We start from the raw sequence: 56,149 nt of genomic DNA, 5'->3' as shown, positions 1-56,149 counted from the left end.
AAGGGTTTTTCAAGGTCCTCCGGCTGGACGCACTTTATTATCTTCCTGACGCTTTTTTCGAACTTAGACCTCGGTATCATGACCTTGCGCCCGCACCCCAGGCATTTTATGCCGAAATCGGCTCCCATCCTCCAGATTTCCCACTGAAAACTGCCGCAGGGGTGCTTTTTCTTCATTTCGACTACATCACCGATATGGAATTTCAACTTTTTGCCTCCTCCTGGCGTGTCTTATCGACGACCACCATTTTGGGATACGGAATCTCTATCCCCTCCCTGTCGAACCTTTCCTTTATGGCCTTCCTGAGTTCCCTCTCCACGCTCCACTGCTGCATCGGCAGAGTCTTAGCCCATATGGTTATAACCGCTTCAGTTGGGCCCAGGTCGCTGACGCCGAGCACCGTGGGACCCTCCACGATATCCTTTCTTTTCCGCCGGATTTCACCGGCCACTTCTTCCAACACTTTCAGGACCCTGTCCAGATCCTCCTCGTAGGCCACCCTCACGTTCACCATTGCTCTCAAGTTGCCCCTCGAATGATTGGTGACTCGGGTAATCTCCCCGTTGGGGATTATGTGGAGCTGCCCGCCAAAATCCCGCAGCTTTGTGGTCCTGAGGCCCATTTCCTCCACTATGCCGGAAACTCCCGCGGCTTCTATGTAGTCACCTATCTGAAAATAGTCCTCGAAGATTATAAAGAACCCGGATATAACGTCCTTTACAAGGCTCTGGGCGCCGAAACCAATGGCAAGACCCCCTATGCCTGCAGCTGTTATAATTGATGTGGTTTTCACGCCGAAGGTCTCCAGCAATACTACTATGGCTATAAAATATACAGTATAGCGAAGGATGCTCTTCAGCAGGCCCGCAAGGGTCCTCATCCTGCTCTCGTCCACCGATATCTTCTTAAATTTCACTGCGAACAGGCGGTCTATAACCCCCGCTCCAACCCTTATGACCGCCGATGCCAAAAACAGGATTAAAATGGTTTTTACAGCGTACCTGTAAACCGGAGGAAGTCCGTAAATCATATCCCTTACGAGCAGGTAATCCACCAGGACCTACCTCCTGTTAAATGGTAATCGTCCTGAACCTGGAAATCTTCTCTGCAATAGTGTACATGTTGGTGATGCTCCCTACAGCCAGTTTTTCCTTTAAACCGTAGTAGTCGAGGCATGTACCGCAGGAGAGGACTTCCATACCGCTGGATTCCAGTTCCCTGAGGGTGTCCAGAACTTCCGACCCCTGGATAGTCAGGTAAACCCCTCTGTTCAAAAACAGGACGCACTCCGGCAGCCGGGGCGCTTCTTTCAGGGAGTAAAAGTAATTTTTCATCAGGAGTTTCCCCAGCTCCTCCGCCCCCCGCCCCAGGGTGTCGCCCGTAACCAGGAGCACGTAGGGCGATCCGCCGGCGGGTACGGCATCGCAGCTCCCATCTTTCACCGCTTCCCCCGCTGCTACCGGTTCCTTGTCGATGGAAATGTAATAGTAGCCGCCTTTAGATTCTACGAGATAACCGTATCCCTGGTTCCTGGCGAACTTGATGATATTCTCCCGGGCCGCTTCGTTGTCCACAACGGCGACAACTCTGCCCCGGTCGATGGAGTCCAGGGCTTTTTTGGTCATAATTACGGGTTCGGGGCACTTTTTCCCCCTGCAGTCCACTTCTATAGCCATGTCAATTACCTCCAGCAATATTCAATTGACAGCCTTCTCCGGCCGCCCTTCATATCAATTTTACCACAACGGGCAGGATAAAATCCAGAAACTTCATGTGCTGCAGGATATAGGAACCGCTTACACCCCTTTCAAGAACGCTGCCGGGCCACGCCATGACAAAAGGCGTGAGCACCGAGCTGACGAGGGCAATCCATATGGAGGTGGAGAGCAGCCCGAAACTCAGACCCATTATGCGGTTCAGGAATGAAAGCTGCGAAAACCTGAATACCCCGCTCAGGAAAAAGCCGACCAGGGCGAACAATGCCTGAACTGCCAAAAAGATTATCAGGAAGGCCAGTGCCGACAGGGCCATTTCCAGAAGCGCGTTGATGCCGGTAGCGCCGGCTTCAACAGCCTGGGCCGTCCCCGGCAACTTGGTCAGGTTTAACACCGGCGAAAGCGCCTCTTCCATCTTCAGGCTCCCCTTCATAAACCCCACCGCCGCATCCCTGTAGAATACGCTCACGTAAAGGGCTGTCAATACCCCTGCGATTTTAAAGGCCGAGAGCAGAAAACCCCTGGAAAAACCTTCAAAGGCACTCTTTAAAAACAGAACTATGAGCAATATGTCAAGCCAGTTCATGGGCCTTCCCCCCTTCCTTTCTTAGATATAAAGTTCTATTTATTCCCAGAAATCCCTTCCGTTTACCCCCTTTTTATAATTTTATTTTATATTAGCATATGAATACTCAATTGTGAAATTACATATAATGTTAAAAAACGGTTCGAGGAGGCATTACATGCTGCTGGACCCCCAAGTATTGAAGCCCTACAGTCTGAGGGTTCATATAGATAGCCCCCACGCCGTAGAGACCATCGCCCGGGGATTCGTCAAGATCCTCGCTGAAACTTACTATCCTCCGTCGCCGGTAGTGTTTTTATGCATAGGCACCGACCGTTCCACCGGGGACTCTCTGGGCCCGCTGGTGGGAAACAGGCTGAAGGAAAAAAGTTTCCCCAATGCCAGGGTGTTGGGGTGTTTGGCCGAGCCCGTCCACGCTGGTAATCTCCAAAAGGTGATCCAGGAAATTTACAGCCTTTACAGGGAACCTTACATAATAGCAGTGGACGCCTCCCTGGGCCGCTCGGAAAACATAGGCACCGTAAAAATTGGGAAAGGCCCCATTAAACCGGGCGCCGGGGTCAACAAGGACCTGCCGCCGGTGGGCAGATTGCACATAACCGGCATAGTAAACGTGGGGGGGTTTATGGAATTCTTCGTACTGCAGAATACCCGCCTGTTCCTGGTCATGAGAATGGCCGAGACCATTTCAGAAGGCATAACCCTGGGAATGAAACAATTTTTCGTTTAAAAAAGGCTGCCTTGGGCAGCCTTTTTTTGGTGCGGAGTTATATCCGATTCCGGTACAGTGACCTGATTTTTGCAGCGTGACGGCCGGGCTCCTGCCATAAATCACAACTTACCTTCCAGTTCCTCAAGAACCTGGAGGGCGGTTTTACCCTCGGCGTTGATCACCGGGATGTTAAACGTGGTATCCTCAATACCAGAAAAGTTAGCGTCGATGCCGTTTACTACTATGGCATCGGCCCTGTTATCCCCCATGCGGGTTACAGCGTATCCTTTTTCCTCCAGCAGTTCCTTTACATAGGTCAGAGAATCGTCCACAGCAACGGTTTTTTTCATCAGGCACCACCTCTCGTTAAATAAAATGTTCGTAGATCCGGTTTTTTATTATCTCATAAATCTCCTCCGGGGTCCTGTCTTCAGCGTTTACCAGCAGCACCCCAAAGGGGCTCCCCGGATTTAGTTCGTCGGACAGCTCTTCTGACGAGCTGTTATAAGGTGTCATAGTTATCTCCTTGAGCTTTCTACCGGTGTATACCACGGCGTCTACCGGACCGCTGACCTGGCTCCAGGGTACGGTGATAAATCCCCGCTGCCTCAAGTATTGGCCCAGTTCCTCCAATCCATCCTCCAGGGCTATCACCCGGGACATCCTGCCACCTCCCGAATTTATTTTTGTCGGAAGCTGGCAGAATTATACTCTCCCGTTATCACTTTTAAAGCACCGGGTTCCACAGAGAATTCTACAGGTGTGGTGCCTATCACGTCGCCGTCGGCGTGGACTTTCGTGGGCCTTTCGAACTCAACCCTTACCTTTTTGCCCCTGAAAACCTCGTAAGCGGGATGATTTTTGTGCTTCCCGGTAAACACGCTGGGCAGGAATCTTAAAAGCTCCATCCTGCCGATGCTGTTCACTATGCAAACGTCCAGCAGCCCGTCGTCGAGCAGGGCGTCGGGGCATATCATCATACCGCCGCCGTAATAACGGGCGTTGCCGATAGATACAAGCCAGACTTTACGGTGCAGCACCCGTCCGTCGATTTCGATAACCGCCCGCCGGGGCGAAAATGTCGCCAGGGCCTTGACAAGCTCCATCACGTATGCTGGCGTACCCCTTAAAAACCTCATGTATTTATTGACGGCATCGGCCACTTCCGCATCAAGGCCGGTGCCGGCCACGTTGATAAAACAATTGTCGTCCACTTTTATTAAGTCGATGCTCCTGACCTTGCCGTTTTTGACGGTTTCCAGGGCTTTTTGAGGGTTCTGGGAAATGCCCACCGACCTCACAAAATCGTTGCCGGTGCCAGCCGGAATCACCCCCAGCAGGGCTTCGGTACCGGACAAGGCCCGGGCCACTTCCCGCACAGTGCCGTCGCCGCCTACAGCCACTATTCTGTCGTATCCCGCCTCCACGGCCTCTTTTGCTATGGCGGTGGCTTTGCCCGGACCTTCCGTCAGGGCGAAATCGTAGGGATAATCTATGAGAGGCTTTAAACTTTCCCAAATCGCCAGAGCTTTTTTCCTGCCGGCGACCGGATTAACTATAAAAAATATTTTCAATATTCAACCTCCTTTACGAACCAAAGCAAAACCCAACTTACGTTGGGTCCGTTTTTTGAGTTTTTGGTTTTTTTTCCCTGCTCATTTCGCACCTGCCTTCAAAAACCGCCCCGTCCTCAATGGTAATGCCCTCTACTTTCAAATCCCCCAGCACTTTGCCGGAAGATTTTATTTCCAGCTTCCCGATCAGGATCATGTTTCCGTTGATCTCCCCGGCCACGATGGCATTCCTGGCCTTTATCTGGGCGTTGACGACACCGCCTTCGGCAATGATTATATCACCGGAACTCTCTATTTCCCCTTCAATCCTGCCTTCGACGCGAAGCACGCCGCTGGCCTTAACAGTGCCTTTAAATTCCGTCCCCTTTCCCAGGAGTGTATCCACCCGATCGGTATTTATATCCACATTTTCGCCTCTTTTGCCGAACATGCTAGCCCCCCTTAATCCAAGTATTCCTCAGGGTTCCTGGGGATGCCGTTTACTTTTACCATGTAGTGAAGATGGGGTCCTGTGCTCCTGCCGGAACTTCCCACCCTGGCTATAATGTCTCCTTTCTTGACCTGCTGTCCCGCCTTCACCAGAATTCTGGAGACATGACTGTAAGCGGTCTTAATGCCGTAACCGTGGCTTATCTCCACCGTATAGCCGTAACCGGACATGTATCCGGCAAAGGTAACCTTACCATCGGCGGCGGCCTTTATAGGGCTTCCGTAAGGGGCCGCTATGTCAAGGCCGTCGTGAAACTCTATGCTCCGGCCGAAGGGGGAACGCCTGTATCCGAACCTGGATGTTACTTCTCCCTTCAGAGGCCATATAGAGGGGGTGCAGGCCAGCCTTTTGTTTCTGGCCTCTACCGCGGCCACCAGCTGCTCGAGGCTGTTTTCCTGATCCTCCAGCTTCTTGTCAAGCTCCTCAAGCTGCTCAAGGGCTCTTTCCCTGTCGATGCCGCTCCTACTGGCAAGCCCCGCAGGCTGAGAGGGCGGCGAAATCTTCTGATCCAGCTTGGCTTTCAGCTCCGGATCGTTTTTAAGCATCTCCCTCAGGCTTGCATCCAGTTCCTCCAGCTTTTTTACTTTTTCCTCCATGCTCTTGGTTTTTTCTTCAAAATATTCCAGCCGGGCTTGTACCGCTTCGTATTTTCCAGCCTTAACCGCCAGCTCCTCGTTCCTGGCCTTAAGCTCCCTGTAAGAAACGAAAAAATAAATGGACGCTCCCGCCACGGCCACTGCCGTCCCGGCGGCTATGTACTTCACAGCTTTTATGAAAGAGAAAGGAACTGAAATAGAAAAAGTGGACTTCTCCGAGTGCGGTATTATCATTAAAGTGATAAATCTTTCCCTTTTTCTTCCTTTCACCTGCCCCCCATTCCCCCTTTATTTTGCTGGACTTGTCCAAACACTGCATTTGAATTATTAAAATTCGTCGTTACCTGTCAAAAATCCTCCTCCGGAAACAGCCTTTTCCAGTACTTCTTTTTCTTCCGGGCTCAGCGTATACGTAGAATTGCCGTTCACTATGGGTTTCAGGTATACCCGGCTTTCTTCCCTGCCGTAAATGCTGGAAATTATAACTCCGCTGTTATGTCCGTTTAGAAAGGCGACGGAAAAGCTCAAGTTCCCGCCCATATCGTCGAAGGCGTTGTATCTCTTGATATGTACTTTTTGGACCGCAGCCAGGCTCTCTTTTTCGAGGGCCTTTACTTGGTCCTTCAGTTCCGAGATATCGGATGTTACCCTGGCGACGCTATCCATGTACTCCATCAGTACGGCTTCCAGGTTTTTGCCGTTCACGTCCCGCATCATGGCGGCGTATTTTTTGGAAATTGACGAGAGTCTGACGTTTATAACTATGAAAAAAATGAGGCTTAAAAGCGACATAACGGTGACCAAAAGCAACACCCTGTCCAGGTTCACGACGATTAAATCGTTTAGAAATTTTGTGAAATCCGAGATCATATAGATTCCTCCAAACCAGCCTTTACAGTATCGGAAAACGCGAAAGGAAAACGGTAATGACTACGGCAGTGAAAATCGCCGGCAGCAGGTTTCCCACCTTTATGCGCGCTCTGCCTTCCAGCATGTTGACACCTATCCCGAAAATGAGCAGGCCTCCGGCGGCTGTCATTTCGGTTATTATGGTATCGGTAAGGTATGATTTAATGAATCCGGCCGCCAGGGCTATACCCCCCTGGTATAGGAAAACAGGTACGGCGGAGAAAGCCACGCCTATCCCTAAGCTCGACGAAAACACCACCGCAGAAACCCCGTCCAGAATCGACTTGACGAACAGTATCCTGTGATTCCCGGTAAGGCCGCTCTCGATGGCTCCCATGATAGCCATGGCTCCAACGCAGTATACGAGGCTGGCGGAGACGAAAGCCCTGGTGAAGTCGCCGTCACCGCTGCCGAAACGCTCTTCCAGGTTCTTACCCAGCCGGTTGAGCCGTTCTTCTATCCGCATCGCCTCTCCCGCTATCGCCCCCGTAACTATGCTTAAGGTCACGACCAGCAGGTTTTCGGTCTCCAGGGCCATGGAAAGCCCGATAAGCATTATTACCAGGCTGAGGCCCTGCATTACAGTGGAACTGATGTTTTCCGGAAACCGGCCCTTCAGGGCGTTCCCCATAAAGGCCCCTGCTATAATAGCCATGGAGTTTACGATGGTTCCCAACAATTTCGCCATCTCCCCTGATCCATAAAATTACCAGCTGCCCGTAGAGACCTCTCTCAGAGCGTCCAGGGCCCTGTCTATCTCCTCAACGGTGTTGAATACCGAGAAGCTGAACCTGACAGTTCCCCGGTCTTCGGTGCCCAGAGTCCGGTGAGCTAGGGGGCTGCAATGGAGCCCCGGGCGCACCTGGATGTCGAACCGGCTATCCAGCAGGTAGGCAAGCTCCGCCGAATCCATGTCTTTTAAATTCAGGGATACCACAGCACAGCGACCGGCCGCCTCTGCGGGACCGTAAACGGTAACACCGTCAATTTCCTTAAGGCCTTCGAGAAATCTTCGGGTCAGCTGCTCTTCGTGGGAGCGGATGTTTTTCAGGTCCTTCTTTTTAATAAAGCCGACACCGGCGACAAGACCCGCTATTCCCGGTGTGTTAAGAGTGCCGCACTCCAGCCTGTCCGGTAGAATTCCGGGCTGCTCCAGTTCTTCGGAAAAACTGCCGGTGCCTCCCTGCCTGATAGGAGTCAGGTGCAACCCCTCCCTGACGTAAAGCCCCCCGATCCCCTGCGGACCATACAAGCCCTTGTGGCCCGGAAAGGCCAGAAGATCTATATTCAACTTCTGCACGTCGATTTCCAGCACCCCGGCCGACTGGGCGGCGTCTACCAGAAAGATAACGCCTTTTTCCTGGGAAATTTTTCCGATTTCCTCTACGGGCATGATAGTTCCGGTTACGTTTGAGGCGTGGGTCACTGCAATAAGGCGTGTATTGGGCTTTATGGCCTTGGCTACGTCGTCGGGATCCAGGGTGCCGTCGCTGCCGCACTTTACGATATCCCATTCCACCCCGGATTTTGTCAGGGCGAAGATCGGCCTTGCCACCGAATTATGCTCCATGGAACTAGTTATAACGTGGTCGCCGGGCTTGAGCACACCCTTTATGGCTATATTGAGGGCATCGGTGGCGTTCATTGTGAAAACTATATTCGTCGGACTCTCCGCGTTGAAAAATTCGGCCAGGGCCTCCCTCGCCTCGTACACCAGTCGGGCGGCGGCTAGAGCCATCCTATGGCCGCTGCGGCCCGGGTTCCCGCCGAAATTTCTCATGGTGTCTTCAACGGCTCTGTAAACTTCTTCTGGTTTGGGCCAAGTGGTGGCCGCATTGTCAAAATAGGTCATTGGAAGCACCTCTTTTATGGAATCAATAAATACTTTATCATAAAAAAGTATCTGCGAAAAGACCCTTCGCAGATATAACAGCGCCCCGGGAGGGTAAAAGATTTCTATAAAGGTACAGTCATGGGCGTCACACAAATTCTTTTAAATACGGCGGCAGCTTTCTTCCCAGACTCTTTACCAGATCCACCGCTGACTGCAGCGTTACGACCGCTTTGTTTGAGTATATCTCGTAGGCTTTTCTGAATCGGGGCGGGGTGAAGTTCACCATTATCACGTTGGCTCCCGAAAGAAGTCCTCTTTTTTGCCCATCCGGCGACAGGGTGGCCATCGCGGTCGTCGAGGGTATGAAGACGTGTTTGAGCACCAGCCGGGCCACGGCCACCATCTTTAGAGACATCAAAAGGTCGCCCGGCGGCATGTTCTCGAAGGGCGTGTTTCTGGCGGGGAGAAAAGGCCCTAACCCCACCATGTTTATACCCATATCCTTCAAAAAGGCGATATCCTCCGCCAGGTGTCCGGGCCGCTGGCCCGGCAGTCCCACTATACACCCGGAACCCGTGACGTACCCCAGTTCTTTCAGGTCGCGAATGTTTTTCACCCGGACGTCGTAATCGTCGTCGGGGTGAGCCAGAGCAAAGACCTCCCGGTTTGCCGACTCTATTTTAAGGAGGTAGTTGTTGGCCCCCGCCTCCCGGAAGGCCTCCAGCTCCCGCCTGGGCCTCTCGCCTATACTCAGGGTTATCCTCATGCCGGTCTCCCTTTTGATACCCCGGAGGATCTCGACTATTTTTTCCCCGGTGTACCAGGGGTCTTCTCCGGATTGGAGTATCACTGTGGAAAGACCCAGCCGCTTCATTTCAACGGCCACTTTTATGATTTCTTCCGGCGTCATGCGGTAGCGCGGCAAACTGGTGTTTCCACTCCGCAGGCCGCAATAGTTGCAATTCTTTCTGCAGTAATTGGAAAATTCCACGGCACCTCTTATATCCACCACGTCACCGACGGTCTTCTGCCTCATCCGGTCCCCGGCCGCCAGTAGAGCCTCCACTTCCAGCGGGTTTTCCGAAGCCAGCAGGCGTTCAATCTCTTTTAGGGTGAGGTCCCGGCCGGATTCTATTTTTTTAATCAGACCGGCGAAATCCTCCCCCACCCCTCCGTCCGCGGGAAGAAGGTTATCCACCCTAAAGGGCTCGAACTCATAGATGCCCGTATATTCCACCTTTTCCCTTTGGAGTATAGCCTCGGCCGCCGGCTTCATCTCCGTGGGGATGACGATAGCGGTCGTGCAGAGCCGGCCGTATTTTTTCGGGGTAGGTATGAGGCGGACGGGTATACCCGCCGTCCTCAACGCCTTCTCGCCCTTAAGCATGTGGCTTGTTGTGGAGCATACTATAATGTGTTCCGACATGGCAGCCACCTTTTAAAAGAACAGGTCTCTATCGCCCTGTTCTATTCTCGCAAGCCTATCCAGGGTCTTTTGTTTTACGGTAGGATTGGGGATATCTTCGAGGCTCTTTTTTATAACTTTTTCTCCCAGTTCCTTAAGCTGGGGGTCTGCGTAGTCCATCAGAAATTCTTTAAAGGTGAGGATGGCATTGGGCTGGCAGCAGTTGTGAATATTGCCGGATTTGGCCAGCTGCATGAACCTGTCGCCGGTACGTCCGCTCCGGTAGCAGGCAGTACAGTAGCTGGGCAGGTACCCCTGCTCGCACAGGGAAAGCAGAACTTCGTTGGGGGTCCTGTGATCCTCCACCTGGAACTGGGCGTGGGATCCCTGGTTTCTACGGGATATTTCATCGTAGTACCCTCCGACTCCGGTGCACGACCCGGCGCTTATCTGAGAGATGCCCACGGAGATTACCTCTTCCCTGAAGTCGGGGCGCTCCCTGGTCGACAGAATCATACCGGTATAGGGTACCGCCAGCCGCACTATGGCGACTATCTTCTTGAATTCCCTGTCGGATACCAGGTACGGGAAGTCCTTTACGCTTACGCCCAGAGCCGGTCTAATCCTGGGAAAAGATATGGTATGGGGGCCGACGCCGTAGTTTTCTTCCAGGTGCCGTGCATGCTGGAGAAGCGCCAGCACTTCGTATTTGTAATCGTAGAGCCCGAAAAGAACACCCAACCCCACATCGTCAATGCCGCCTGCCATGGCCCGGTCCATAGCGGTGGTATGGTAATCGTAATCACTCTTGGGGCCCGACGGGTGCATGTATTTGTATGTGGGTCTGTGGTAGGTTTCCTGAAAGAGAATGTAGGTTCCTATACCGGCCTCCTTTAATTTTCGGTAATTTTCCACCGTGGTGGCCGCTATGTTCACGTTCACCCGGCGGATGCTGCCGTTTTTTAAACGGGTATCGTAAACGGTCCTTATCACTTCAAGGGTGTATTCTATCGGGCAGTTCACCGGATCTTCTCCGGCTTCCAGGGCCAGCCGCTTGTGCCCCATATCCTCCAGGATCTCGACTTCGCGCCTCACTTCCTCCATTGTAAGTCGCCGGCGCTGGGTTCTGTTATCCCTCCTGTAACCGCAGTAGCGGCAGTTATTTACGCAATAATCGCTGTAGTAGAGGGGTGCAAAGATCACTATTCTGTTGCCGTAAATCCTGTCTTTTATTTCCCTGCTCGTGACGTACATTTCCTCCAGCAACTCGTCATCATCGCAGTGCAAAAGGGCCGCCACATCTTCCAGGTCGAGACCTTTCGCTTCCCCGGCTTTTTTCAGGATATCCTTTATGCCCTCTCTGGAAACCCTTTTCCCGGCCTCCAGAGCGCGGGTTATCGCTTCGTCGTCTATGAAATCGGCCTTCAGTTCCTCCATGTCCCGGTTTTTACCGGTGTGAATCATAATCCTCTCCCCTTATTAGTAAATTAGTAACTAATTATCTCCGGCTTTCTACCGCAAAAAAGGCGGGGTCACAAATGTCTCTTCAGCAGCCCTAACAAAAAAGCTTTTCCTCCGGGAGGAAAAGCCTTACATGCACGTATATGAGACCCGCTCATTCACATTCCCTCCCTTCGCTCAGGCTACCCCTTGCGTCAGGACCGATTCAATTTATAATTATATTACAATCATACAATTTATTTATATTATTTATCACGCCAAAAAGCAACTTTTAAAAAAAGTGTAAGTGCACCGCGACCTTTAGAAAAGCCGATCGGGGTCCCGGCCGGGCTTTCGCCGGGCAAGCAGCAGCCACGCCTTCCGTTTTCAAAAGCTGCAAGCTGGTATCTCCGTCAGCTCAGGGCAGCCAACTGCCCTGCTACTTTCCTGAGATTTTCCGCCACCTGTTTCAGTTGCTCGATCTGTCCCACAATCTGCTGAGTTACACCCGCTTGGCGCTCAGTAACCTGACTGGTTCCTAGTATTCCCTCGATGATCTCTCCAACCGATCTTTCGATATTTTTCAAAATCTCTCCGATTTGCTCAACAGCCCTCGCACTATCCTCAGCTAATTTGCGGACTTCACCGGCTACAACGGCGAAGCCGCGCCCCTGTTCTCCAGCCCGCGCTGCTTCTATAGCTGCATTCAGCCCTAAAAGGTTGGTCTGAACGGCGACTTTTTTGATAAAACTGAGAACGTCACCTATTTTTTGTACATGGCTCTTTGCATTGCTGACAGATCCGTTTAAGCTCTGCCCTTGAGCGGCAAGCTCCTCAGCCCCGACAGCCAGTTCTTTGGCAGCACCAGCGATTTCTCTTAGGGTATTGCTCAACTCCTCAGCTGTAGTAGCTAATTCCATCGCTTGGGCATGTAGTTTTTTAACCATATCTTCCTTAGCATTGACGATAGTCATCATCAACCGAGCAGCATAGGCGTCGATGATCACGGTTTTTTCTTGTTTATGAGTGTAAAGCAGTTCCTGAACTTTAGGATTTCCCGTCGCTTCGATCACTAAATCTAATTGTGGCGTTTGTAACAGCTCAAGACAATCGCGAAAAATTCTGATTCCTTTTTCCTTAGCCAGTTTTATCCCCGGAGCGTTTTCGTCTATGTCTGCAACCCCGGCGATGCGCACATCCGGTAGTCCATAAGTCGCCTTGAGAATTGCCGTACCACCTTTGCCCGCCCCAACAATTCCCAAGTTAATCGTACTCACCCCCAAAACAGGATTTTTTTGAAAGTTTCACGTGAAACATTATCCTTTTAGGAGGAAGATTTAAGAACCCATTATAATTTCCAGAATCCTCTCCAGTTCGTCTTCGGAGTAAAATTCTATTTCGATCTTCCCCCTTCTCTCGCTTCCTTTTACCCTAACTTTTGTACCCAGGATCTTCTGGAGTTGTTCGCCCACATGCAAAAGAGCAGGATTTATCTCTTCTCCTCTTCCTTTTTGAACCTTCTTGCCTGTTTTTAACGACACTGTCTTTGCTATTTCTTCCGTTTCCCTTACAGATATATTCTCTTCCGTGATCCTCCTGGCTATTTTTATTCTTTCGCGAGGATCCTCAATGGCCAGCAGTGCCCTGGCGTGTCCTGCTGTAAGGCGTCCTTCGTTAATCATTCGCTGGATTTCCGGCTCCAGGTTCAGGAGCCTCACAATGTTTGCTATCTGGGATCTGCTTTTGCCGATTCTCATCGCCAGCTCTTCCTGGGTCATTCCGAATTCTTCCATAAGCCTTTTGTATGCCGCCGCTTCTTCCAGGGGATTCAGGTCCTCCCTCTGCAGGTTCTCTATCAGGGCGATCTGCATTACTTCGGCATCGGTCAGTTCCTTCACCACTGCCGGTATCTTATCGATGCCCGCCATCTTTGCCGCTCTCCAGCGCCTCTCGCCGGCCACGATTTCATAGCCGTTCTTCACCTTTCTAAGTATTACCGGTTGAAGGATGCCGTGCTCCCTGATTGAAGCCGCCAGCTCACTCAATTTTTCATCATCGAAAGCCTTCCTCGGCTGGTGCTCATTGGGCCGTATTTCGTTCAGGTTGATCTCCTGAATGTTTTTTTCGCCGGTCTTTTCTTCTAACATGGGTATCAGGGCCCCGAGCCCTTTTCCCAGCCCCTTTTTACTCAATTCCCAACACCTCCCTGGCCAATTCCATATACACCTCGGCCCCTTTTGATCTGGAATCGTAAACTATAATCGGTTTGCCGTGGCTGGGAGCTTCGCTCAACCTGACGTTTCTCGGAATTATTGTCCTGTACACTTTGTCCTTAAAAAATTTTTTTACCTCTTCCACTACCTGTATTGAAAGGTTTGTCCTGGCGTCAAACATTGTCAGCAGGACGCCCTCCACATCCAGCTCTTTGTTCAGGTGCTTTTTAACCAGACTGATGGTGTTCATCAACTGCCCCAATCCTTCCAGGGCATAGTACTCGCACTGGATGGGCACCAGTACCGTGTCGGCGGCCGTTAGGGCGTTTAGTGTAAGCAGCCCCAGGGATGGGGGGCAGTCGATCAATACGAAATCGTATTCTTCCTTTACTTCCTCCAGGGCATATTTCAATTTGTATTCTCGCGATATGGCCATCACCAGCTCTATTTCCGCCCCCGCCAGCTGTATGTTGGACGGCAGGAGGTACAGGTTGTCGTAACCGGTCTTGACGATGTTCTCCTTTATGCTCTCCTCGTTGATCAGGACGTTGTATATCGATCTACCCACCCCGGTCTTGTCCACGCCTATGCCGCTGGTGGTATTGCCCTGCGGGTCTATATCCACCAGCAGTACACGCTTTCCAAGAGCTGCAAGGCATGCGCCCAGGTTTACTGCTGTAGTCGTCTTTCCGACCCCGCCCTTTTGATTTGCTATAGCTATTATCCTGGACATTTTACCACTCCCGCAAATCGTTTTCACCTCACTAGCTTACGGCGCATATTATTATCATTTCTTTTTTTAGTCACTTTTTCCTTCTATTAGCGATAAAAAAAATGGTTCATCACCTTTTTGGGATCTGAACCACCACTTCTATATAATCGCCTCTGTCAAATTCTTTGTAATCGGCCTTGAACCCGGTCTCCTTGATGGAGTTTACCAGCTTCTTTACCGAATTTACAAAAATCCTTATGTCCTTTATGGCTATCTTTAAATTTTTCTTCCGCCTTGTTTCATTTTCTTTCACCTGTATTCTCTCAAGGGTCTTGTCCACCAGCTCCTCGGTCTGTCGCACGTTCAGTCCCTTTTCAATCACCTTTTTCAGGACATCTCTCTGCATTTTCTCATCGGGCAGCTTCAGCAGGGCCCTGGCGTGCCTTTCGGTCAAATTTTCCTGGGAAATAATTTTTAAAATATCTTCCGGCATCTTCAGGAGCCTGATCTTATTGGCTATGGTGGACTGGCTCTTGCCCAGCTTCTCCGCCAGCTGCTCCTGGGTGAGTCCGTGCTCGTACATCAACTGCCTGTACCCTTCGGCTTCCTCCAAAAAGCTCAGATTTTCCCTCTGCAGGTTCTCTATCAGTGCCATAATTGCCGTCTCGGTTTCTTTGGCATCGCGGACAATCGCAGGTATCTCCTTTAGACCCGCCTTCTGGCAGGCCCTCCACCTTCTCTCGCCGGCTATCAGTTCGTACCCGTTTTTTCCTACACGCCTCACCACTATCGGCTGGAGTACTCCGTATACCTTTATCGAATCGGTCAGCTCTCTCAGCGATTCGTCGTCGAAATTTTTCCTGGGCTGATACGGGTTGGGCTTGATGGCATCTACCGGGATACTGATTACTTCACTCCTTTTGTCCCCCCACACAGATTACCACCGCCTCGTTCTTGTTTTTAATTTTATTATTCTATGTAGTTCGTTTAATCTCCTTCTTTTTTATGGAAATTTTTTCATAAACAACGGCCTCTTTTCAGGTATCCCGGGCCGCCGGGGAAATTTCTCAGGAGTCTCTTGAATTTTTTCCACAACAATTAGGTGCCTTCGCAAACCCCCCGGCAGCTCATATGGTATCACATCCCTTATCCTGCCGCCCAGGACGGCTACGGCGCCGCCGGCCTCTTCGATTTCCGGTTCCGGATCTTCACCTTTCATAGCGACGAATACGCCTTCTACCTTTACCAGGGGCAGGCATAGTTCCACTAACGTATTGAGAGCCGATACGGCCCGGGAAACGGCAGCGTCGTATTTTTCCCGGTAACCGATGTTCCTTGCGGCCTCTTCCGCCCGCGCACACAGAACATCTGTTCTTTTTAACCCCAGCTTTTTCACGGCATATTTTAGAAACTCCGTTTTTTTTCTGCTGGAGTCCATGAGCAGCACTTCTAAGTCCTGCCTCATTATCTTCACCGGTATACCCGGAAATCCGGCCCCGGTGCCCACGTCTACCAGCTTCGTCCCCTGGTGAAAGTCTATATTTTTTAAAATCATGAGAGAGTCGATGATGTGCTTTTTTATAAATTGCTCCTCTTCCACCAGGGCTGTAAGGTTCATCTTGTTGTTCCATTCCACCACTTCATCTTTAAAATTCCCGAGTAATTCCGCCTTTTCCCGGTCTATTTCTATCCCGCATTCCCCCGCCAGCCTCATGAGTCTATCTACAAAATTACCGCTCATTTTTCCCGCCTTCTTTTTTCCGATTCCAGGTACACCAGGAGAATGGTTATGTCGGCGGGGTTCACGCCGGAAATCCTGGAAGCCTGACCGATAGAAGCCGGCCGTATCTTTTTCAGCTTTTCTCTTGCTTCGGTCCGGAGCCCGTAAATTTTATCATAATCCAAGTCATGGGGGATGCGCTTGTTTTCCATCTTCTTGAAACTTTCCACCTGTTTCATCTGGCGCTTTATATACCCGTCGTACGCCGTCATGATCTCCACCTGTTCTATAACTTCCTGGGGAAGTTCCGGTCTTTCCGGGTCCAGGGCTTTCAGCGCCGTGTAATCAATCTCCGGTCGCTTTAAAAGGTCTTCCAGGGTAGCCGGCGTAGCCAGAGGTGCTGAACCTATTTCCTCCAGCGCCCTGTTAACTTCGGCGGTAGGCGTAATTTTCGTGGAGCGCAGCCTTTCTATTTCTTCCTCGATCATATTCTTTTTTTTCAGAAATCTCTCGTATCTTTCTTCGCTGATAAGCCCTATCCTGTAACCTATTTCCGTCAGCCGCAAATCGGCGTTATCGTGCCTTAAAAGCAGCCTGTATTCCGCCCTGGATGTGAGCATGCGGTATGGTTCGTCGGTGCCCTTCGTCACCAGGTCGTCTATCAGCACGCCTATATAGGCGTCGGACCTTTCGAGTATCAAAGGCTCCCTTTCCTTCAGCTTTAAAGCAGCGTTTATGCCGGCGATCAGCCCCTGGGCTGCGGCTTCTTCGTAACCGGATGTGCCGTTTATCTGGCCGGCCATATAAAGGCCCTTGATTTCCTTGGTCTCCAGCGTCAGTTTCAGCTGGGTTGGTATCACGTAGTCGTATTCGATGGCGTATCCCGGCCGCATCATCTTCACGTTCTCCAAGCCCTTTATGGTCCTCAAAAGCTCCACCTGCACGTCTTCGGGCAGGCTTGTTGAAACGCCCTGCAGGTACATTTCGCAGGTTTTTTCGCCCTCCGGCTCCACGAACACCTGGTGGGATTCCTTTTCGGGGAAGTTGACTATTTTCACTTCTATGCTGGGGCAGTACCTGGGGCCGACCCCTTTTATATCTCCTTTATAAAGCGGTGCCCTGTAGAGGTTCTTCCTGATTATCTCGTGGGTCTTCTCGTTGGTGTAGGTCAGCCAGCACGAAATCTGCGGCCTTTTTATAGATTCGGTTTCATAGGAGAAGGGGATAATTACCTCGTCTCCCGGTTGTTCAATCATCTTCGAATAATCAATGGAATCCCTGTGTACCCGGGGAGGCGTGCCTGTTTTGAATCTTCCCAGCTCGAAACCCAGCGCTTCAAGGCATTTTGAGAGCTCGGCGGCGGGAAAAAGCCCGTTGGGGCCTCCGCTGTAGCTCACGTCGCCTATGATTATCCTGCCTCTCAGGTACACTCCCGTCGTCAAAATTACCGCCCGCGCATAGTACACCCCTCCCGTCCTGGTGACCACGCCCTTCACCCGTCTGCCCTCTACCAGGATCTTTACCACTTCGCCCTGTACAATATCGAGGTTTTCCTGCCTCTCCAGGGTGTACTTCATGGAAAGCTGGTATGCCTTTTTGTCGGCCTGTGCCCTCAAAGCCCTCACAGCGGGCCCTTTTTTCGTATTCAGGAGCCGCATCTGTATTAGAGTCTTATCTATATTTTTCGCCATTTCTCCGCCGAGGGCGTCTATTTCGCGCACCAGGTGCCCCTTTGCCGGCCCGCCGATGGATGGATTGCACGGCATCAGTGCGATGCTGTCCAAATTTATTGCAAAAACCACGGTCCTCAACCCCAGGCGGGCCGCAGCCAGGGCGGCTTCGCAACCGGCGTGCCCGGCTCCTACCACTGCCACATCGTAATATCCCGCGGTGTACTCCATTCTTATCACCCTCATTTGCCTATGCAGAAGTTTTCAAAAATGGCGTTGACTACATCTTCCCGCACCGTATCCCCGGTTATCTCGCCCAGTTGCTCCCATGCTTCCCTCACTTCCATGGCCACCATCTCCATGGGAATTCCGGCCGACAGCGCGCTTTCGGTTCTTTCCAGCGCCTCCACGGCGTTCTTTACAGCCTGGCTGTGCCTTGCCCTTGTTACTATTACGCCTTCATCGACGGGACCTATCTCCTCGGTGACCGCCCTGTATATGGCTTCCTTCAGCTCCTCTATACCTTTTTCCTGTAGAGCCGATACCCTTATCACCGGCTTTCCAGGAAAAGCCGATTTTACCTCATCCGCATTCAGTTTCTCGGGCAGATCGGATTTGTTGATTACCACTATTACGAATTTATCCTTCACCAATTCCATTATCTCGCGGTCTTCTTTCTTCAACTCCTCGGATGCGTCGAACATCAACAGCACCAGTTCCGCATCCTTCAGCGTCTCCAGAGCCCTTTCAACGCCGATCTTCTCAACAGCGTCGCGGGTCTCCCTGATCCCTGCTGTATCGACGATCCTTACCGGTATGCCGTTTATGTTCAGGTACTCCTCGATTATATCCCTGGTGGTCCCCGGAATGTCGGTGACTATAGCCCTCCTTTCCCTGAGCAGGGAATTCAGCAGCGAAGATTTACCGACATTGGGCCTCCCGAGGATTACGGTGGACAACCCTTCCCGCATTATCTTCCCCGCCTGGGCTTTTTTCAAAAGCTCCTCCAGCTCCACCCGGATACCCCGAATCTCACCTCTAATTGTGTCGGGATCGGCTTCCGGTATATCTTCCTCCGGAAAATCTATGCCGGCCTCTATATGGGCGATAATCCGGAGGATCTTCTGCCTCACTTCCCGAATCCTGTCGGAAAGACCTCCCTTTAACTGGTTTACAGCCACTTTAAGCGCCCGGTCGGTCTTGGCCCGTATGATGTCTATAACCGCCTCGGCCTGGGAAAGGTCTATCCTGCCGTTTAAAAAAGCCCTCTTGGTAAACTCTCCCGGTTCTGCCACCCGGGCGCCCCTGCTCAACACCACTTCCAGGATCCGGTGCTGAACGGTGAACCCGCCGTGACAGTTTATCTCAACCATATTTTCCCTGGTGTAGGTAAAGGGAGCCCTGTATTTAACCAGCAGCACCTCATCGATTATCTCGCCGCTGGAAGGATCGACTATACTGCCCAGGTACATGGTCCTGGGCTTCATCTCCGAAGGATCTATATTTTTTTTGGGGCGGAATATTTCGCCGGCTATACGGAAGGAGTCTTCTCCGCTTATCCTTATTATGCCGATACCGCCTTCTCCCAGAGGCGTTGAAATGGCTGCTATGGTATCCCCGGTCGTATTCATAAAATCTCCTCCACCTATAATATATCCTCCTGTCATTTGACAGGAGGATATTTCAGCGAAACAATAACTCTCCTATAGGGTTCTTCGCCCTCGCTGTGGGTTTTCACCCGTTCGTCGCCCTGGAGGGCGTTATGTATAATCTTTCTCTCGTTGGGCGGCATTGGCTCGAGGGCAATGCTCTTTTTAGTCTCCTTAACCCTTTTTGCTATCTTTAAAGCCAGCTCCTTCAGGGCTTTTTCCCTCTTTTCCCTGTACCCTTCCACGTCCAGTATTATCCTCTTGTAGCCCGCACCGTCCTTATTGGCCACAAGGCCGGTCAAATACTGGAGTGCGTTCAGCGTTGCCCCGTGCTTTCCTATAAGTATGCCCATGTCTTTGCCTTTTATTTCTATCCTGCACATGCCGTCTTCTTCGTGCACCAGGTTCATGACGGGGTCGAGCTTCAGGATCTTCATCAGACCGGTTAGAAATTCCACCGCTTTTTCTTCGGGCTTTTTCTTTAAGGTCACCCTAACCCTCGCCATCTTGGAGAGCAGCCCGAACAACCCCCTGCTGCCCTCCTCCAGCACTTCCACCTCTACTTCGTCTTTCTTGGCTTTCAGTTCCTTTAACGCCAGTTCCAGGGCTTCTTCTACCGTCTTTCCCTGCTTTTCCACGGTTTTCATACTACTTTGCTTCCTCCTTGACAGAGGCTGGGGAGCGCATTATTAACACCTGTTGTAATATCTGCAGCAGATTGCTGACTACCCAGTACAGTGCCAATCCCGACGGAAACTTGGCGGCCATCCATCCTATAAAACCTGTCATCACCAGGTTCATAGTATTCTGCTGGTTATCGGAATTTTGAGGCATTCCTATTTTTGACGACACGTAAGTGGTTACCGCAGCCAGCAGAGGTAGGATAAAGGTCCTGTCGGGGGCGCCCAGGTCGGCTATCCATAGGAAGCCCGCTTGACCGAAGTTGAAGTTCTGTAGCAGCCTGAAGAGAGCTATTATAAACGGGAATTGTATTAGCAGCGGAAGGCAACCTCCCATGGGGTTCACTTTGTTTTCCTGGTAGAGCTTCATCAATTCTCTATTGAGTTTTTCCTTGTCGTTCTTGTATTTCTCCTGGAGTTTTTTCTGCAGCGGCGCTATCTCCTGCATCTTCTTCATTGATCGAAACTGTTGAAAGCTGAAAGGCAGTAAAACCAGCTTTATTAATGCTGTCAAAACAATTATGGCAATACCGTAGCTTTTTGTATATAGGAATATATAATCCAGCATTTGCTTCATAAGACTCTCTAAAAAAGCCATTCAAGCGCTCCCCCTCTAATTTGCATACAATATTATTTACGATTTTTTCTTTTTTATTTATACGCGGCGTTCTTCCGCCTGGTTTTAGAAGTTACACCGGATCGTAGCCACCCGGGTTGAAGGGATGGCATTTTAATATCCTCCTTATAGCCTTGATTCCTCCGCGGAAGACCCCGTATTTTTCAATTGATAGCCTTGCGTATTCCGAACAGGTGGGGTAAAACCTGCATGTCCTCGGCTTTAGCGGCGATATTACCTTCTGGTAAAATATTATCATAGCAATGAGTACCTTTTTAATCACAATTATTCCCAGCCCAGAGGTTCAATTTTTTCAAAAGGTGTATTAGATTTCTTTTTATCTCGTTAAAGTCAGCGTCCCTCGCACCTTCCCTTACCGACACCACTACGTCGTAACCTTTCTTTATGTTTTCAATACTGGTCCTGAAAGCTTCTCTTATCCGCCGCTTGACCCTGTTTCTCACTACGCTGTTTCCTATTTTCTTACTGACTGACACTCCCAGCCTCGAGTACCCCAAATCGTTTTCTTTGGCGTACATGCTAAAAAGAGGGCATCCTGATCGCCTTCCCTTTCTATACACACGCATAAATTCAAAATTTTTTGTTAATCTAAAGCACTTTTTCAACCTGCAATTGCCCTCCGAAAAATCTGGAATAAGGCCGCTTTTTTATACGCTGCGGCCCTATGCAGTTAACCTCTTTCTACCCTTTAGTCTTCTTCTTTTTATTATATTTCTCCCGCTCTTTGTTCTCATTCTCTTTCTGAAACCGTGTACTTTTTTCCTGTATCTTCTTCTCGGCTGGTATGTCTGTTTCAACGTTTCACCCCCTCGGGACTGAAAACTATATAGATTATAGCCTATAATATTAATAATTGTCAAGAAAATATGTTTCTTATTGAATGTGCTGCTGTATTTTGCTATCATGTTATTAGCCAGTCACTTTCTTTTTTTTCTTTTGAGGAGGTTTTTCTATGACCCATAATCTTCCCGACCTCTGGCAGCAGGTACTGAAGACACTGGGCAGTGAACTCAACAACGATGTTTCCTTCAACACCTTTTTAAAACCTACTAAACTGGTGAGCATTGAAGACGACATCGCTATCGTCGAGGTTCCCAACGAGTTTTTAAAAGGTATACTGGAGAAGAGATACGCCAACCTTTTGAAGGACATACTGGGTTCAATTCTGAACCGTAGTGTCAGTATTTTCTTTCAAATTGACACCCTCGCCTGTACCGAGCAGGCTTCGACCGCAGATACGGCTGAAAAAGACATCAGGCCTATTGCGGAGGAAAGTCAGAGTACGCTGAATTCCAAGTACACTTTCGACACCTTCGTCGTAGGCAATAGCAACCGCTTCGCCCACGCCGCCTCCTTGGCCGTCGCTCAGGCCCCGGCCAAGGCCTATAATCCCTTTTTTATATACGGGGGTGTGGGGCTCGGCAAGACCCACCTGATGCACGCCATAGGTCACTACATACTACAACACAACCCGTCGTGCAAAGTAGTGTACGTATCTTCTGAAAAGTTCACCAATGAGTTGATTAACTCCATCCGCGACGATAAGAACGTGGAATTCAGGAATAAATACAGGAACATCGACGTGCTCCTGATCGACGACATTCAGTTCATCGCGGGGAAGGAGCGCACCCAGGAGGAGTTCTTCCATACCTTCAACGCCCTGTATGAAGCCAACAAGCAGATAATCATATCCAGCGACCGCCCCCCAAAGGAAATTCCAACCCTTGAAGAACGCCTCAGGTCCCGCTTCGAATGGGGACTCATCACTGACATTCAGCCACCGGACTTCGAGACGCGGATCGCAATTCTTAGGAAAAAGGCGATGATGGAAAACCTTACTGTGCCCGACGACGTAATTAACTTCATCGCCACAAAGATAGAGACGAACATCCGGGAACTGGAAGGCGCCCTCATCAGGATAGTGGCCTTTTCGTCCCTTACCAATAAACCCATCGACCTGAACCTGGCAGAGCACGTATTGAAGGATATACTCCCCAATAACAAGCCCAAGACTGTCACCGTGATGGATATACTTCAGGTAGTGGGCGGTCATTTCTCCGTAAAAATTGAAGACTTTAAGTCCAAAAAGCGCACTAAGGAACTGGCCTTTGCCCGTCAGGTGGCCATGTACCTTTGCCGGGAACTCACCGACTACTCGCTGCCGAAGATCGGGGAAGAATTCGGCGGGCGCGACCATACCACTGTAATACACGCCTGTGAGAAGATATCCAGGGATATTCAAAGAGACGCCCAGCTTTCGTCTCTTATCGAAAACCTGAAGAAAAAAATTCTTCAGAGCTGACCGTGTGGAAAAACTTATTGATAATTTATTGATATCCTGTTGATATATGTGGATAACTTTGGCTTTTTCTTTAATTTTGTGTAATAAGTGGACAACATTATTTACATTTTTCACAGGTTATCCACATGAGAAAAACCTTGGTTTAAGTTATTCACACAATTTATCCACATATCCACAGGTGGTACTACTACTACTGCTAATGTTAAATACCCACTGGCAACAGATTCAATTTTTATCTTTGGGGGTATAATTATGCAGTTTTCTATAGAAAAGGACCAACTCTTGTCGGGCATTTCGGCAGCCGAGAGGTTTATCGCGAGTAAGACCACCATGCCCATCCTATCAGGAATCAAATTCTCGGCTTACGGCAGTAGTCTGGAGCTTTCGGCAACGGACCTGGAGATGGGTATAGAATACAGGTTGCCTGCGCAAATTATGGAAGAAGGCGACGCGGTAATATCCACAAAAGTTTTCACCGACATCGCCAGGAAACTGCCTCAGGGGCCGGTAATGTTCAGGCGGAAGGAGGGGCAGATCACGGTGGAAGCCGGAGATTTCCGCCTCAACATGCCGGTGCTTGAAGCCGGAGATTTTCCGGAAGTAGTCCCGCCGGAGACCAAGCCCATACTTAAATTTCCCAAAGAGACATTTAAGAATATGGTAAAGCAGACCATCTTCGCCAGGGCTGAGGACTCGATCTCTAGGCCGGTGCTCACCGGTGAACTTTTAGAAGCAAGAAACGGCAGGTTCCATGTGGTAGCCTTGGACGGCTTCAGAATAGCCTGGCGGTGGGAGGAGGCGGAAGTGCCCGATTTCAGCGTTATAGTCCCGGGCAGAGCGCTCGTTGAATTGACCAGGGCCCTTTCGGACGCCGGGGAAGAGTCTTTTGAGATACATACCGGAAGAAACCGTGTGGTCTTCTGCACGGAAAACCTGGTGATGGCCACCCGCGTGCTGGAGGGCAAATTCATAGATTACGAACAGGTGGTCCAGGTGGAGCCCAGGATCACCGCGGTTACCAAAACCGATGCACTGCTTTCCAGCATAGAGCGCGCCTTTATTGTGGCCAGGGAGGGGAATAAGAACAACCTGGTCAAATTTAGAATAGGCAATAACCGTATGGAAGTCAGCGCCGAGACCGAGATGGGCAGTGTTTACGAGAAGGTGCAATGCGAGACCAGCGGTGACGAGCTGGTGGTTGCCTTCAACGCCCGTTTCTTTATAGAAGCCCTCAGGTCCGTGGAAAAGCCCGAGATAGAGCTTAAATTTGCCGGCGAAGTGGGTCCCTGTGTGATAAGGCCGCGGAATTCGGAAAACCATATAAACTTTATCCTGCCCGTTAGGCTGAGGAGTGAGGATTATTGAGGGAAGTCTTTATAAAAACGGAGTCCATAAACCTGGACCAGTTTTTGAAATGGGCGGGAGCGGTTTTCACCGGGGGCGAGGCCAAAATAATGATAAGGCAGGGCCTCGTAAAGGTCAACGGCCAGGTGGAGACCAGGAGGTCCAGAAAACTGTTTCCCGGGGATACGGTGGAGTTTCGGGGACAGACCTTTGTGGTAAAGGGCGGGAGTGAATGATTTGCACCTTACTAAAATACGGCTTTTCGATTTTCGCAACTTCCGGGAAGCAGAGGTAGAGTTCTCAGGGGGTCTGAACGTATTTTACGGGGACAACGCCCAGGGCAAGACCAACCTTTTGGAGGCCATACATTTCCTTTGCAACCTGAGGCCGGTTCGAACCACGAGGGAGCAGGACCTAATCGCGTGGGACAAAACGAAGGCCTACTTAAAGGGAGTTTTTTACACCTCCTCCGGCCCCGTCGACAGGGAATTGCTGCTGAAAGCAGGTGACAGGAAGAAGGTCAGGGAATGCGGTGTTGAAAGGCACCGGCTGTCGGAGCTTTACTGGCAGATCCACGCAGTGTTTTTTTCCCCCGATGACCTGACCCTGGTTAAGGGGAGACCCTCCGAGAGAAGGAGGTTTCTGGACCTCATCATCGCACGGTTAAAACCCCAATACGGCCGGTATCTCAGCGAATACAGCCGCGCACTTTTTCAGAGGAACAGGCTGCTGAAGGATCTCAGGAGGAACAGGACCCTCATTACGGCGCTGGACGCCTGGGACGAGCAGCTCTCGTCGTTGGGCGCCGCAATACTCAGAACTAGAGCGGCCTTTACAGAAAAACTCTTTCCTCTGGTTAGGAAATATTACCTTTATTTTTCCAGGGAGGAAAGGGAGATCGATATAAGGTACGCCGGCAGCATGGTTTTGGCCGATGTGCCCGCCGAATCCCTCCGCGAAGTGTTTCTTGCAGCCCTAAGGGAATCCCTGCCGCGGGATCTGGAGAGCGGTTATACCCAGGTGGGCCCGCACAGGGATGACTTACAGTTCCTGCTGGGAGGAAGGGATTTGAGATACTTCGGTTCCCAGGGACAGCAGAGGACTTTGAGCCTGAGCTTGAAGTTCGCTGAACGCCGGATCTTTTTTGAGGCCACAGGCGTTTATCCCATCCTTCTCCTGGACGACGCCCTGTCGGAACTGGACGTGAACAGAAGGAGGTGGATCCTGGAAGGGGAAGAACCCTGTCAGGTGTTCGTTACTACCGCCGACTTGTCGGCGATCCCGGGGGATATTCTAAAAAAAGGCAGGGTGTACAGGATTCGGGCCGGCACTGTGGGGTGATTTTTATGGAAAAAATTAGAAATATACTATTAAAAACCCTTAAAAAAACCGAGCTGGAACGCAGGTTAAGGCAAGCCATGGTCTTTGTGCATTACGAGGAAATGGTGGGGGAAAAGATAGCCAGAATTTCAAAACCCGTTTTTTTTAGAGGCGATACGCTTTTTATAGGCGTGGCAAGTCCCATATGGGCTCACCAGCTCTTATTTTTTAAATCGGATATAATAAACAAGATTAATTCGCGGTTTTCCCCTCCGCTGGTAAAGGACATCAGGTTTCAGGTTTGCCGGGTAGATGGGGAGCCTGAAGGCGGTAAAGAGGACGGCCAGGAGGATATTGAAGTAGAAATCCCTGACAAAAAGAAACAAATGGTTTATAATATTACTTCGGACATCAAAGATGAAAAGCTCAGGCAGAAGTTTGCGGAGCTCATGATGAAGGATCTGGAATTCAAGATAAAAAGAGGTGAATCCCTTGTTCATTCACATAGGCAAAAACACGGTGGTCAGGACCCGGGATATAATTATGATTCTTGACAGGATATGTACCGAATCCAAGGACACCAGTGATTTTCTGCAGGTGGCCAGGGAGGAGGGGTTTGTCGTTACTGGGGAGGACGCGGGGAAATCGATAGTCGTTACCGATAAAAAGGTGTATTTTTCTCCAATATCCTCTATCACCCTTCTCAAGAGGGCTAATTTCATAAAAGATATCGGCGAACAAAGCTTCTAGTTTGGAGGTATCAAGATTGGAGAAAAAGACGGTTTACGATGAAACTAAAATAGAGGTGCTGGAGGGACTGGAGCACGTGCGGCTCAGGCCCGGTATGTACATCGGCTCCACCGACAGCCGCGGCCTCCATCACCTGGTCTACGAAGTGGTAGACAACAGCATCGACGAGGCCCTGGCCGGATTCTGCAAGAACATAGTGGTTTCCATCAATAAAGACGGTTCCGTGACAGTGGAGGACGACGGCCGGGGCATCCCCGTCAAGATCCACCCCAAAGTAGGGAAACCCGCCCTGGAAGTGGCTCTTACCATGCTGCACGCCGGAGGAAAGTTCGGTACCGGCGGGTACAAAGTTTCGGGAGGCCTTCACGGGGTGGGCGTTTCTGTGGTAAACGCCCTTTCCAAATGGCTGGAAGTGGAGGTAAAAAGGGATGGATTTAAGTACTACCAGAAGTATGAGCGGGGGAAACCGGTAACCGAGGTTAAATTGATCGGAGAAGCCGAGGGCACCGGCACGAAAATTACCTTCATGCCCGACGGCGAAATATTCGAGGACACCAGCTTCAACTACGACATCCTAGCTCAGAGGTTGAGGGAGCAGGCCTTCCTTAACAAAGGACTAAAGATAGAGCTCAAGGACCTGCGCACCGGCAAGGAGCAGGTTTTCCACTACGAGGGCGGCATAGTCTCCTTCGTCAAGTACCTGAACAGAAACAAGGATGTGCTCCACGAAGAACCCATATACATAGGGTCTTCAAAAAAGGACGAGTGGGAAGTGGAAGTAGCCCTCCAGTACAACGACTCCTATGTGGAAAACGTGATGAGCTTTGCCAATAACATAAACACTCAGGAGGGCGGCACCCACCTGGTGGGGTTTAAGTCGGCGCTGACCCGTTGCATAAACGACTACGCCAGGAAGACAAACCTCCTAAAGGAACAGGATCCGAACCTTTCCGGCGAGGATGTGAGGGAAGGGCTCACCGCCGTCATCAGCGTTAAGCTGGTGAATCCTCAGTTCGAGGGCCAGACGAAGACGAAGCTGGGCAACAGTGAGATGCGCAGCATCGTGGAGTCGGTGGTAGGGGAGGCCATGAACCGCTTCCTGGAGGAAAACCCTTCCGTAGCCCGCGTCATCGTCGAGAAGGCTGTTAGCGCCGCCAGAGCCAGGGAAGCGGCCCGCAAGGCCAGAGAACTGGTGAGGCGAAAGAACGCGCTTGACAAAACCGCTCTACCCGGCAAGCTGGCCGATTGCAGGGAAAAGGACCCTCGCCTCTGCGAGCTCTACCTGGTGGAGGGGGACTCGGCGGGAGGTTCTGCGAAACAGGGGCGGGACCCCAGGTTCCAGGCGATACTTCCCCTGAGGGGAAAAATACTCAACGTGGAAAAGGCCAGGCTGGACAAAATCCTAGGTAATGAAGAGATCAGGGCCATGATTACCGCCCTGGGCACCGGCATCGGCGATGATTTCGATATAGAAAAATTGAGATACCACAAGATAATACTGATGGCCGACGCCGACGTAGACGGGGCTCACATTAGAACTCTGCTCCTGACTTTCCTTTACCGTTACATGAGGCCTCTGATAGAAGCCGGTATGGTCTACATCGCCCAGCCGCCCCTCTATCAGGTGGCTAAAGGCAAAGAAGTATACTATGCTTACAGTGACGAGGAACTGAAGGCTGTTCTGGAAAAAATCGGCAAGGACAGGGATAAGGCCGATGTGAAAAGGTTCAAGGGTCTCGGCGAGATGAACGCCGACCAGCTGTGGGAGACCACAATGAACCCAAAGACCAGGACCATACTGAAGGTAAACCTGGAGGATGCCATAGAAGCTGACGAGATATTTACGATACTCATGGGAGAAAAGGTGGAGCCCAGGAAGCAGTTCATTTTTGAACACGCTGCAGAAGTGAGAAATCTCGATATTTAACGGAGGTTTTGTAAATGTCAGAATTAGGCGGCAAGGTAGTGCCGGTAACCATAGAAGACGAGATGAAAAAATCCTATATAGACTACGCCATGAGCGTAATAGTCGGCAGGGCTCTGCCGGACGTGAGGGACGGCCTCAAGCCCATCCACCGCAGGATCCTTTACGCCATGAGCGAGCTCAACCTCACTCCGGACAGGCCTCACCGCAAGTCAGCCACCATCGTCGGCGACGTCATGGGTAAGTACCATCCCCACGGCGACGCGGCCATATACGAGGCCATGGTGAGGCTGGCCCAGGATTTTTCCATCCGCTACCCCCTTATCGACGGCCATGGCAATTTCGGCTCCATCGACGGAGATCCCCCGGCTGCTATGAGGTACACCGAGGCCAGGCTCTCCAGGATAGCCCTGGAGATGCTTTCCGATATAGACAAAGAAACCGTGGACTTTGCGCCCAACTTCGACGACACCATGAAGGAGCCGGTGGTGCTGCCGTCCCGCTTCCCGAACCTGCTGGTAAACGGGTCTTCGGGCATAGCGGTGGGTATGGCTACCAACATCCCGCCCCACAACCTCTCGGAGGTAATCGACGGGGTGGTCATGATGATAGAAAACCCGGATGTTACCTCCCTGGAGTTGATGGCCGCCATAAAAGGGCCGGACTTTCCCACGGGAGGTCTCATCCTGGGCAGGGAAGGCATCAGGGAGATGTACTCAACCGGCCGCGGCTCGATAATAGTCAGGGCCAAAGCTGCAATAGAACCCATGGAAGGCGGCAGGCAGCGCATACATGTGACGGAAATTCCATACATGGTCAATAAAGCCCGCCTCATAGAGAAAATCGCCGAACTCGTGCGCGATAAGCACCTGGACGGCATTTCCGACCTCCGGGACGAGAGCGATCGCAACGGTCTCAGGATCGTCATAGAGCTGAAGAGGGACGCCAATGCTCGCGTAATCCTGAACCAGCTGTACAAACACACCCAGATGCAGGTAACCTTCGGCGCTATAATGCTGGCCCTGGTGGACAACAAACCCCAGGTGCTGACCCTCAGGGACATGATATACCATTACCTGAGGCACCAGCGAGAAGTGGTGGTCAGAAGGACGAAATACGAACTGGCCCGGGCGGAAGAAAGGGTCCACATACTGGAGGGTCTGAGGATCGCCCTCAGCCACCTGGACGAAGTAATAGCTCTGATCAGAAAGTCCAAAGACGGACCCACGGCCAGGGAAGGGCTCATGAAAAGGTTCGGACTGACGGAAAAACAGGCCCAGGTCATCCTGGATATGAGGCTGCAGAGGCTCACCGCCCTGGAACGCCAGAAGATCGAGGACGAGTACAGGGAGCTTTTGCAAAGGATCGATTATTACAAAAAGGTGCTGGGCGACGAGAAACTGGTATTCGCTATAATAAAGGAGGAGCTTTTAAAGATAAAGGAGCGCTTCGGCGACGAACGCAGGACCAAAATAGTCGCTGAAGTCCAGGATTTCGACGAACAAGACCTGATACCCGAAGAAGACGTGGTAATAACCATGACCCACATGGGCTACGTCAAGCGCATGCCCCTTTCCTCTTACAGAAGCCAGAAGCGGGGCGGCAAAGGCGTGAACGGCATCACCACCAGGGAGGAGGATTTCGTAGAGCGGATATTGGTTGCCACCACCCACCATGTGGTGCTGTTCTTCACCAATAAGGGCAACGTCTATAAGCTTAAAGCCCACGAAATCCCCGAAGCCGGGCGCACGGCCAAGGGCACGGCCATTATAAACCTGCTGCCCTTAAAGCCCCATGAAAAGGTGAATGCGGTCATACCGATTAAGGACTTCAGGGAGGCCGGGTATCTGGTGATGGTAACCCGCAGGGGTCTGGTGAAGAAGACTCTGCTCTCGGAATACGAGAGCTCCCGCAAAACGGGTATAATAGCTATAACCCTGACCCCCGGCGACGAGCTCATAGGAGTAAAGCTGGTGGGCGTAAAGGACGAGCTGATCCTTGGCACGTCCCACGGAATGAGCATAAGGTTTTCCGTGGAAGACGTCGCCCCCACGGGCCGCACCGCCCGCGGCGTCAAGGCCGTGACCTTGGGGGAGGGCGACGAAGTGGCTTCGATGGATGTAACCTCCGCGGGCCGTGACGTGCTGGTCATAACCGAAAAGGGATTCGGTAAGCGCACCCCTCTCGAGGAGTACAGGCTTCAGTCCCGGGGCGGAAGGGGGATAATCACCCAGAGGGTCAACGATACGACAGGCAAACTGGTAGGACTGAGGGTGGTGTCAGAAGGCGATGAAATCATCCTGTGCACCGCTTCCGGAATGATGATAAGGCTGGAAGTTTCGGGCATATCCAGCATGAGCCGCAACACCCGCGGCGTGACCCTGATGAAGCTGGAAGAAGGGGATCAAGTTTCGGCGGTGGCCGTCATCCGGGAGAGCGAGAAAGATTAAGGGGCCAGGATCTGGTTTACCACCAGCCTGGTATCGTACCCGCACTGCGGGCACTTGAAGAGGTGAACGCACTTCCTTTCGCGCTGTTCACCAGGAGCGGTGGTATTCATATCCAGGTAGGGGTGGTAGGGATCCTGGTAGTCCTGAATCCTCCCCCAATCCTCCATTAAGCAGCCGCACTCGGGGCATGGCTCCCGGACGGAAATGAGGCCGTTGCAAAGGGGACAGTTGTACTGGAATTCCATTGTTATCACCTTTATTTAGTCTTTCCCGTTTAAAGGCTGCGTAATTTATGGTATTATATTCTAAAAAAAGGGAATATCTATGAAGAAAAAAGTGTCGATGCCGCTGGTCGAAAAATTGATTGCGTATTCCGGCAAGGGTCCGGTCAGGTTTCACATGCCCGGCCATAAAGGCGGAAAGGGTCTCCCCCAACGTTTGAGGGTAATAATGGAGAAAAACCTTTTCCGGTGGGATATGACGGAAATCCCGGGCCTGGACAACTGGCACGACCCGCAAGGCGCCATTGAAGAAGCCCAGAGGCTGCTTGCGGAACTTTACGGAGCCGACAGGTCCTTCTTTCTGGTGAACGGCTCCACTTCGGGTGTGATGGCTATGCTCGGAGCAGCCCTGGAAAAGGGCGGCGAAGTGCTGCTTCCCCGCAACAGCCATAAAGCGGCCTTAATGGGTGTAATCCTCACCGGTGCAAAACCCGTTTACCTGAAGCCCCAGGTGGACGGGGAACTCGGCGTTGCCACCGGCGTGCCCCTTTCGGAATGGAGGAAGGCTCTGGAGCAGCACCCGGATGCCAAAGCGGTTTTCATCACAAACCCGACTTATCAGGGGTTCTGCCCGAACCTTTCCGGAATTTTGTCGAAAGCCAAAGCCCGCGGCATGAAGGTGCTGGTGGATGAGGCCCACGGGGCCCACCTGGCCTTCAGTAAAAGGCTCCCTTCCTCGGCGGGGGAGTTCGAGGTGGATGCGTGGGTGCAGAGCCCCCATAAAATGCTGTGCTCCCTTACCCAGAGCGCCTGGCTCCACTTGAAAGGCCGGGGCCTCGACCGGGAGCGGCTGCGGTCGTATCTTTCGCTCTTGACGAGCACCAGCCCCTCTTACATCCTGATGGCCTCCCTGGACGCGGCCAGGGCCGTCATGGAAACCCGGGGCAGGTGGTGGGTGGAAAAGGGCCTGGAGCTCGCCGAGAGGGCGAGAAAACTCATAAACCAAAAAACGCATTTTTACTGCGTGGGCCGGGAGGCCAGGGGGCGGGGAGGCGTTTACGACGTTGACCTTTCCCGCCTGATGGTCAACGTTTCGCCGGCCGGGTACACCGGCTTTTTCGTGGAAAAGGTGCTGAGGGAAAGGTTCAACATATACGCTGAATACGCTGATTTTTCCAACGTATATTTCCTGTTGACCGGGGGAAACACCTGGGACGATGTGGCAAAGCTCGTCAGGGCTTTAAAGAGATTTCCAGCCCGGAAGAAAAAATTAAAGCCGGTTTGCTTTCCCGCTGATCTGCCCGCAAGGGCCCTGGATCCCGGTGAAGCCTTTTTTTCGCCGGCAGAAAGGGTACACCTGGATGCGGCCCCGGGCAGGATAATAAGGGATTCGGTGATCCCTTATCCTCCAGGGGTGCCCCTGCTGTGCCCGGGAGAGATAGTGGAAAAACAGCATGTTGAAGTAATCCGGGAAATACTGAGGGCAGGAGGATACTGCCAAGGAATAAAAAACGGTTGTATAACGGTGGTGAAAAATGGCTAGGAATCTAAAAAAAGGCAAGTTCATAACCATCGAAGGCCCCGACGGGGCGGGCAAGACGACCCAGGCCGAAAAAATAGCCCAGTATCTGAAATCCCGGGGTAAAAGGGTGATTTCCACCCGGGAGCCGGGGGGAACTGCCCTGGGAGAGCAGCTGCGGAAGGTGCTGCTGGACCCTGAAGGAAGCCCGGTTCACACGGCCGAAGCCCTTATATATGCTGCCTGCAGGGCCCAGCTTCTGGAACGGATGGTGATTCCGGCGCTTAAAGAAGGGTTCACCGTGGTTTGCGACCGGTTTGTGGACTCCAGCCTGGCGTACCAGGGCTGGGCCAGGGGTATCGGTATCAACCGCATACTGCAGCTCAACAAATGGGTAATCGGCAGCTGCTGGCCCGACCTTACGATATTGCTGGATGTAGATCCCACCGTGTCCCTGGGGCGGCTCACCGGAGGGCGTAAGGACAGGCTGGAGAGCGAGGCCCTGGAATTCCATCAGAAGGTCAGGGAAGGTTACATGAAGGTTAGGGAAATGTTTCCCGACAGAATCAGAATTATCGACGCCTCCCAGCCGGCCGACGAGGTTTTCAGGCAGATTGTGGCCGAACTGGAAAAGGCAGGCGTGGTGGAGTAAATAATTGAGCATTTTATAAAAATTATTGTGTGAGGAGCGGTGCCCTGTGAAGATGATAATGGCTGTGGTCCAGGATATCGACTCGGCGAAGCTGGTGGAAGAACTCACCAGGAACAACATCGGTGTCACCAGGCTGGCCAGCACGGGCGGCTTTCTGAAGCGGGGCAACACCACGCTCATGATCGGCGTGGAAGAGGAAAGGCTGAAAGATGTGATAAAGATAATCGAAAGGATCTGCCGCCCCAGGAAACAGGTGGTCACTCCTTTCCCGGCGGCGCCGGGAGAGACTATGATTCCATATCCCATAGAAGTAACCGTGGGCGGTGCCACCGTGTTTGTCATGAATGTGGAGAGGTTTGAAAAGATATGATAAGGGTGCGGGGTTTATCTTCCGAAGAAGTATTGGCGGCATCCGGGTACGTACCCCATAGGGCGGCCTCGGGTGGAAGCCGGTTTCAAGAGCTTTTGAAAAGCGCCCGGGAGGTGTGTATAAGGGAGCAGCTGGAGGGAATGCTGGCGTCCATCGAGGAGCAGGGGAGGCGTCTTGTCAAAACCATGAGCCTCGCCGACCTGAAAAAATACAGGGAAATGCTGGCCAGGTTCCTCAGGCAGTGCGTGGAATCAGGGCTTGACCTGAAAGAAGAGAGGTTTTTCAACCGCTACGGCCGCCAGACGGTGCTGACCGCTGTCCGAATAGTGGACCGGAAGCTGTTGGAACTCACCGAACTCGTCCTTTCGGAGAGCGCCGATGCGGTGAGGGTCCTGGCGATAGTCGACGAGATAAGAGGGCTGCTCCTTGACCTGTATGCGTAAAATTTTTCACGCTTATATTCTCATCGGATCTGAAGAGGAAACGGCCAAAAGAGCTGTGGAGCTGGCTCAGTCCGCCAACTGCAATGATTACGGCCCCCCCTGCGGCTTCTGCGACTGCTGCCGCCGCATAAGGGAGGGAAGCCACCCGGACCTTTTTCACGTATTTCCCGATGGGTCGTCGATAAAAATCGAGAAAGTTAGGAATTTGATTTTGAGCGCGTCACAGCCTCCCATCGAAGGGAGGAGAAAGGTTTACGTGATCCACGAGGCGGGCAGGATGACGCAAGACGCCCAGAATACGCTGTTAAAGACCCTGGAAGACCCTCCCGCAGCCGGCATTTTCCTGCTCCTTACGCAGAACGTGAAGAACCTGCTTCCAACAGTGGTCTCCCGGTGTCAGATTTTGGATTATTCGAAATTGGACGAAAGCGAAATGGCAATTCCCGGTGACGTAAAGGAGACTCTGATGGATATAATTTTTTCCCGCCCGGATCTTTCTAAAATACCCTTTTACGTGCAGAAACTGGCCGGAACGGAGATAGAGCCCGATGTTCTGATGGAATTTATGGCGGGCGTGTATAGAGATCTTTTGGTGATTAAGACTAAAAGTAGGGCTTCTTTAAAAAACCGGGAATTTTTGAACAGACTAAAGGAGCAAGCGGATAATTTCTCACCCCGGGCCCTGGTAGCCGCCATCGAGTCCCTATACTCGCAGATAGAGGCAGTAAAATCCAGGGGAAATGCGAATCTGGTGTGGTTTAATTTGCTCCTCAGGCTCCAGGAGCAGGAGGTGATATAGCATGGTCAAAGTTGTAGGGGTAAGGTTCAAAAAAGCGGGCAAGATATATTATTTCAACCCCGGTACCTTAGAACTCTCGGTGGGGGACAGGGTCATAGTCGAGACAGCCAGGGGTGTCGAATACGGCGAAGTGGTTATAGGCCCCAAAGATGTAAGAGAAGAGGACGTGATAGCCCCCCTCAAGGATGTCATCCGGAAGGCTACTCCGGAGGACGAACTGGTGGCCGAGGAAAACCGGGTCAAGGCCAGGGAAGCGGCGGATATAGCTGTGAAGAAAATAGAAGAGCACGGCCTCGACATGAAGCTGGTGGACGTGGAGTACACTTTCGACAGGTCCAAGCTGATCTTTTACTTTACGGCCGACGGCAGGGTGGATTTCAGGGAACTGGTGAAAGACCTGGCCGGCATATTCCGCACCCGAATAGAGCTTCGCCAGATAGGAGTGAGGGACGAGGCCAAGATGGTGGGCGGCTTGGGCCCCTGTGGGAGGGTCGTATGCTGCCATGCTTTTCTGGGGGAATTCGATCCCGTTTCCATAAAGATGGCCAAACAGCAGAACCTGTCCCTGAATCCCGGCAAGATTTCGGGGCTCTGCGGCAGGCTCATGTGCTGTCTTAGGTTCGAGTACGACGGCTACTGTGAAGCCGCCAAGTGCTGCGAATCCTGCAGGGAGGCCGGCGGAATGCCCGAGGTGGATTCCGCAGTAATCACCCCCTATGGGGAGGGTACGGTGGTTTCTGTGAACAAGGGCAAAGGTACGGTGACGGTTCGCCTAGTGGAGACCGGCGAAAATAAGGAGTTTCCGGTGGAGGAAGTGGAGCCGAAAGGGTCTTGACCGGTATAGACTTACGGTTTATTATATTTATAGATAGGCATAATACCCGGATAGGGTATATTTTCCGTCAGGAGGTGCGGATATGTTTCCCTTCTGGTTTTACGATCCGACGTGGATTATATTGTTACCGGCGCTGGTGCTGGCATTTTACGCCCAAGCCAAGGTAAGCACCACCTTTGAAAGGTACCTCCGGGTCCCGGCCAGGATAGGACTGACCGGTTCAGAAGTGGCCAGGGAGATCCTGAGGAGGAACGGTATATACGACGTATCGGTAGAGATGACCGGGGGCAGGCTGTCGGACTATTACGATCCGCGCCGCAAAGTATTGAGGCTCTCGCCGGAGGTTTATAACGGCAGGTCGCTGGCGGCCCTGGGTGTTGCGGCCCATGAATGCGGCCACGCCATCCAGCACGACGTCGGCTATGTGCCGCTGGCTTTCAGAAATACCATAGTGCCTCTGGCGGGCATCGGGTCTCAGATGGCCTTTCCTCTATTCTTCATAGGGCTGCTTTTAAGCTCCGAATTCCTAGCGACGCTGGGTATACTGTTCTTCAGCGCCGCGGTTATCTTTCAGCTGATAACATTACCCGTTGAATACAACGCCAGCAGCAGGGCAGTGGCAGCCCTGGAAGGTGCGGGATTTATCACTCCGGACGAGGTGGGGCCCGTTCGCAGCGTCCTGAGCGCCGCGGCACTCACCTACGTAGCTGCCACCCTTATGGCCATTCTGCAGCTTTTAAGGCTGATCGCCTTATTCGGGCTTTACAACAGGGACGACAGGTAGGGGTGATAAGCCCCGTTTTTTTATATTGGACCGTTCACGCCCGGCACCCGGGCGAAATATAATAGTACGGATACGGTTTTTTTAAAACTGACAGAAGGAGGAATTTTTTATGGACTTCGGCCGAGTCATAACCGCCATGGTGACCCCTTTTGACGGGGATTTAAACGTGGACTACGCCGCTTTCGAGAACCTGGTGGATTACCTCATAAATAACGGCAGCGACGCCCTGGTAGTTACCGGCACCACGGGAGAATCTCCAACCCTTTCCGATGAAGAAAAACTCACCCTCTACAAGCTGGCGAAGGAAGTGGCCCGGGGCAGGGCGAAGATAATCGCCGGCACGGGTTCGTACAATACCCGCCACAGCATCGAGCTTTCGCTGAAGGCCCAGGAAATAGGGGTCGACGGCCTGTTGCTGGTGAGTCCCTACTACAATAAACCAACCCAGGAGGGGCTCTATCAGCACTTCAAGATGATAGCCGAGGCTGTTGACATACCGGTCATGCTGTACAACGTCCCCGGCAGGACTGCGGTCACCATCGAGCCCGAGACTTTAATGAGACTGTCCAAAGTGAAAAATGTCGCGGCGGTGAAGGATGCGGGCGGCAACCTGGATAAGACCAGCAAGACCAGGATTCTGGCGCCGGACTTGGACGTATACAGCGGCGACGACAGCCTCACGCTGCCGATGCTCGCCCTCGGGGCCAAAGGCATAGTCAGCGTCGCCTCCCACATCGTAGGCCGGGAAATAAAAGAGATGATCGAATCCTTCGAAAAGGGCGATGTGAATAAGGCCCGTGAAATCCACCTGAAGCTTTTCGACCTCTTCCGGGTGCTTTTCATAGTCACGAACCCCATCCCGGTGAAGGAAGCCCTGAACATGATCGGTGTTAAAGTTGGGGGACTGCGGCCGCCGCTTACCCCGGCCGATGAAAAGACTAAACAGGCTTTGAAGGAAACCCTGCAGGCGCTGGGACTGGTGTAACTATTTTGCGGCGAAATTTAAAAGGCTGTCCTGAAAATTTAAGGACAGCCTCTATTTTTTTAAGAACCGGGTTTTAAGCGTTATCAAAGATCCGCCTCACATCTTCGCCGGTGAATTCGTACCTTTCTCGGCAGTACTGGCACACCAGCTCTATCCGCTGCTGGGCTTTGAGGATTTCCTCCACCTCTCCCCGACCCAGGTTTAAAAGCACACTCTCCAGCCTTTCCCGGGAACAGGAGCAGCGGTAACTTACAGGCTGCCTGGCCAGGAATTTCAGCTTGAAGCCGGGGAGTATCAGGTTTATCAGGTCCTCCGGAGAATTTTTTTCATCCAGGAGTTCGGTGACCGGCTTAATGCCTTTAATTTTTTCCTCGATGAAAACTGCGGTTTCTTCCGTGGAGCCCGGCAGAAGCTGTATGATAAATCCCCCCGCCGCCTTAACCCTTTGGTCCCTGTCTACAAGTACGCCCAGGCTGACCGCCGAAGGCACCTGCTCGGATCTGGCAAAATAATAGGTGATGTCTTCGGCGATTTCGCCGGAAACCAGGGGGACCTGTCCTACGTAAGGCTCCTTCAGCCCCAGGTCCTTTATTACCGTAAGCGTACCTTCCCGGCCAACTATACCGCTCACGTCCAGCTTGCCCTTTTCGTTAAGGGGCAGGTCGGCCGAGGGGTTACCCATGTATCCCTTCACGTTCCCCCTGAAATCCGAAAAGGCAAGAAGAGTTCCGGCCGGGCCGCCGCCGTCCACCCTTAGGGTTACTGTATCCCCTTCGTCCTTGAGCATGGAACCCATCATAGCCGCCGCTGTGAGCAGCCGGCCCAGGGCTGCCGTGGCTGTAGGAGAACAGCCGTGGGTAGTCCTGGCCTTCTCCACCATCTCTGTAGTGCGGGCGGCAAAAGCCAGAATTCCGGCATCCTCGTCGATAGCCCTGACCATGTAGTCTTTCATTTCCGTCAAAATGCGCTGCCTCCTTCTGTTCACATCGCATTGCATTTATAGTATTATATCATATTTTCGCCACGGCTTCAGTCACACACCATCAAACGGGCGGGCGGCTTCAGATTCCGGCATGTAAGATGTAATAAGACCGGGAATTTATGGTCACTCTATATTTGAGGTGGGAAAATGAGAAGGCTGCTGGTCGCCGGAATTTTGTTAACAGCCGGTATCCTGCTCTTATGGGCGCATATCAACGATTATGAACTCCGGTTTGTCCCCAACAGGCTGGGATTTCGACCGCCTACATATCCCTCCCGTTCTCCTGACGAGATAACGGAACACTTTGAACTGGCCGGAGGTTCGGAGCGGGATAACCGTGGTTTTCCCCAGCGCAAGATCGATGATCTGAGTTCCCGGTTTCCGAAATTGTTTTACCGGGAAGGTCCCAGAAATGTCAGGTTGGTAGCCCTGACTTTCGATGACGGTCCGGATTCGGTCTATACCCCGCAAATCCTGGATGTTTTAAAACAACATAACGTAAAGGCCACATTTTTCCTGATAGGCAAAAGGGCTGAACTTTTTCCCGGCGTGGTCAAAAGAATGGTGCGCGAGGGGCACGTAGTGGGCAACCATACCTGGAGTCACCCCAATATAATGAAAATGGACAATAAGGCCATGGTTCAGGAAATAATGAAGGCGGAAGAGGTGTTGAGCAAGCTTGCCGGCTATCGCCCCGCCCTCTTCCGCTCTCCCTATGGATCCATCGATGAGGCGAGGGTAAAAGAGATAGAGAAGTTAAACTATAAGATTGTCGCCTGGAACGTGGATTCCCTGGACTGGAAGAGCCTGACCGCCGAACAGGTTCGGGCCAACATCCTGGAAAACGTCAGAGAAGGCAGCATAATACTGCAACATTCCGCCGGTAGCAAAGAAGAGAACCTCGCCGGGTCCGTGGCCGCTCTGGAGGATGTCATCGTGACGCTGAAAAAGGAAGGCTACCGGTTCGTGACCGTCCCGGAACTTTTGAAACTTCCCTACAAAAAATGACTCCGTTAAGATTTCTTTGATGCGGATATCGTCCGCCTCAATGCAATGACGTTTTCGGTTATGTCGCCGCAAAATACCGCTGAAATGCAGCAGATGCCGTCGACTCCGGTTGCCGTAACCTCTTTGGCGTTGTCCCCGGTGATGCCTCCTATGGCAACTACAGGAATTTTAACCGCGTTTTTGATTTTTTTCAGGCCTTCCAGGCCGATTGCTTCGGAAGAGGGCTTGGTGGGGGAAGGAAATACGGCGCCGGCTCCCAGATAATCGGCTCCGTCTTGTTCGGCCCTGATGGCTTCTTCCACGGTGCTGGCCGAGACGCCCAGGATTTTGCCGGGTCCTATGATTTTTCTTGCCACATCCGCCGGGATGTCTTCCTGGCCCACGTGGACGCCGTCGGCATCCACCGCCAGGGCTATGTCCACCCGGTCGTTAATAATAAAGGGGATACCGTAAACTCTGGTCAGCTCCCTGAGCCGGAGGGCCAGCTCGTAAAACTCCCTCCCCGGCGCGTTCTTTTCCCTCAGCTGCAGCACCGTTATTCCGGCCTTTATGGCTTCTTCCACGGCTTCGACCAGGTCCCTGCCGTTAAGGTATGACCTGTCGGTTACGGCATAAAGGGTAAAGTCCGGTTTCAATGCTGTCACCTCCCTTCCCCTATACGTTCAATCCCGACCTGCGGTATAGCTCGTAAAAGTGGTGGACGGGCCCCACCCCCCCGCCTATATTCAGGGAATTTTTTATTGCCACAGTGATATACTCCTTTGCGAGCCTGACCGATGTAAAAAGGTCATAGCCCAGAGCCAGGTTCGCGGCTACCGCCGAGGAAAAGGTGCAACCGGTGCCGTGGGTGTTTCTCGTGCAGATCTTTTCAGACTTGAGCTCTCGAAATTCCCGGCCGTTGAAAAATACGTCCAGGGCGTCTCCTTCCAGGTGGCCCCCCTTAACGACCACCGCCCGGCAGCCGTAGGACATAATCCTTTCGGCGGCCCTCTTCATATCCTCGACGCCCTTTATGCTCATTCCGCTCAGGGCCTCCGCCTCGGGTATGTTGGGGGTGACTACAAGGCACCTGGGAAGCAGTTCCTTTTTCAGGGCCTCAACGGCGTTGGGCTTCAAGAGGGCGTGCCCGCTTTTCGAGATCATGACCGGGTCCAGCACCACTTTTTCCGGACCGAATTCATCAAGGCCTCTCGCAACGGACCTTATTATGCTCTCCGAGGATACCATGCCTATCTTCACCGCATCGGGCGGCAGGTCCTCGAACACGGCCTTTATCTGCAGGTAAACCATTTCCGGAGAGACGTCCTCAACTCCGATCACCGCTTTTGTGTTCTGGGCGGTGACGGAGGTTATGACGCTCATCCCGAATACTCCGTGGGCGCTGAAAGTCTTGAGGTCGGCCTGAATTCCGGCTCCCCCTCCGGAATCGGAGCCGGCGATCGTAAGGGCGAGTCTCATAATCTTATCCTCCTCAAAATAAATTAACCCACCCGAGTAGGTGGGCTAAGTTCGATTCGTGCCCCGGAATCGGGGCATTGCTACCGGACTGCTTCCCTACGCAGGCATTACCCTGGTCAGGTCCAAGGGGTCGAAACCCGAAGCCCCGGGTTTCCTCTCAGCCGAAGCTCCCCCAGCAGGAATTTATATGGTTTTGGGTAATATTATTAATAATTATATTATATATTCTACGGAAAATAACCTTTTCCTTTTAATTTTACATCAGAAAATTTTTAAAACGCCCAGAGCGGGGGTGCGGTCGAAGCCAATACCTCATAAGCTGAAATTTTCCAGTAAATTACCTCCTATTTTCGGCGCCGAACCACTCGCTGCGCAGAATTCCCATGACCAGCTGGTCGTGATACTCGCCGTCCCGGTATATCTCCTGCCGCAGCACTCCCTCCACTTTGAACCCGCATTTTTCGTAGCACCGGATGGCCCTCTTGTTGAAGTCGTAGACGAAGAGTTTGACTTTATTTATGTTCATCTGCTCGAAGATGAATCGCAAAAGGACCCGCATGGCGTCGGTGCCGTATCCCTTTCCCCAGTAGTCTTTATTGCCGATAAAAATTCCTACGACCGCAACGCTGTTCTTCCAGTCGATATTATTTATGCCGCAGCCGCCAATGTACTCTCCTTCCAGGGTTTCTATGGCAAACGAATAGGCATCGGTGTTGAAGGCGCTCTGCTTTGACAGAAATTTCTCTTCATCGGCTACTGTCATAGGGAACGGAATGCCGGGAGCAAGGAAACGCCGTACTTCCGGGTCGTTAATAAATTGGAGCGCCTTATCCAGGTCCTCCTTTCGATAAGCTCTCAACCTCACCTTTTCACCGGTGAACATTTTGGCCCCCTCCTTATACATAACCTTTGCAAAATATGCAAATTTCCAACATTATACCCGTTTGGTGCGCAATTGTAAAGAGATGTACACAGTTTCCACAGATTTATCCACAAACAAGAAGCAGGCTGTAGGGCTCCGCTTCTCTTTCAATACCCCCGGCTTGACAATTGGCAAAATCCTCGTGCGCTTTCTTCGCGGGAACCGACCCATTTTATTTGTCCGGGAAAAATATTATAATTATTTTATCGGATTACGAATACACTTCTACCTGCCGTATAAAGAGAGGGATGTTCGGCCATGGCTGAAAAAAAAGAGCCCGGGATTCTTTACCTTTGTCCGACGCCCATAGGAAACCTGGAAGACATAACCCTGAGGGTTTTGAGGGTTTTAAAGGAAGTCGATTACATCGCCGCCGAGGATACGAGGGTTACCAGAAAGCTTTTAAACCATTACGGCATAAAGACGCCGCTCACCAGCTACCGGGAACACAACAGGGCTGAAAAAGGCGAGGAGATCGTGAGGGACCTTCTGGAGGGCAAAAGCGTAGCTCTGGTTTCGGATGCGGGCACGCCCGGAATCTCCGACCCGGGGGAAGACCTGGTAAAAAAGGCGGTGGAAGCCGGGATCAGGGTCGTGCCGCTGCCGGGGCCGTCGGCGGTGATATGCGCCGTCGCCGCGTCAGGGTTGAGCACCGGCAAATTCGTTTTCGAGGGTTTTCTTCCTCAAAAATCCAGCGAGAGGCGAAAAAGGCTGGCGGAGCTCAAAGATGAGGAAAGAACCATCGTATTTTATGAAGCGCCCCACCGGCTTTTAAAGAGCCTTTCGGACATCCGGGAGATCCTGGGGAACAGGAGAATAACCGTTGCCAGGGAGATGACCAAGGTTCACGAGGAATTTTTCCGGGGTTCGGTGGAAGAGGCTGTAATGAGGTACCGGAGTGAGCCTCCCAGGGGCGAAATTGTGCTGGTGCTGGAGGGATTCAGGGGGGAGAAACCCGAAACGGGCGGTATTGATCTCGAGGATGAAGAATCAAGGCGACTGCTTTTAGACAGGATAAGGACTTACATGAACCAGGGAATGGATAAAAAAAAGGCCATGAAGACAGCTGCGAAAGAACTGGGGGTTTCGAGAAGGGAAGCGTATAAGCTGCTGGTAGAAAGCGAAAAAGAGTGATGTCAGGGCGCCGGCCCAAGGCCTGCGCTGATTTGCAGCGGCCCCAGCTTGATCATAGCATATTTATTTTCTAGCCCGTGCGTGACTTATTGTAAAAATTGAAAAGCCGCCGATGTTGACTTTGGCTGAGAATAAGGTATAATAATTATCGTATATTTATAAATCCGAAGAAGGCGTTGAAGGGAAAAAGTAGGTAAAATCCCGGCGGAAAGAGAGGGAAGTCCACAGGCTGAAAGGCTTCCTGCGCAGGATTTTCCGAACCCGTCCCGGAGCTGGAGGCGATGAGCCTAACCGGTAATCCTACCGTTAAAAGGGAAGGTATAACCCCGGATCATAAACCCGGGGCGTACCGGAACGAGCGGGCCGAGCGGCCAATAAAGGTGGTACCGCGGAATAAAACCTTTCGCCCTTTTTGTGGTGAAGGGTTTTTTGTTTTATGCGGGGAATATGGGGAGGTGATACCTTATGCAGAACAGGCTGGGATTTTTTGGAGCAGGTTCTATGGCAGAAGCCCTTTTGAAGGGGATATTAAGCGCTTCGGTGCTTGCGCCGGAGGATATCTTCGTTATAAACAGGAAAAACGATGACCGCCTGAAATTTTTTGAAAAAACCTACGGTGTAAATACTACTAGAGACTACGGTAGGCTGGTTGGAGAATGCGGCACGCTGGTTATCGCCGTAAAACCCGGGGATGTAAAAGGCATCATGCTGAAGATAAGAGATTTTCTGACACAGCAGCACACCATAATTTCGGTGGCCGCCGGCATCACCACATCCCGGATTGAGGAATTTGCCGGGAAGCGGATTAGGGTGATCAGAGCCATGCCAAACACGTCGTGTCAGGTGAAGGAGTCGGCCACTGCTATCGCCGCCGGGCGTCATGCGGGACGGGATGACCTGGAAAAGGCCTTCAGGATTTTTTCCTCGGTGGGCCAGGTCATAAAAGTGGACGAAAAATGGCTGGATGCGGTTACCGCCCTTTCCGGCAGCGGGCCCGCCTATGTATACCTGATGATGGAAGCCCTCACCGAAGCCGGCATGAAGGAGGGTCTCCCCCGGGAGATTTCGTATGAGCTTGCGGTTCAGACGGTCTTTGGGGCCGCCAAGATGGTAAAGGAGACGGGAGAACACCCCGTCTGCCTTAGGAAAAAGGTTACGTCGCCGGGAGGTACGACGATGGCGGGTATAGAAACCCTGGAGAGGATGGGCTTTACCAATTGCATAATACAGGCGGTGAACAGCGCCGCCCGCCGTTCCAGGGAGATGATGGAGGGCGGAAGTTGCGGAAATTCTTGACAATTCTCCAAATTTAATGTACTATAGTCTTGGCTAAAAATAAAAAAGAGAAGAGACAGGAGTCTCTTCTTTAATTTTTTTTCGCTTGTTCGATTTGGCCTGCGCACTTTTGGCAAATATTCTTTCCCTTAAAGACAATGATATTCTCCGCGCTTCCGCAGAATATGCATCCGGGCTGGTATTTCTTCAGAATAATCTTATCGGTATCCACATAGATTTCAAGGGCGTCCTTTTCGCTGATGTCCAGGGTGCGCCTGAGCTCTATGGGGATAACGACCCGGCCCAATTCATCAACTTTTCTGACAACCCCCGTTGATTTCATCTAGTTTTTTGCCCCCTTTTTACTTTTTTCGACATTTACCCCCTCTGAAAATCATACCAAAACTACCAATAAAAGTCAACATTGTATAAAAATTGATAACATTTTTTTAACATCCCACGGGAGTGATTAGGTTTGCAGGAGTTGAACGAAGGCTTGAAAAACGAATTCCGGCAGGCGGCCGGGGCCGTGAGAAAAAGGCTCGAACAGAGGCCGGACAGGGCCGGCATGAGGGCATATATAGTCGAGAGCGGCATGGGAAGGTTCATAAAAAGTCGGAAAATGTCTAAAATTGAGCTCGAGCGAGTAATGAAAAAGGGCGGCGTTGCCGGCGTGGACGGTTCTACCAACAGTACCGGTGGGATTTTCCCGTACGTAATAACTCTCCAGCAGGCTATGGCTAAAAGTACGGTGGCGGAAGAGGAAATATATTTTCAGCACGTGATCTGCCCGCTGCTCTTTGAGGAAGCGGTGGACGAGGCCGGCTACCAGGAGCTGGTGAAAACCAGCCTGGCGGGGCTGGAAGCCCGGGCGGCGCTGTCGGCTGTAGAAAAATTCAGCCCTGCGGTGCTGCTCATCGACGGTTCGCTGGTAAGGTTGAAAATAGAGGCAAAACACCTCTGGGAAAAGCTTAAAGAAGCGGCGCTGGATTCGGGTACCCTGCTGGCCGGTGTGGTGGAAGGTATCTCCACGCGGGTTATAAGCTCGGCGCTGAAGGGCGTCCTGCCCGAGGCCGTGACCGGCGCCTGCGACTGGGAGCTGCTCTTCGGCGTGCTGGACGTGGGCGAGGGGCTGGAAGTGGCGCCGGGCTGCTTTAAGGAGGGATTCCGCACCATATTTATGCGCACCTCGGGTGATCCCAAGCCTATCGGCATCGACCTGCTGGAGGAACAGTACGAGTACCTGGGGCTCGTGGAAAACCTGATATATACCCTCACCCCTGAATCCGGCAGGGGAATTCCCTTGTGGCTGGACCTTATAGACAAAAAGGTGAAGATATCCGATGCGACCATAGAAGGGCTTTTAAAGACTTACCTGGGGGCCGACTACGCCGAATTCCTGGCGCCCAAGCGCGCGAAACGCAGCCCGTAGGTATCGGGCTTCAAACGACAAGGCCTGCTTGCCTTTTGCGCCGGGGCGGCCCCGTCGTTCCCGGCCCGCTTTTGAAACTATAGTGAAAGGAGAAGCCGAAATGCAGGTGGTGGGTCTCACTACTCCTCAGGAGATTTTTGTGGCTGCGAAGGAGAGAAAGTTTCGGATAAACGAGATACTGGTGATAGACGACCCCTACCAGGGTCCGCTCATAGGCGAGGTGGTGGAGGCGAATTCTTACAACCGCTTCATACCCCTTTCCATAAACCACGATTTTATCGACGCCCGGGTGCTGGAGTCCCTGGAGCGCCTGGGATACTCCATCAGCGAGGACGAGATCAATATAGCCAGGGTAAAGCTGATGACCGAGGCCAGCTTCCCGGTGACTACCGGGGCGAAAGCACATCTCCCGGATTTTTCGGAGGTCAGGGATTTTCTGGTCAGGTCCGACAGGGAAGGTGGACTTGCCCTGGGGGAGATAAAAAACACCGAGGAAACGGCTGCTTCCATGGACGAAAGTCTGAAAGGCCTTTTTTACGTCTACTCCAGAGGGGAGAGGTACAGGACCAGGAACGTGCCCTTCCTGCTGGATCTGAAGTCCTTCCAGCAATACCCGCACATCGGCATTTTCGGCGGGTCCGGTTCGGGTAAATCCTACGGACTCCGGGTCATAATGGAAGAGCTCATGGTGAAGGAAATCCCCTCGATAATACTGGACCCCCATTACGAGATGGATTTTTCTGACATAGAGGAGGGACTGGAGGGTGCGCCCGATTTTACCGGGGCCTTCAGAAAATTTCAGATCGGCGAAGATATCGGCGTGGAATTCCTGGCCCTAGGGAAAAGGGACCTTCTGGATCTTCTGTCTGCCGTGAAGCCGCTGACCGAGGCCATGAGCAGCGCTGTGGAGATCCTGCACCGCAGAGGCGACACCTACGTGAGCTTTTCCTCACGCCTGGAACTGCTGGCCGAGGCGCTGGAACTAGGGCGGATCAGGATAGATAAGATGCTGCAGCAGGATATGGAGCCGGCGGAGAGGGAAAGATATAAAAAAATGAAGGAGCTCATAGAGGAATACCCCAACATACCGCTGGTGTCGGTGCAGGGCATAGCCTGGAGGCTAAGGCGGCTCCACGCTTCGGGCATATTCAATTACGACATAAAGCCGGTGAAAGAGGCCCTGCTGTCGGGCAAGCTGGCGGTTATTCAGGGTCCCATATGGCTGCTGCAGGTGTTCTCCACGTACCTCCTTTCCAACCTCTACAGGGCGAGGCGCGATTACAAGGACGGCGAGCTCAGGGGACAGAGCACGGCCGATTACTTCCCGCCCTTTGTAATAGCCACCGATGAGGCCCACAATTTCGCCCCCAAGGGAAGGGATGCCGCCAGCAAGGGCGTGATAACAGAGATTGCGCAGGAGGGCAGGAAATACGGAGTTTTTCTTGTGCTGGCCACCCAGAGGCCGACGCTGCTGGACGAGACGGTGACCGCCCAGCTAAACACGAAAATAATCTTCAGGACGGTGAGGGGCCACGACATCGCCACCATCACAGAAGAGACCGATATAGGCGCCGAAGAGGCGCGGCGGCTTCCCTACCTGCCGTCCGGCGACGCCTTTGTTTCCTCGCCGCTTTTCGGTAGGACTGTGGCGATAAGGGTGAGGTACCCGTATACCAGAAGCCCGCACACCCTGAACCCCTTTGACGAGATAAAGCGTTACAGGGTGAGTGCCGAAGAAAAGCTTTTCGGACTTCTGGAGCCGCATCTTCCCGTATACGAGACAAACCTGTTGAAAGTGATCCAGGCCCTAAATACCGGTGCGCCGGACGTAAAACTGGAGGTAAAGACCCTGAAGGAAAGCCTGGATAACCTGGTGAAGAGCGGCAGGCTTAAAAAGACTGACACCCCCTTCGGGGCCATGTACCACTCCTGAACTTGACAATATATTCCGGCCGTGCTATTATATAATGCAATACAAAAAGGCGATGACGGGAAGAGTAAGCAGGGATGAGGTCCAAGAGAGCCGGGGTAAGGTGAAAGCCGGTACCGAAAGCCCTGCCGAACATGGCCCCCGAGCTTGTGCCGCTGAAATGAAAGTAGGCGGTGACGGCAAGGTCCGTTAAAACCTCCGAGGCCTTAAAGGCGAATTAGGGTGGTACCGCGGGTATGCCCCCGCCCCTTCACGGGGCGGGGGTTTTTTAATGAGGGTAAAATGCGGTACCGGCACCGCCTGAATCAAATAAATTCGGGAGGGACGGTAATGAAAAACAAGATCTTCTACATTACAACGCCCATTTACTACGTCAACGCAGAGCCGCACATAGGCCACGCTTACACCACCATCGTGGCCGATTTCCTGGCCCGCTGGCACCGGCTCGCCGGGTACGACACCTTTTTCCTCACCGGTACCGACGAGCACGGCGAGAAGATAGCCCAAGCCGCCCAGAAGAACGGCGAGGAACCCCAGGCCTTTGTGGACCGCATGAGCGCCCGGTTCAGGGAGGCCTGGGAAAAGCTCTGCATCGAGTACGACGACTTCATCCGCACCACGGAGGAAAGGCACAAAAAGGTGGTGCAGTACGTGCTCCAAAAGGTTTACGACGCCGGAGACATCTATTACGGCGAGTACGAGGGCCTTTACTGCGTGGGGTGCGAGCGCTTCCTCACCGAGAAGGAACTGGTCGACGGGTGCTGCCCCGACCACGGCACGGTGCCGGAGAGGAGGCGGGAGGGCAACTACTTCTTCCGCATGGAGAAGTACCGGGAATGGCTAAGAAGCCACATCCAGGCCAACCCGGATTTCATCCGCCCCGAAGGATACCGGAACGAGGTGCTCTCGATGCTCTCGGAGCCCATAGGTGATCTTTCCATATCCCGCCCCCGCCGGCGGGTTCCCTGGGGGATTCCGCTGCCCTGGGACGAGAACCACGTCACCTACGTGTGGTTCGATGCGCTTTTGAACTACGTCTCCGCCCTGGGTTACCCTGAGGGTGAAAAATACCACCGGTTCTGGACCCACGCCTGGCACCTTATAGGCAAGGATATATTAAAACCCCACGCTGTATTCTGGCCCACAATGCTCAAATCCGCCGGGATCCCGCTATACCGCTGCCTGAACGTGGGCGGCTTCCTGCTCGGGCCCGACGGGCGGAAGATGTCCAAGAGCCTGGGCAACGTGGTGGACCCCTTCGCCCTGGCGGAGAAATACGGGCCGGATGTGGTCCGCTACTACCTCCTGCGCGAACTGCCCTACGGCCAGGACGGTGCGGTGGGAGAACCGGGCCTCGTAGAGAGGTACAACGCTGACCTGGCCAACGACCTGGGCAATCTGCTTTCCCGTACAGTCACCATGATCGAGAAGTTCTGCGGCGGGCATATACCAGCTCCCGGGCTTCCGGAAGGTCCTGACCATGAACTCATAGCCTTAGCCGGGGAGCTGCCGGACAGGCTGGAGAGCCTCATAAGCCGGCTTGAAATCACCGAAGCTCTAAAAGCGATCTGGAAGTTCATCGGGAGGGCCAACAAGTACATCGACGAGACGGCGCCCTGGACCCTGGCAAAAGACCCGGGCAAAAGGGAGCGCCTGGCGACGGTCCTCTATAACCTGGCCGAAGCTCTTCGCATTATATCGGTCCACATTTCCCCGATAATGCCCAATACGCCCTCGGAAATCAGGCAGCAGCTGGGCATCGCGGACGAAAGCCTTTTCACCTGGGAAAGCGTCCGCAAATGGGGATGTCTGCCGGCAGGCTTGAAGATAGGCGGTAAACGGATAATTTTCCCGAGAATAGAAAATGCGGTCGAAGTAAAAACCGAATCCGGATCCGGGAAGGAGGAAAAAGCTGTGGAGCAGAAAGCCGCAGTCGTAAAATGCGATGACAGCCGGGACGGCCTGATATCAATAGACGAGTTTGCCCGAATAGACCTTCGGGTGGCGCTGGTGCTGGAGGCTGCCAGGATCGAAGGTGCCGACAAGCTCCTCAAACTCAAGGTGAAGATAGGGGAAGAGGAGCGCCAGATAGTCGCCGGCATAGCAAAGCACTACAGCCCCGAGGAACTGGTGGGAAAAAAGATCGTCGTAGTGGCCAACCTGAAACCGGCGAAACTCAAAGGGGTGGAATCCCAGGGTATGCTCCTTGCTGCATCGACGAAGGATAAGCTCACTCTCGTCACGGTGGAAAACGACATAGAACCGGGGGCTAAGGTAAAGTAAGGGGTGATATAATGCTGGTCGACGTTCACGCCCACCTGGACGATGAGGCTTTTGACGGTGACAGGGACCAACTGCTGGAAGAAATAAAGAGCCGGGGCATTACGGTCATAAATTCCGGCTCGGACCTGGAGAGCAGCCGCTTATCCCTGCGGCTCGCCCGGGAATACGAATTCGTATACGCCTGTGTGGGCATTCACCCTCACGAAGCTTCCGGGGTTCCCGCCGGTTACCTGGAGGCCCTGCGGGAGATGGCCCGGGACCCGAAGGTGGTAGCCGTCGGGGAAATCGGCCTGGATTACCATTACAATTTTTCGCCCAGGGATGTGCAGAAAAAGGTTTTCGAGGAACAGCTTTCCCTGGCCCGGGAACTGGGCCTCCCGGTGGTTGTACACAGCCGGGAGGCCCATGGCGACACCCTGGAAATTTTGAAAAAATCGGCTGTGCGAAAGGGTCTCATGCACTGTTATTCCGGTAGCCCGGAAACGGCGGCGGAGCTCCTGGCGCTCGGGTTTTATTTCTCTTTCGGCGGTATCCTGACCTTCAAAAACGCCGCGAGGACGAGAGAGGTGGCGGCCGGCCTTCCCCGCGACAGGATTCTGCTGGAGACCGACTGCCCCTACCTCTCGCCGGAACCCTTCCGGGGCAGGAGGAACGATCCCACCCGGTTGCCGTATATAGCCGCAGCCCTGGCCGAAATTTGGGGGGTCCCGGTGGAAGAAGTGGTAGAAATCACGCACCGTAATGCGGTAAGCCTTTTCAATATTGATTTTAAATAATTTCTAACGGTATAATCTCCTTTGCAGGGGAGAAACTACCCCGGCGTATTTTCAATTTCACGCGTTTGTGTTAAAATAACAGCGTTGCATCAAAATCATACTTAATGGACGGTGTAATGGATATGATAGCTTATCCGATAGGAGATTCCCTGTACCTTAACATCACCAACCGGTGCCCCAACAGGTGCTCCTTCTGCATAAGGCAGTTTGGCGACGCGATCGAAGGGTACAACCTGTGGCTGGAGAAGGAACCTACAACGAAGGAGATTATCGAAGCTATAGGGGACCCGAGCGGGTACAGGGAAGTGGTATTCTGCGGTTACGGAGAACCGCTCATGCGGCTGCAGGTGGTCATCGACGTGGCCCGTTACCTCAAAAGAAATTATCCAAACGTGCCGGTAAGGATAAATACTAACGGCCTGGGCAACCTAATATACGGCGAGGATATTACCCCGCAGTTCAAGGGGCTAGTCGATGTGGTTTCCATAAGTCTCAATGCGGAAAACGCCGAAAAGTACCAGGAACTGTGCAATTCGGATTACGGAGAGGATGCCTATTACTCCGTGCTGGAATTTGCCAGGAAATGCAAGAACTACGTCCCCAGGGTGATACTGACGGTGGTGGACGTGCCGGGGATCGATGTGGAAAAATGCCGGAGGATAGCCGAAGAACTCGGTGTGGATTTCAGGGTGAGGCATTACGAGGATGAGGACGGGGAAAAGAATTGAACACCAGGGCTATAATGAGGGAGTTCGGCATAAGGCCCAGCAAACGCCTGGGCCAGCACTTCCTTGTGGACGAGGCTCCTTTAAATAAGATGCTGGAAGCCGCCCGGCTGCAGGAGAGCGACGAAGTCCTGGAGATAGGGCCGGGCCTCGGGGTGCTTACCCTTGAACTTTGCCGGCGGGCGAAAAAAGTGGTAGCCGTGGAAAAAGATCCGAATCTTATCCCGGTGCTCGAAAAATTGACAAAAAGTTATAAAAATATTTGTTTATTGCGGGAAGATGTGCTAAAATTAGATATGGATCAGCTGAGGCGGGAGTACTTCGAGGGTGAGTTCAAGGTCGTGGCCAATCTCCCCTATTATATAACCAGTCCGGTCATAATGAAAATAATAAATAACCGCCATTTGATCAAAATGGCGGTTATTATGGTACAGAAGGAAGTGGCTCAGCGGTTGGCAGCGGCGCCGGGCAGTAAGGACTACGGCATACTCTCCATAGCTGCGCAGCTTTACGCCGGCGTGGACCTGATATGCCATGTGGGAAGGTCGGCCTTCCTGCCGCCCCCGAAGGTGGATTCGGCGGTGGTAAGGCTGGTGCTGAAGGACGGCCCCGTGGTACCCCTTAAAGACGAAAGGCTGTTTTTCAGGGTTGTGGAGGCTGCCTTCGGCGAAAGGCGAAAGACCGTCCGGAACTCTCTCATTAGCCGGCTGGGGCTCTCCCCCGGTGATGTGGAAGAAGCCCTCGGGAGGGCGGGAATCGACGGCACCCGCCGGGCTGAAACGCTGACCATCCAGGAGTTTGCAGCTTTAGCGCGGGAAATATCAAAAAACCTGGAAGACTGATCTGACTGTGTACAGCGAGGGGCTTCAGGCAGCATATAATATATAAGGTGGGGGGCTTTTGTACATATACTTTTGTACATATATATAGAGTTAAGGACGGGATTGAGATGTACTTTATCAGCCCTACAAAAGGAAGGATTCCCATTACTGAAGTAGTAAAGGACATCATTGCCTTTATGGAAGAGGAGCCTAATGCCCCTTACAAGCTCATTATCGGCACTGATTCTCAGGCCCGGGACAACGTATGCTTCGTGACGGCTATTATAGTACACCGGGTGGGGAAGGGCGCCCGGTATTATTACCGGCGGAAGTTTATGTCCCAGGTGAAGAGCCTGCGGCATAAGGTATATACCGAGACGTCCCTCTCCCTGGAAGCGGTGAATTTGCTGAAGGAGGAACTGTCAAAGACCAGCTACCGCAACATGGACGTGGAAATCCACGTGGATATAGGTCAGAAAGGAGATACGAAGGAACTGATCCGCGAGGTGGTGGGGTGGGTCATGAGCAGCGGTTACAAGGTGAAAATAAAGCCTCAGGCCTTCGGCGCCACCAAGGTTGCGGATAAATACACTAAGTAGAAGGGCTGCGATCAGGATTTCTGCCGTAAAGGGCTATGAATCTTTCCAGCAGGTCGAAGCGCCGCCGGGGATTATAGCCCTGATATTCTTTCTGAAGGAAAATACGCTTCCGGGGCTTGCCTTCGAAAAAAGCCAGAGCCTCGATAATGTCGCCGATGATGGTCTCGGCGATTTTTTTTGCGTGTGAAAACCCCCGCATTTTTGAACCCAGTTCTCTGCTGTGCATCGCGACGGGGGCTTCCACGCACAAATGATGTTTTACCGCAAAGGCCAGGATAACGGGGGGAACGGCAAAATCCCGTATGTCTGCGCTTATCATGAGCCTTCTGGAAACCGCACAGGGTCCGTGGGAGGGGATTGCGACCCCCACCCTCTGGTATATCCCCAGGTGTTCATTAAAGAGCTTACGGAATAAATAGAGCTCTCTGGCCAGCTTATTGTCCGAGATCATATCTGACTGGCACTCTGTCATGGCCAGGTCTACTTTTTCGCTGACAACGGCGTCGACGAGCCTGTTCACCGCCGGCAGCAGGTTGCCGGTCATGTCGCCGTCGACGAAAATTACGCATTCAGCTCCCTGTTTCAGGGCGTAAAAAACTCCTACGGCCCTGGGGATGTCGTACCCCAGCGGTTCCCTGAATCTCAGGACATCTACCTTCGAGAGTTTTTGGGTCCGGATCTCTTTCAGCGTTCCATCCCTGCTGCCGTTCAGTACCACGACTATCCGGTCCACAGCGGTTTCGCTGAGGAGATTCAGTACCTTGCCTATCCTGCCCTGCTCGTTCTTTGCGGGAACTACAGCCATGTTCAATTTTTTCACCCCTTTATGTTGTTAACACACCCATTTCTGCTAACATATTATGTATTAAACACTTAAAGATTTCATGCGGCTTGAGTGAGGAGAGGTGCCAAATGGCCAGGGTAAAAGTCGGAGATGTGGTGGCCCGGATATCTTACGGCAAGGATATATATTTCAAGGTGATGGAGATAAGGGATAACGAAGGTATCGCATTGCTGAGAGGCATAAACGTGAGAGTAATTGCCGATGCCCCGCTGGATGACCTGGTACTTCCTTCTGCTTCGGAAATACGCGAGTACAAAAAGGAATATATAAGAAAATACAACGAGTGTATGGAGAGGATTTTTTACCGCAGGGAAGTGGAGATAAACAGGATGAAGCGGGGAAATTCCGAGGAAAACGGCTTTTTTTATATTCCCGGAAGGGTCCTCCATGTAGACGGCGATGAAGAGTACCTGGAGCTATGTCTGACCACTTACAGGCAGCTGGGGATCGAGGCCCACGGTGTGAAGCTGGCCGAGAAGGATCAGCCCAGGAAGATAAGGCAGCTCGTCATGGAGTACAATCCCGATATCCTGGTGATAACCGGACACGACGGCCTTTTAAAAAACCGTAGGGACTTCAACAACGTGGACGCCTACAGAAATTCCAAGTTTTTCATAGAAGCGGTCAGGGAAGTCAGAAAATACGAGCCCTCCCTGGATGACCTGGTTATATTCGCCGGCGCCTGCCAGTCCCACTATGAGGCTCTAATAAAAGCCGGCGCAAATTTCGCCAGTTCACCCCACCGGGTTTTCATTCACGCTCTGGACCCGGTATTTGTAATAGAAAAAGTGGCCTTTACACCGTTCGATAAAGTAGTTTCTGCCAGAGATGTGATAGAGGCCACTATAACCGGTATAAAGGGTATAGGCGGTATTGGAACCCGGGGCAAGCTGCGGGAGGGGCTGCCGCGCTCTCCCTACGATTAATCCGGGATGGTGATGATATGACAGATGGATGCGATGGACTTAAAGTTAGGATATTTGACGTGGAGAAAAAAAGGGATCTGGTGCTCGAAATGGAAGAATACGTGGCGGGCGCCGTATCCTACGCCATGCCGGCGGAGTTTCCTCCGGAAGCTCTCAAGGCCCAGGCTGTATGCGCCAGGACCATAGCCGTGCGGAGGATGAGGGCTTTTGACGGTACCGGATGCCGCAGATATCCGGATTACGACCTGTGCAGCGACCCCCTGCACTGCCAGGGATTTCTCGACGAAGATGACCGCAGGAAGCTCTGGGGGGCCAGATTCGAGGAGTACATGCAAAAGATTAAAAAGGCGGTGGAGGATACTTCCGGGATAATACTCACCTATAACGACAACCCCATAGAGGCGGTATACCACCGCGCGTGCGGCGGGTACACCGAGGATTCCGAAAACGTATGGGGCAACAGGGTAAGCTACCTCAGGCGGGTGGAATGCAATTACTGCAAGGACTCCCCCTACTGGCGGGTTACCAGGACCTTCTCCATAAGACAGCTTAAAAAGCGGCTGGGTATCAATTTAGACGAAAATTACTTCGATAAAAGGGAAGTGCCCGGCCTGGTGGATAAAGTCCAGAGTACCCCTTCCGGCAGGGTCAAAAGGGTGAGGATAGGCGATATGGTGTTCGACGGCGCCGACGTGAAAAAACTGCTGGATCTGCCTTCCACCCGTTGCAGCTGGAAAGTCTCCAGTATTACCTTTGAGGTGATGGGAGCCGGCCACGGATTGGGGATGTGCCAGTACGGCGCCAGGGGAATGGCCTTACTGGGATTCCCCCTTGACGAGATACTGAAGTTCTACTTCACGGGCGTGGAGCTGTCAGAGGTAGAAAAACCTACCGTAGCAAAACCCCTTGCCGGCAAGGTGGTGGCCGTCGACCCCGGCCGGGGAGGAGAAGCCAACCACTGCGGACCTATGGGGCTCTCAGAGGGCTACGTGAACCTGGAAATAGCTCGAGCCCTAGAGGCAATGCTTGTTCAGGAAGGGGCGAGGGTGGTCATGACCAGGGACAAAAACGAATACAAAAGTCTCCCCGAAAGGGTGAAGATAATCAACGAGAGCAGGGCCGACATCACCGTGAGCATCCACCAGAACTTTTACAGCGACGAAAGCATGGGAGGGACGGAGATATTTTATTTTCCCGGGGACGAAAACGGCAGGAGGCTTTCGCTCTGCGTCCATAGGGAGCTGATATCCGCTCTGAACCTGGCGGACCACGGCGTGAAGGAAGCCGACCTTTATATCCTGAGGGAGACCAACAGCCCCTGCACCGTGGTAAACGTAGCTTGCTTGAGCAACCCCGAGGAAGAGAGGCTACTTTCGGAGCGCGAATTCAGGGAAAAGGCGGCTACAGCCATATTATCCGGGGTTAAAGCTTATTATCAGGGTCTTTTGAAGGAATAGGCCTTTTTTTTCGGCTTAAATTGCAATATTAAATGCGACACATTTTTTGGAAACCCGAATGAGTTGGGTTTTTCAATCATGAAGGCTGAAGTTCGTAAGTTAGTCGCTCTATTTCCCGGAAAAAGAGTTCTGCTGGTTGCCGGTAGCCCAGGATTTTTCTGGGCAGAGTATTACACCAATTCTGCACCCGTTCGATTTGTGAAAAAGATAATTCCTTGATAGCTGTTCCCTTAGGAATCAACCGCCTGATTAGGCCATTGTGCCGCTCATTGGTGGCCCGTTCCCAAGCAGAGTAGGGATGAGCATAATAAATATCAATTCTGTGGACATTCAAATT

The 56,149-nt window shown here is 52.3% G+C and carries 63 protein-coding genes, 1 riboswitch and 1 other annotated feature (1 of these 65 cut by a window edge); of the genes, 29 read left to right on the top strand and 34 right to left on the bottom strand.

Translation table 11 applies throughout. From position 1 onward, the window contains the following. The 4 genes in view from LZ11_RS03600 to LZ11_RS03585 are tightly spaced (at most 49 nt apart) and all read right to left on the bottom strand, a layout consistent with a single transcriptional unit that may run on beyond the window. Positions 1-176: the 5' portion of a DUF951 domain-containing protein gene (locus tag LZ11_RS03600; protein ID WP_342782587.1), read on the bottom strand. 10 nt of this gene lie to the left of the window's left edge; 176 of the gene's 186 nt are visible here — the first part of the coding sequence; it begins with the start codon at positions 174-176; its stop codon lies off the left edge, out of view. Between the two features lie 26 nt (positions 177-202). After that, positions 203-1,054: a mechanosensitive ion channel family protein gene (locus LZ11_RS03595; protein WP_246110696.1), complete on the bottom strand. Its 852-nt coding sequence runs from the start codon at positions 1,052-1,054 to the stop codon at positions 203-205. A gap of 16 nt (positions 1,055-1,070) precedes the next feature. Beyond that, positions 1,071-1,676: a sulfurtransferase-like selenium metabolism protein YedF gene (yedF, locus tag LZ11_RS03590; protein ID WP_148866542.1), complete on the bottom strand. Its 606-nt coding sequence runs from the start codon at positions 1,674-1,676 to the stop codon at positions 1,071-1,073. 49 nt (positions 1,677-1,725) lie between these two features. After that, complete coding sequence (locus LZ11_RS03585; protein ID WP_148866541.1) at positions 1,726-2,301, bottom strand: CvpA family protein; 576 nt, start codon at positions 2,299-2,301, stop codon at positions 1,726-1,728. Between the two features lie 157 nt (positions 2,302-2,458). On the opposite strand from LZ11_RS03585, the gene yyaC reads away from it, so the two are divergent. After that, complete coding sequence (gene yyaC / locus LZ11_RS03580; RefSeq protein ID WP_148866540.1) at positions 2,459-3,031, top strand: spore protease YyaC; 573 nt, start codon at positions 2,459-2,461, stop codon at positions 3,029-3,031. Between the two features lie 101 nt (positions 3,032-3,132). Here the strand turns inward: yyaC and LZ11_RS03575 are convergent, their stop codons facing one another. From LZ11_RS03575 to rpmH, 22 genes are all read right to left on the bottom strand, one after another. After that, entirely contained in the window at positions 3,133-3,363 is a 231-nt protein-coding gene (locus LZ11_RS03575; protein WP_148866539.1) for a YkuS family protein, read from the bottom strand. Positions 3,364-3,379: 16 nt separating this feature from the next. Continuing rightward, positions 3,380-3,676: a YkuS family protein gene (locus LZ11_RS03570; protein WP_148866538.1), complete on the bottom strand. Its 297-nt coding sequence runs from the start codon at positions 3,674-3,676 to the stop codon at positions 3,380-3,382. Between the two features lie 17 nt (positions 3,677-3,693). Then, positions 3,694-4,587 (bottom strand): diacylglycerol/lipid kinase family protein, encoded by an 894-nt coding sequence (locus tag LZ11_RS03565; RefSeq protein ID WP_170240272.1) that lies wholly within the window; start codon positions 4,585-4,587, stop codon positions 3,694-3,696. A gap of 37 nt (positions 4,588-4,624) precedes the next feature. Further along, positions 4,625-5,017 carry a bactofilin family protein gene (locus LZ11_RS03560; RefSeq protein ID WP_148866536.1) on the bottom strand — a complete coding sequence of 131 codons (393 nt, stop codon included), beginning with the start codon at positions 5,015-5,017 and terminating at the stop codon, positions 4,625-4,627. 11 nt (positions 5,018-5,028) lie between these two features. Then, a complete protein-coding gene (locus LZ11_RS03555) occupies positions 5,029-5,943 on the bottom strand; it encodes a M23 family metallopeptidase (protein WP_148866535.1) in 915 nt (304 codons plus the stop codon). A gap of 57 nt (positions 5,944-6,000) precedes the next feature. After that, positions 6,001-6,543: a DUF4446 family protein gene (locus tag LZ11_RS03550; protein WP_148866534.1), complete on the bottom strand. Its 543-nt coding sequence runs from the start codon at positions 6,541-6,543 to the stop codon at positions 6,001-6,003. Positions 6,544-6,565: 22 nt separating this feature from the next. Further along, positions 6,566-7,261 carry a DUF554 domain-containing protein gene (locus LZ11_RS03545; protein WP_148866533.1) on the bottom strand — a complete coding sequence of 232 codons (696 nt, stop codon included), beginning with the start codon at positions 7,259-7,261 and terminating at the stop codon, positions 6,566-6,568. A gap of 27 nt (positions 7,262-7,288) precedes the next feature. Then, positions 7,289-8,434, bottom strand: a complete 1,146-nt coding sequence (locus LZ11_RS03540) for an aminotransferase class V-fold PLP-dependent enzyme (RefSeq protein ID WP_148866532.1) — start codon at positions 8,432-8,434, stop codon at positions 7,289-7,291. 127 nt (positions 8,435-8,561) lie between these two features. Beyond that, positions 8,562-9,842, bottom strand: coding sequence for a [FeFe] hydrogenase H-cluster radical SAM maturase HydE (hydE, locus tag LZ11_RS03535; protein ID WP_148866531.1), 1,281 nt, complete (start codon positions 9,840-9,842; stop codon positions 8,562-8,564). Positions 9,843-9,854: 12 nt separating this feature from the next. Then, positions 9,855-11,258, bottom strand: a complete 1,404-nt coding sequence (gene hydG, locus LZ11_RS03530; protein ID WP_148866593.1) for a [FeFe] hydrogenase H-cluster radical SAM maturase HydG — start codon at positions 11,256-11,258, stop codon at positions 9,855-9,857. 416 nt (positions 11,259-11,674) lie between these two features. Further along, on the bottom strand, positions 11,675-12,523 hold the full coding sequence (locus LZ11_RS12860) for a methyl-accepting chemotaxis protein (RefSeq protein WP_281282700.1): 849 nt from the start codon (positions 12,521-12,523) through the stop codon (positions 11,675-11,677). Positions 12,524-12,598: 75 nt separating this feature from the next. After that, positions 12,599-13,453, bottom strand: a complete 855-nt coding sequence (locus LZ11_RS03520) for a ParB/RepB/Spo0J family partition protein (RefSeq protein WP_148866530.1) — start codon at positions 13,451-13,453, stop codon at positions 12,599-12,601. After that, positions 13,446-14,207, bottom strand: a complete 762-nt coding sequence (locus LZ11_RS03515) for a ParA family protein (protein WP_148866529.1) — start codon at positions 14,205-14,207, stop codon at positions 13,446-13,448. The genes LZ11_RS03520 and LZ11_RS03515 overlap by 8 nt, the downstream gene beginning before the upstream one ends. Before the next feature lie 109 nt (positions 14,208-14,316). Next, positions 14,317-15,120 (bottom strand): nucleoid occlusion protein, encoded by an 804-nt coding sequence (gene noc, locus LZ11_RS03510; RefSeq protein ID WP_148866528.1) that lies wholly within the window; start codon positions 15,118-15,120, stop codon positions 14,317-14,319. A 69-nt stretch (positions 15,121-15,189) separates the two neighbouring features. Beyond that, positions 15,190-15,927 carry a 16S rRNA (guanine(527)-N(7))-methyltransferase RsmG gene (gene rsmG / locus LZ11_RS03505; protein WP_148866527.1) on the bottom strand — a complete coding sequence of 246 codons (738 nt, stop codon included), beginning with the start codon at positions 15,925-15,927 and terminating at the stop codon, positions 15,190-15,192. After that, positions 15,924-17,807 (bottom strand): tRNA uridine-5-carboxymethylaminomethyl(34) synthesis enzyme MnmG, encoded by a 1,884-nt coding sequence (gene mnmG / locus LZ11_RS03500; RefSeq protein ID WP_148866526.1) that lies wholly within the window; start codon positions 17,805-17,807, stop codon positions 15,924-15,926. Before mnmG ends, rsmG begins: the two co-directional genes overlap by 4 nt. An 11-nt stretch (positions 17,808-17,818) precedes the next feature. After that, positions 17,819-19,207, bottom strand: coding sequence for a tRNA uridine-5-carboxymethylaminomethyl(34) synthesis GTPase MnmE (mnmE, locus tag LZ11_RS03495; RefSeq protein ID WP_148866525.1), 1,389 nt, complete (start codon positions 19,205-19,207; stop codon positions 17,819-17,821). Between the two features lie 32 nt (positions 19,208-19,239). Further along, entirely contained in the window at positions 19,240-19,872 is a 633-nt protein-coding gene (gene jag, locus LZ11_RS03490; RefSeq protein ID WP_148866524.1) for an RNA-binding cell elongation regulator Jag/EloR, read from the bottom strand. 1 nt (position 19,873) lies between these two features. Continuing rightward, positions 19,874-20,503, bottom strand: coding sequence for a YidC/Oxa1 family membrane protein insertase (locus tag LZ11_RS03485; protein ID WP_148866523.1), 630 nt, complete (start codon positions 20,501-20,503; stop codon positions 19,874-19,876). Between the two features lie 91 nt (positions 20,504-20,594). Beyond that, on the bottom strand, positions 20,595-20,801 hold the full coding sequence (gene yidD / locus LZ11_RS03480) for a membrane protein insertion efficiency factor YidD (RefSeq protein WP_148866591.1): 207 nt from the start codon (positions 20,799-20,801) through the stop codon (positions 20,595-20,597). Continuing rightward, positions 20,797-21,147 carry a ribonuclease P protein component gene (gene rnpA, locus LZ11_RS03475; RefSeq protein WP_148866522.1) on the bottom strand — a complete coding sequence of 117 codons (351 nt, stop codon included), beginning with the start codon at positions 21,145-21,147 and terminating at the stop codon, positions 20,797-20,799. The genes yidD and rnpA overlap by 5 nt, the downstream gene beginning before the upstream one ends. 57 nt (positions 21,148-21,204) lie before the next feature. Continuing rightward, positions 21,205-21,339 (bottom strand): 50S ribosomal protein L34, encoded by a 135-nt coding sequence (gene rpmH / locus LZ11_RS03470; RefSeq protein WP_148866521.1) that lies wholly within the window; start codon positions 21,337-21,339, stop codon positions 21,205-21,207. A gap of 155 nt (positions 21,340-21,494) precedes the next feature. Between rpmH and dnaA the strand changes: the two genes are divergently transcribed. From dnaA to gyrA, 8 genes are all read left to right on the top strand, one after another. Next, positions 21,495-22,844, top strand: coding sequence for a chromosomal replication initiator protein DnaA (dnaA, locus tag LZ11_RS03465; protein ID WP_148866520.1), 1,350 nt, complete (start codon positions 21,495-21,497; stop codon positions 22,842-22,844). Positions 22,845-23,096: 252 nt separating this feature from the next. Next, positions 23,097-24,209 carry a DNA polymerase III subunit beta gene (gene dnaN, locus LZ11_RS03460; protein WP_148866519.1) on the top strand — a complete coding sequence of 371 codons (1,113 nt, stop codon included), beginning with the start codon at positions 23,097-23,099 and terminating at the stop codon, positions 24,207-24,209. Further along, positions 24,206-24,424 (top strand): RNA-binding S4 domain-containing protein, encoded by a 219-nt coding sequence (locus LZ11_RS03455; protein ID WP_148866518.1) that lies wholly within the window; start codon positions 24,206-24,208, stop codon positions 24,422-24,424. Before dnaN ends, LZ11_RS03455 begins: the two co-directional genes overlap by 4 nt. Before the next feature lies 1 nt (position 24,425). Then, complete coding sequence (gene recF, locus LZ11_RS03450; protein WP_170240271.1) at positions 24,426-25,529, top strand: DNA replication/repair protein RecF; 1,104 nt, start codon at positions 24,426-24,428, stop codon at positions 25,527-25,529. A gap of 5 nt (positions 25,530-25,534) precedes the next feature. Further along, a complete protein-coding gene (locus tag LZ11_RS03445) occupies positions 25,535-26,062 on the top strand; it encodes a DciA family protein (RefSeq protein WP_148866516.1) in 528 nt (175 codons plus the stop codon). Beyond that, positions 26,052-26,258, top strand: coding sequence for an extracellular matrix regulator RemB (gene remB, locus LZ11_RS03440; protein ID WP_246110693.1), 207 nt, complete (start codon positions 26,052-26,054; stop codon positions 26,256-26,258). Before LZ11_RS03445 ends, remB begins: the two co-directional genes overlap by 11 nt. Before the next feature lie 16 nt (positions 26,259-26,274). Then, positions 26,275-28,185, top strand: coding sequence for a DNA topoisomerase (ATP-hydrolyzing) subunit B (gene gyrB / locus LZ11_RS03435; RefSeq protein WP_148866514.1), 1,911 nt, complete (start codon positions 26,275-26,277; stop codon positions 28,183-28,185). Positions 28,186-28,199: 14 nt separating this feature from the next. Next, positions 28,200-30,632 carry a DNA gyrase subunit A gene (gene gyrA, locus LZ11_RS03430; protein WP_148866513.1) on the top strand — a complete coding sequence of 811 codons (2,433 nt, stop codon included), beginning with the start codon at positions 28,200-28,202 and terminating at the stop codon, positions 30,630-30,632. On the opposite strand, the gene LZ11_RS03425 is transcribed toward gyrA, so the two are convergent. Then, positions 30,629-30,877, bottom strand: coding sequence for a hypothetical protein (locus LZ11_RS03425; RefSeq protein WP_148866512.1), 249 nt, complete (start codon positions 30,875-30,877; stop codon positions 30,629-30,631). The genes gyrA and LZ11_RS03425 overlap by 4 nt on opposite strands. 79 nt (positions 30,878-30,956) lie before the next feature. Here LZ11_RS03425 and LZ11_RS03420 point away from each other — a divergent pair, with 79 nt between their 5' ends. The 8 genes from LZ11_RS03420 to dapA all read left to right on the top strand — a co-directional run bounded on the left by LZ11_RS03420 (position 30,957) and on the right by dapA (position 37,240). Beyond that, positions 30,957-32,396 (top strand): aminotransferase class I/II-fold pyridoxal phosphate-dependent enzyme, encoded by a 1,440-nt coding sequence (locus LZ11_RS03420; RefSeq protein ID WP_148866511.1) that lies wholly within the window; start codon positions 30,957-30,959, stop codon positions 32,394-32,396. Continuing rightward, positions 32,389-33,024 (top strand): dTMP kinase, encoded by a 636-nt coding sequence (gene tmk / locus LZ11_RS03415; protein ID WP_148866510.1) that lies wholly within the window; start codon positions 32,389-32,391, stop codon positions 33,022-33,024. Before LZ11_RS03420 ends, tmk begins: the two co-directional genes overlap by 8 nt. 46 nt (positions 33,025-33,070) lie before the next feature. Next, complete coding sequence (locus LZ11_RS03410) at positions 33,071-33,394, top strand: cyclic-di-AMP receptor (RefSeq protein ID WP_148866509.1); 324 nt, start codon at positions 33,071-33,073, stop codon at positions 33,392-33,394. Then, positions 33,391-33,837: a YaaR family protein gene (locus LZ11_RS03405; protein ID WP_148866508.1), complete on the top strand. Its 447-nt coding sequence runs from the start codon at positions 33,391-33,393 to the stop codon at positions 33,835-33,837. Before LZ11_RS03410 ends, LZ11_RS03405 begins: the two co-directional genes overlap by 4 nt. Continuing rightward, positions 33,830-34,636, top strand: a complete 807-nt coding sequence (locus LZ11_RS03400) for a DNA polymerase III subunit (RefSeq protein WP_246110698.1) — start codon at positions 33,830-33,832, stop codon at positions 34,634-34,636. Before LZ11_RS03405 ends, LZ11_RS03400 begins: the two co-directional genes overlap by 8 nt. A gap of 1 nt (position 34,637) precedes the next feature. Next, complete coding sequence (locus LZ11_RS03395; protein ID WP_148866506.1) at positions 34,638-35,471, top strand: PSP1 domain-containing protein; 834 nt, start codon at positions 34,638-34,640, stop codon at positions 35,469-35,471. Between the two features lie 82 nt (positions 35,472-35,553). Beyond that, a complete protein-coding gene (locus LZ11_RS03390; RefSeq protein ID WP_148866505.1) occupies positions 35,554-36,255 on the top strand; it encodes a zinc metallopeptidase in 702 nt (233 codons plus the stop codon). Positions 36,256-36,364: 109 nt separating this feature from the next. After that, on the top strand, positions 36,365-37,240 hold the full coding sequence (gene dapA / locus LZ11_RS03385; protein ID WP_148866504.1) for a 4-hydroxy-tetrahydrodipicolinate synthase: 876 nt from the start codon (positions 36,365-36,367) through the stop codon (positions 37,238-37,240). 73 nt (positions 37,241-37,313) lie between these two features. On the opposite strand, the gene hslO is transcribed toward dapA, so the two are convergent. Beyond that, positions 37,314-38,192, bottom strand: coding sequence for an Hsp33 family molecular chaperone HslO (gene hslO, locus LZ11_RS03380; protein WP_148866590.1), 879 nt, complete (start codon positions 38,190-38,192; stop codon positions 37,314-37,316). Positions 38,193-38,369: 177 nt separating this feature from the next. On the opposite strand from hslO, the gene LZ11_RS03375 reads away from it, so the two are divergent. Beyond that, positions 38,370-39,230, top strand: coding sequence for a polysaccharide deacetylase family protein (locus LZ11_RS03375; RefSeq protein WP_148866503.1), 861 nt, complete (start codon positions 38,370-38,372; stop codon positions 39,228-39,230). A gap of 5 nt (positions 39,231-39,235) precedes the next feature. On the opposite strand, the gene thiE is transcribed toward LZ11_RS03375, so the two are convergent. From thiE to LZ11_RS03360, 3 genes are all read right to left on the bottom strand, one after another. Then, positions 39,236-39,865 carry a thiamine phosphate synthase gene (gene thiE, locus LZ11_RS03370; protein ID WP_148866502.1) on the bottom strand — a complete coding sequence of 210 codons (630 nt, stop codon included), beginning with the start codon at positions 39,863-39,865 and terminating at the stop codon, positions 39,236-39,238. 19 nt (positions 39,866-39,884) lie between these two features. Continuing rightward, positions 39,885-40,688: a bifunctional hydroxymethylpyrimidine kinase/phosphomethylpyrimidine kinase gene (gene thiD, locus LZ11_RS03365; protein WP_148866501.1), complete on the bottom strand. Its 804-nt coding sequence runs from the start codon at positions 40,686-40,688 to the stop codon at positions 39,885-39,887. Positions 40,689-40,764: 76 nt separating this feature from the next. After that, positions 40,765-40,872: riboswitch (TPP riboswitch) on the bottom strand. A gap of 153 nt (positions 40,873-41,025) precedes the next feature. Beyond that, positions 41,026-41,571 carry a GNAT family N-acetyltransferase gene (locus tag LZ11_RS03360; RefSeq protein ID WP_148866500.1) on the bottom strand — a complete coding sequence of 182 codons (546 nt, stop codon included), beginning with the start codon at positions 41,569-41,571 and terminating at the stop codon, positions 41,026-41,028. A gap of 297 nt (positions 41,572-41,868) precedes the next feature. Here LZ11_RS03360 and rsmI point away from each other — a divergent pair, with 297 nt between their 5' ends. Together rsmI and proC are read left to right on the top strand one after the other, a co-directional pair. Next, positions 41,869-42,744, top strand: coding sequence for a 16S rRNA (cytidine(1402)-2'-O)-methyltransferase (gene rsmI / locus LZ11_RS03355; protein ID WP_148866499.1), 876 nt, complete (start codon positions 41,869-41,871; stop codon positions 42,742-42,744). Between the two features lie 465 nt (positions 42,745-43,209). Continuing rightward, complete coding sequence (proC, locus tag LZ11_RS03350) at positions 43,210-44,040, top strand: pyrroline-5-carboxylate reductase (RefSeq protein WP_148866498.1); 831 nt, start codon at positions 43,210-43,212, stop codon at positions 44,038-44,040. A 70-nt stretch (positions 44,041-44,110) separates the two neighbouring features. Here the strand turns inward: proC and LZ11_RS03345 are convergent, their stop codons facing one another. Further along, positions 44,111-44,362: an AbrB/MazE/SpoVT family DNA-binding domain-containing protein gene (locus LZ11_RS03345; RefSeq protein WP_148866497.1), complete on the bottom strand. Its 252-nt coding sequence runs from the start codon at positions 44,360-44,362 to the stop codon at positions 44,111-44,113. Positions 44,363-44,494: 132 nt separating this feature from the next. Here LZ11_RS03345 and LZ11_RS03340 point away from each other — a divergent pair, with 132 nt between their 5' ends. The 7 genes from LZ11_RS03340 (at position 44,495) to LZ11_RS03310 (ending at position 52,585) form a co-directional block, all read left to right on the top strand. Continuing rightward, positions 44,495-45,451 carry a DNA double-strand break repair nuclease NurA gene (locus LZ11_RS03340; RefSeq protein WP_148866496.1) on the top strand — a complete coding sequence of 319 codons (957 nt, stop codon included), beginning with the start codon at positions 44,495-44,497 and terminating at the stop codon, positions 45,449-45,451. 100 nt (positions 45,452-45,551) lie between these two features. Beyond that, positions 45,552-47,384 (top strand): ATP-binding protein, encoded by a 1,833-nt coding sequence (locus LZ11_RS03335; protein ID WP_148866495.1) that lies wholly within the window; start codon positions 45,552-45,554, stop codon positions 47,382-47,384. 43 nt (positions 47,385-47,427) lie between these two features. Next, positions 47,428-47,634 (top strand) — a binding site (T-box leader). 77 nt (positions 47,635-47,711) lie between these two features. Further along, positions 47,712-49,664, top strand: coding sequence for a methionine--tRNA ligase (gene metG / locus LZ11_RS03330; protein WP_148866494.1), 1,953 nt, complete (start codon positions 47,712-47,714; stop codon positions 49,662-49,664). An 11-nt stretch (positions 49,665-49,675) separates the two neighbouring features. Next, the gene (locus LZ11_RS03325) at positions 49,676-50,440 is read left to right on the top strand and encodes a TatD family hydrolase (RefSeq protein WP_148866493.1); all 765 of its coding nucleotides are present in this window, start codon (positions 49,676-49,678) and stop codon (positions 50,438-50,440) included. 116 nt (positions 50,441-50,556) lie between these two features. After that, entirely contained in the window at positions 50,557-51,168 is a 612-nt protein-coding gene (locus LZ11_RS03320) for a TatD family nuclease-associated radical SAM protein (RefSeq protein ID WP_148866589.1), read from the top strand. Beyond that, positions 51,165-52,007, top strand: a complete 843-nt coding sequence (gene rsmA / locus LZ11_RS03315) for a 16S rRNA (adenine(1518)-N(6)/adenine(1519)-N(6))-dimethyltransferase RsmA (protein ID WP_148866492.1) — start codon at positions 51,165-51,167, stop codon at positions 52,005-52,007. Before LZ11_RS03320 ends, rsmA begins: the two co-directional genes overlap by 4 nt. 107 nt (positions 52,008-52,114) lie before the next feature. Further along, entirely contained in the window at positions 52,115-52,585 is a 471-nt protein-coding gene (locus LZ11_RS03310) for a ribonuclease H-like YkuK family protein (protein WP_148866491.1), read from the top strand. On the opposite strand, the gene LZ11_RS03305 is transcribed toward LZ11_RS03310, so the two are convergent. Further along, the gene (locus LZ11_RS03305; RefSeq protein ID WP_246110697.1) at positions 52,578-53,390 is read right to left on the bottom strand and encodes a glycosyltransferase; all 813 of its coding nucleotides are present in this window, start codon (positions 53,388-53,390) and stop codon (positions 52,578-52,580) included. The genes LZ11_RS03310 and LZ11_RS03305 overlap by 8 nt on opposite strands. Positions 53,391-53,497: 107 nt before the next feature. Between LZ11_RS03305 and yabG the strand changes: the two genes are divergently transcribed. Both yabG and spoIID read left to right on the top strand, forming a co-directional pair. Then, entirely contained in the window at positions 53,498-54,355 is an 858-nt protein-coding gene (gene yabG / locus LZ11_RS03300; RefSeq protein WP_148866489.1) for a sporulation peptidase YabG, read from the top strand. Between the two features lie 17 nt (positions 54,356-54,372). After that, on the top strand, positions 54,373-55,812 hold the full coding sequence (gene spoIID, locus LZ11_RS03295) for a stage II sporulation protein D (protein ID WP_148866488.1): 1,440 nt from the start codon (positions 54,373-54,375) through the stop codon (positions 55,810-55,812). Between the two features lie 76 nt (positions 55,813-55,888). Here the strand turns inward: spoIID and LZ11_RS03290 are convergent. Beyond that, positions 55,889-56,149, bottom strand: a 261-nt coding sequence (locus LZ11_RS03290) for an IS30 family transposase (RefSeq protein ID WP_148866487.1), incomplete at its 5' end; no start/stop codon positions are given.

It is taken from the genome of Thermosediminibacter litoriperuensis (genome assembly GCF_008124715.1).
Classification (GTDB): Bacteria; Bacillota; Thermosediminibacteria; order Thermosediminibacterales; family Thermosediminibacteraceae; genus Thermosediminibacter; species Thermosediminibacter litoriperuensis.
This window is presented reverse-complemented; position numbering and strand designations above follow the sequence as displayed.

Excerpts from the sequence above, each read along its gene's own strand:
- LZ11_RS03425 (WP_148866512.1), bottom strand. The coding sequence starts at position 30,877 with ATGGAATTCCAGTACAACTGTCCCCTTTGCAACGGCCTCATTTCCGTC.
- rsmG (WP_148866527.1), bottom strand. The coding sequence starts at position 15,927 with ATGAGCGGTAATTTTGTAGATAGACTCATGAGGCTGGCGGGGGAATGC.
- dnaA (WP_148866520.1), top strand. The coding sequence starts at position 21,495 with ATGACCCATAATCTTCCCGACCTCTGGCAGCAGGTACTGAAGACACTG.
- LZ11_RS03575 (WP_148866539.1), bottom strand. The coding sequence starts at position 3,363 with ATGAAAAAAACCGTTGCTGTGGACGATTCTCTGACCTATGTAAAGGAA.
- LZ11_RS03405 (WP_148866508.1), top strand. The coding sequence starts at position 33,391 with ATGATAAGGGTGCGGGGTTTATCTTCCGAAGAAGTATTGGCGGCATCC.
- mnmG (WP_148866526.1), bottom strand. The coding sequence starts at position 17,807 with ATGGAGTACACCGCGGGATATTACGATGTGGCAGTGGTAGGAGCCGGG.
- hslO (WP_148866590.1), bottom strand. The coding sequence starts at position 38,192 with ATGAAAGACTACATGGTCAGGGCTATCGACGAGGATGCCGGAATTCTG.
- tmk (WP_148866510.1), top strand. The coding sequence starts at position 32,389 with ATGGCTAGGAATCTAAAAAAAGGCAAGTTCATAACCATCGAAGGCCCC.
- hydG (WP_148866593.1), bottom strand. The coding sequence starts at position 11,258 with ATGGAGGAACTGAAGGCCGATTTCATAGACGACGAAGCGATAACCCGC.
- LZ11_RS03325 (WP_148866493.1), top strand. The coding sequence starts at position 49,676 with ATGCTGGTCGACGTTCACGCCCACCTGGACGATGAGGCTTTTGACGGT.
- LZ11_RS03360 (WP_148866500.1), bottom strand. The coding sequence starts at position 41,571 with ATGTTCACCGGTGAAAAGGTGAGGTTGAGAGCTTATCGAAAGGAGGAC.
- jag (WP_148866524.1), bottom strand. The coding sequence starts at position 19,872 with ATGAAAACCGTGGAAAAGCAGGGAAAGACGGTAGAAGAAGCCCTGGAA.
- LZ11_RS03540 (WP_148866532.1), bottom strand. The coding sequence starts at position 8,434 with ATGACCTATTTTGACAATGCGGCCACCACTTGGCCCAAACCAGAAGAA.
- LZ11_RS03335 (WP_148866495.1), top strand. The coding sequence starts at position 45,552 with ATGCAGGTGGTGGGTCTCACTACTCCTCAGGAGATTTTTGTGGCTGCG.
- LZ11_RS03550 (WP_148866534.1), bottom strand. The coding sequence starts at position 6,543 with ATGATCTCGGATTTCACAAAATTTCTAAACGATTTAATCGTCGTGAAC.
- LZ11_RS03515 (WP_148866529.1), bottom strand. The coding sequence starts at position 14,207 with ATGTCCAGGATAATAGCTATAGCAAATCAAAAGGGCGGGGTCGGAAAG.
- proC (WP_148866498.1), top strand. The coding sequence starts at position 43,210 with ATGCAGAACAGGCTGGGATTTTTTGGAGCAGGTTCTATGGCAGAAGCC.
- gyrA (WP_148866513.1), top strand. The coding sequence starts at position 28,200 with ATGTCAGAATTAGGCGGCAAGGTAGTGCCGGTAACCATAGAAGACGAG.
- mnmE (WP_148866525.1), bottom strand. The coding sequence starts at position 19,207 with ATGAATACGACCGGGGATACCATAGCAGCCATTTCAACGCCTCTGGGA.
- yedF (WP_148866542.1), bottom strand. The coding sequence starts at position 1,676 with ATGGCTATAGAAGTGGACTGCAGGGGGAAAAAGTGCCCCGAACCCGTA.
- rsmI (WP_148866499.1), top strand. The coding sequence starts at position 41,869 with ATGGCTGAAAAAAAAGAGCCCGGGATTCTTTACCTTTGTCCGACGCCC.
- LZ11_RS03390 (WP_148866505.1), top strand. The coding sequence starts at position 35,554 with ATGTTTCCCTTCTGGTTTTACGATCCGACGTGGATTATATTGTTACCG.
- LZ11_RS03585 (WP_148866541.1), bottom strand. The coding sequence starts at position 2,301 with ATGAACTGGCTTGACATATTGCTCATAGTTCTGTTTTTAAAGAGTGCC.
- LZ11_RS03420 (WP_148866511.1), top strand. The coding sequence starts at position 30,957 with ATGAAGAAAAAAGTGTCGATGCCGCTGGTCGAAAAATTGATTGCGTAT.
- yabG (WP_148866489.1), top strand. The coding sequence starts at position 53,498 with ATGGCCAGGGTAAAAGTCGGAGATGTGGTGGCCCGGATATCTTACGGC.
- dnaN (WP_148866519.1), top strand. The coding sequence starts at position 23,097 with ATGCAGTTTTCTATAGAAAAGGACCAACTCTTGTCGGGCATTTCGGCA.
- LZ11_RS03570 (WP_148866538.1), bottom strand. The coding sequence starts at position 3,676 with ATGTCCCGGGTGATAGCCCTGGAGGATGGATTGGAGGAACTGGGCCAA.
- LZ11_RS03560 (WP_148866536.1), bottom strand. The coding sequence starts at position 5,017 with ATGTTCGGCAAAAGAGGCGAAAATGTGGATATAAATACCGATCGGGTG.
- yyaC (WP_148866540.1), top strand. The coding sequence starts at position 2,459 with ATGCTGCTGGACCCCCAAGTATTGAAGCCCTACAGTCTGAGGGTTCAT.
- LZ11_RS03320 (WP_148866589.1), top strand. The coding sequence starts at position 50,557 with ATGGATATGATAGCTTATCCGATAGGAGATTCCCTGTACCTTAACATC.
- LZ11_RS03310 (WP_148866491.1), top strand. The coding sequence starts at position 52,115 with ATGTACTTTATCAGCCCTACAAAAGGAAGGATTCCCATTACTGAAGTA.
- metG (WP_148866494.1), top strand. The coding sequence starts at position 47,712 with ATGAAAAACAAGATCTTCTACATTACAACGCCCATTTACTACGTCAAC.
- thiD (WP_148866501.1), bottom strand. The coding sequence starts at position 40,688 with ATGAGACTCGCCCTTACGATCGCCGGCTCCGATTCCGGAGGGGGAGCC.
- LZ11_RS03395 (WP_148866506.1), top strand. The coding sequence starts at position 34,638 with ATGGTCAAAGTTGTAGGGGTAAGGTTCAAAAAAGCGGGCAAGATATAT.
- hydE (WP_148866531.1), bottom strand. The coding sequence starts at position 9,842 with ATGTCGGAACACATTATAGTATGCTCCACAACAAGCCACATGCTTAAG.
- LZ11_RS03445 (WP_148866516.1), top strand. The coding sequence starts at position 25,535 with ATGGAAAAAATTAGAAATATACTATTAAAAACCCTTAAAAAAACCGAG.
- LZ11_RS03400 (WP_246110698.1), top strand. The coding sequence starts at position 33,830 with ATGCGTAAAATTTTTCACGCTTATATTCTCATCGGATCTGAAGAGGAA.
- LZ11_RS03345 (WP_148866497.1), bottom strand. The coding sequence starts at position 44,362 with ATGAAATCAACGGGGGTTGTCAGAAAAGTTGATGAATTGGGCCGGGTC.
- spoIID (WP_148866488.1), top strand. The coding sequence starts at position 54,373 with ATGACAGATGGATGCGATGGACTTAAAGTTAGGATATTTGACGTGGAG.
- remB (WP_246110693.1), top strand. The coding sequence starts at position 26,052 with ATGATTCTTGACAGGATATGTACCGAATCCAAGGACACCAGTGATTTT.
- LZ11_RS03375 (WP_148866503.1), top strand. The coding sequence starts at position 38,370 with ATGAGAAGGCTGCTGGTCGCCGGAATTTTGTTAACAGCCGGTATCCTG.
- LZ11_RS03305 (WP_246110697.1), bottom strand. The coding sequence starts at position 53,390 with ATGGCTGTAGTTCCCGCAAAGAACGAGCAGGGCAGGATAGGCAAGGTA.
- LZ11_RS03485 (WP_148866523.1), bottom strand. The coding sequence starts at position 20,503 with ATGGCTTTTTTAGAGAGTCTTATGAAGCAAATGCTGGATTATATATTC.
- dapA (WP_148866504.1), top strand. The coding sequence starts at position 36,365 with ATGGACTTCGGCCGAGTCATAACCGCCATGGTGACCCCTTTTGACGGG.